At 36.3% G+C, this 57,671-nt stretch carries 58 protein-coding genes and 1 rRNA gene (1 of these 59 running past the window's edge); 52 read left to right on the top strand and 7 right to left on the bottom strand.

The window, feature by feature from the left end:
• Positions 1-4 precede the first annotated feature (4 nt).
• The 31 genes from rrf to CBF31_RS08400 all read left to right on the top strand — a co-directional run bounded on the left by rrf (position 5) and on the right by CBF31_RS08400 (position 34,647).
• Positions 5-120: ribosomal RNA gene (gene rrf, locus CBF31_RS08250) — 5S ribosomal RNA — on the top strand.
• A gap of 144 nt (positions 121-264) precedes the next feature.
• Positions 265-957, top strand: a complete 693-nt coding sequence (rnc, locus tag CBF31_RS08255) for a ribonuclease III (protein WP_126831942.1) — start codon at positions 265-267, stop codon at positions 955-957.
• A gap of 89 nt (positions 958-1,046) precedes the next feature.
• Entirely contained in the window at positions 1,047-4,631 is a 3,585-nt protein-coding gene (gene smc / locus CBF31_RS08260; protein ID WP_126831943.1) for a chromosome segregation protein SMC, read from the top strand.
• 22 nt (positions 4,632-4,653) lie between these two features.
• Entirely contained in the window at positions 4,654-5,466 is an 813-nt protein-coding gene (locus CBF31_RS08265) for a Cof-type HAD-IIB family hydrolase (RefSeq protein WP_126831944.1), read from the top strand.
• A 15-nt stretch (positions 5,467-5,481) separates the two neighbouring features.
• Positions 5,482-6,897: a signal recognition particle-docking protein FtsY gene (gene ftsY, locus CBF31_RS08270; RefSeq protein WP_126831945.1), complete on the top strand. Its 1,416-nt coding sequence runs from the start codon at positions 5,482-5,484 to the stop codon at positions 6,895-6,897.
• 132 nt (positions 6,898-7,029) lie between these two features.
• Positions 7,030-9,312 carry a bifunctional glutamate--cysteine ligase GshA/glutathione synthetase GshB gene (gshAB, locus tag CBF31_RS08275; protein ID WP_126831946.1) on the top strand — a complete coding sequence of 761 codons (2,283 nt, stop codon included), beginning with the start codon at positions 7,030-7,032 and terminating at the stop codon, positions 9,310-9,312.
• 235 nt (positions 9,313-9,547) lie between these two features.
• Positions 9,548-12,310 (top strand): sigma 54-interacting transcriptional regulator, encoded by a 2,763-nt coding sequence (locus tag CBF31_RS08280; RefSeq protein WP_126831947.1) that lies wholly within the window; start codon positions 9,548-9,550, stop codon positions 12,308-12,310.
• A gap of 134 nt (positions 12,311-12,444) precedes the next feature.
• A complete protein-coding gene (locus CBF31_RS08285; RefSeq protein WP_126831948.1) occupies positions 12,445-13,623 on the top strand; it encodes a glycoside hydrolase family 88 protein in 1,179 nt (392 codons plus the stop codon).
• Positions 13,624-13,643: 20 nt separating this feature from the next.
• Positions 13,644-14,144 (top strand): PTS sugar transporter subunit IIB, encoded by a 501-nt coding sequence (locus CBF31_RS08290; RefSeq protein ID WP_126831949.1) that lies wholly within the window; start codon positions 13,644-13,646, stop codon positions 14,142-14,144.
• Between the two features lie 20 nt (positions 14,145-14,164).
• Entirely contained in the window at positions 14,165-14,950 is a 786-nt protein-coding gene (locus CBF31_RS08295; RefSeq protein WP_126831950.1) for a PTS mannose/fructose/sorbose/N-acetylgalactosamine transporter subunit IIC, read from the top strand.
• Entirely contained in the window at positions 14,940-15,752 is an 813-nt protein-coding gene (locus CBF31_RS08300; RefSeq protein WP_126831951.1) for a PTS system mannose/fructose/sorbose family transporter subunit IID, read from the top strand. Before CBF31_RS08295 ends, CBF31_RS08300 begins: the two co-directional genes overlap by 11 nt.
• A gap of 16 nt (positions 15,753-15,768) precedes the next feature.
• Positions 15,769-16,215 carry a PTS sugar transporter subunit IIA gene (locus tag CBF31_RS08305; RefSeq protein ID WP_126831953.1) on the top strand — a complete coding sequence of 149 codons (447 nt, stop codon included), beginning with the start codon at positions 15,769-15,771 and terminating at the stop codon, positions 16,213-16,215.
• A 2-nt stretch (positions 16,216-16,217) separates the two neighbouring features.
• A complete protein-coding gene (gene yajC, locus CBF31_RS08310; RefSeq protein WP_126831955.1) occupies positions 16,218-16,487 on the top strand; it encodes a preprotein translocase subunit YajC in 270 nt (89 codons plus the stop codon).
• A gap of 80 nt (positions 16,488-16,567) precedes the next feature.
• Positions 16,568-18,517 carry a heparinase II/III family protein gene (locus tag CBF31_RS08315; protein WP_170167913.1) on the top strand — a complete coding sequence of 650 codons (1,950 nt, stop codon included), beginning with the start codon at positions 16,568-16,570 and terminating at the stop codon, positions 18,515-18,517.
• 119 nt (positions 18,518-18,636) lie between these two features.
• A complete protein-coding gene (locus tag CBF31_RS08320) occupies positions 18,637-19,362 on the top strand; it encodes a GntR family transcriptional regulator (RefSeq protein ID WP_126831959.1) in 726 nt (241 codons plus the stop codon).
• Between the two features lie 128 nt (positions 19,363-19,490).
• On the top strand, positions 19,491-20,657 hold the full coding sequence (locus tag CBF31_RS08325) for an SIS domain-containing protein (RefSeq protein WP_126831961.1): 1,167 nt from the start codon (positions 19,491-19,493) through the stop codon (positions 20,655-20,657).
• Positions 20,658-20,703: 46 nt separating this feature from the next.
• Positions 20,704-21,696, top strand: a complete 993-nt coding sequence (gene lacD / locus CBF31_RS08330; RefSeq protein WP_126831963.1) for a tagatose-bisphosphate aldolase — start codon at positions 20,704-20,706, stop codon at positions 21,694-21,696.
• Positions 21,697-21,719: 23 nt separating this feature from the next.
• Positions 21,720-22,649: a tagatose-6-phosphate kinase gene (gene lacC / locus CBF31_RS08335; protein WP_126831965.1), complete on the top strand. Its 930-nt coding sequence runs from the start codon at positions 21,720-21,722 to the stop codon at positions 22,647-22,649.
• A 140-nt stretch (positions 22,650-22,789) separates the two neighbouring features.
• Positions 22,790-23,272, top strand: coding sequence for a PTS sugar transporter subunit IIB (locus CBF31_RS08340; protein ID WP_126831967.1), 483 nt, complete (start codon positions 22,790-22,792; stop codon positions 23,270-23,272).
• A 27-nt stretch (positions 23,273-23,299) separates the two neighbouring features.
• Positions 23,300-24,226, top strand: coding sequence for a PTS mannose/fructose/sorbose/N-acetylgalactosamine transporter subunit IIC (locus CBF31_RS08345; protein ID WP_126831969.1), 927 nt, complete (start codon positions 23,300-23,302; stop codon positions 24,224-24,226).
• A complete protein-coding gene (locus CBF31_RS08350) occupies positions 24,213-25,025 on the top strand; it encodes a PTS system mannose/fructose/sorbose family transporter subunit IID (RefSeq protein ID WP_126831971.1) in 813 nt (270 codons plus the stop codon). Before CBF31_RS08345 ends, CBF31_RS08350 begins: the two co-directional genes overlap by 14 nt.
• Positions 25,026-25,066: 41 nt before the next feature.
• The gene (locus CBF31_RS08355; RefSeq protein WP_126831973.1) at positions 25,067-25,459 is read left to right on the top strand and encodes a PTS sugar transporter subunit IIA; all 393 of its coding nucleotides are present in this window, start codon (positions 25,067-25,069) and stop codon (positions 25,457-25,459) included.
• 38 nt (positions 25,460-25,497) lie between these two features.
• Positions 25,498-27,300 carry a glycoside hydrolase family 35 protein gene (locus tag CBF31_RS08360; RefSeq protein ID WP_126831975.1) on the top strand — a complete coding sequence of 601 codons (1,803 nt, stop codon included), beginning with the start codon at positions 25,498-25,500 and terminating at the stop codon, positions 27,298-27,300.
• A 38-nt stretch (positions 27,301-27,338) separates the two neighbouring features.
• Positions 27,339-28,145, top strand: a complete 807-nt coding sequence (locus CBF31_RS08365) for a Cof-type HAD-IIB family hydrolase (protein ID WP_126831977.1) — start codon at positions 27,339-27,341, stop codon at positions 28,143-28,145.
• Positions 28,146-28,239: 94 nt separating this feature from the next.
• Complete coding sequence (locus CBF31_RS08370; RefSeq protein ID WP_281272815.1) at positions 28,240-29,010, top strand: IclR family transcriptional regulator; 771 nt, start codon at positions 28,240-28,242, stop codon at positions 29,008-29,010.
• Position 29,011: 1 nt separating this feature from the next.
• Entirely contained in the window at positions 29,012-29,803 is a 792-nt protein-coding gene (locus CBF31_RS08375; protein WP_126831979.1) for a hypothetical protein, read from the top strand.
• A gap of 222 nt (positions 29,804-30,025) precedes the next feature.
• Positions 30,026-30,865 (top strand): 5-dehydro-4-deoxy-D-glucuronate isomerase, encoded by an 840-nt coding sequence (gene kduI, locus CBF31_RS08380; protein WP_170167923.1) that lies wholly within the window; start codon positions 30,026-30,028, stop codon positions 30,863-30,865.
• Positions 30,866-30,893: 28 nt separating this feature from the next.
• Positions 30,894-31,685, top strand: a complete 792-nt coding sequence (locus CBF31_RS08385) for a gluconate 5-dehydrogenase (RefSeq protein ID WP_126831981.1) — start codon at positions 30,894-30,896, stop codon at positions 31,683-31,685.
• Between the two features lie 126 nt (positions 31,686-31,811).
• On the top strand, positions 31,812-33,008 hold the full coding sequence (locus CBF31_RS08390; RefSeq protein WP_245977951.1) for an MFS transporter: 1,197 nt from the start codon (positions 31,812-31,814) through the stop codon (positions 33,006-33,008).
• Positions 33,009-33,027: 19 nt separating this feature from the next.
• On the top strand, positions 33,028-33,675 hold the full coding sequence (locus CBF31_RS08395) for a bifunctional 2-keto-4-hydroxyglutarate aldolase/2-keto-3-deoxy-6-phosphogluconate aldolase (protein WP_126831985.1): 648 nt from the start codon (positions 33,028-33,030) through the stop codon (positions 33,673-33,675).
• Positions 33,676-33,708: 33 nt separating this feature from the next.
• Positions 33,709-34,647: a sugar kinase gene (locus CBF31_RS08400; RefSeq protein WP_126831987.1), complete on the top strand. Its 939-nt coding sequence runs from the start codon at positions 33,709-33,711 to the stop codon at positions 34,645-34,647.
• A 25-nt stretch (positions 34,648-34,672) separates the two neighbouring features.
• On the opposite strand, the gene CBF31_RS08405 is transcribed toward CBF31_RS08400, so the two are convergent.
• Complete coding sequence (locus CBF31_RS08405; protein WP_126831989.1) at positions 34,673-35,875, bottom strand: toxic anion resistance protein; 1,203 nt, start codon at positions 35,873-35,875, stop codon at positions 34,673-34,675.
• Positions 35,876-35,878: 3 nt separating this feature from the next.
• A complete protein-coding gene (locus tag CBF31_RS08410) occupies positions 35,879-36,574 on the bottom strand; it encodes a 5-bromo-4-chloroindolyl phosphate hydrolysis family protein (RefSeq protein ID WP_126831991.1) in 696 nt (231 codons plus the stop codon).
• Between the two features lie 190 nt (positions 36,575-36,764).
• Here CBF31_RS08410 and CBF31_RS08415 point away from each other — a divergent pair, with 190 nt between their 5' ends.
• The 13 genes from CBF31_RS08415 to dhaQ all read left to right on the top strand — a co-directional run bounded on the left by CBF31_RS08415 (position 36,765) and on the right by dhaQ (position 46,053).
• Complete coding sequence (locus CBF31_RS08415; RefSeq protein ID WP_126831994.1) at positions 36,765-37,325, top strand: NUDIX domain-containing protein; 561 nt, start codon at positions 36,765-36,767, stop codon at positions 37,323-37,325.
• 23 nt (positions 37,326-37,348) lie between these two features.
• Complete coding sequence (gene macP / locus CBF31_RS08420) at positions 37,349-37,636, top strand: cell wall synthase accessory phosphoprotein MacP (RefSeq protein ID WP_126831996.1); 288 nt, start codon at positions 37,349-37,351, stop codon at positions 37,634-37,636.
• 27 nt (positions 37,637-37,663) lie between these two features.
• Positions 37,664-38,359: a 5'-methylthioadenosine/adenosylhomocysteine nucleosidase gene (locus tag CBF31_RS08425; RefSeq protein ID WP_126831998.1), complete on the top strand. Its 696-nt coding sequence runs from the start codon at positions 37,664-37,666 to the stop codon at positions 38,357-38,359.
• A 47-nt stretch (positions 38,360-38,406) separates the two neighbouring features.
• Entirely contained in the window at positions 38,407-38,955 is a 549-nt protein-coding gene (locus tag CBF31_RS08430) for a cysteine hydrolase family protein (RefSeq protein ID WP_126832000.1), read from the top strand.
• A 128-nt stretch (positions 38,956-39,083) separates the two neighbouring features.
• Positions 39,084-39,305, top strand: coding sequence for a DUF2829 domain-containing protein (locus tag CBF31_RS08435; RefSeq protein ID WP_126832002.1), 222 nt, complete (start codon positions 39,084-39,086; stop codon positions 39,303-39,305).
• A 12-nt stretch (positions 39,306-39,317) separates the two neighbouring features.
• Entirely contained in the window at positions 39,318-40,076 is a 759-nt protein-coding gene (locus CBF31_RS08440) for a 3-oxoacyl-ACP reductase (RefSeq protein ID WP_126832004.1), read from the top strand.
• A 111-nt stretch (positions 40,077-40,187) separates the two neighbouring features.
• Positions 40,188-40,739 carry a QueT transporter family protein gene (locus tag CBF31_RS08445; protein WP_245977947.1) on the top strand — a complete coding sequence of 184 codons (552 nt, stop codon included), beginning with the start codon at positions 40,188-40,190 and terminating at the stop codon, positions 40,737-40,739.
• A 97-nt stretch (positions 40,740-40,836) separates the two neighbouring features.
• Complete coding sequence (locus tag CBF31_RS08450) at positions 40,837-41,604, top strand: hypothetical protein (protein WP_126832006.1); 768 nt, start codon at positions 40,837-40,839, stop codon at positions 41,602-41,604.
• 134 nt (positions 41,605-41,738) lie between these two features.
• Entirely contained in the window at positions 41,739-42,728 is a 990-nt protein-coding gene (gene dhaK / locus CBF31_RS08455; protein ID WP_126832008.1) for a dihydroxyacetone kinase subunit DhaK, read from the top strand.
• 31 nt (positions 42,729-42,759) lie between these two features.
• Positions 42,760-43,341, top strand: a complete 582-nt coding sequence (dhaL, locus tag CBF31_RS08460) for a dihydroxyacetone kinase subunit DhaL (protein ID WP_126832010.1) — start codon at positions 42,760-42,762, stop codon at positions 43,339-43,341.
• On the top strand, positions 43,341-43,712 hold the full coding sequence (gene dhaM, locus CBF31_RS08465; RefSeq protein ID WP_126832012.1) for a dihydroxyacetone kinase phosphoryl donor subunit DhaM: 372 nt from the start codon (positions 43,341-43,343) through the stop codon (positions 43,710-43,712). Before dhaL ends, dhaM begins: the two co-directional genes overlap by 1 nt.
• A 76-nt stretch (positions 43,713-43,788) precedes the next feature.
• Positions 43,789-44,925: a glycerol dehydrogenase gene (locus tag CBF31_RS08470; RefSeq protein WP_126832014.1), complete on the top strand. Its 1,137-nt coding sequence runs from the start codon at positions 43,789-43,791 to the stop codon at positions 44,923-44,925.
• A gap of 138 nt (positions 44,926-45,063) precedes the next feature.
• The gene (dhaQ, locus tag CBF31_RS08475) at positions 45,064-46,053 is read left to right on the top strand and encodes a DhaKLM operon coactivator DhaQ (protein WP_126832016.1); all 990 of its coding nucleotides are present in this window, start codon (positions 45,064-45,066) and stop codon (positions 46,051-46,053) included.
• 48 nt (positions 46,054-46,101) lie between these two features.
• On the opposite strand, the gene dhaS is transcribed toward dhaQ, so the two are convergent.
• Positions 46,102-46,659, bottom strand: coding sequence for a dihydroxyacetone kinase transcriptional activator DhaS (gene dhaS, locus CBF31_RS08480; protein ID WP_126832018.1), 558 nt, complete (start codon positions 46,657-46,659; stop codon positions 46,102-46,104).
• A 241-nt stretch (positions 46,660-46,900) separates the two neighbouring features.
• Here dhaS and CBF31_RS08485 point away from each other — a divergent pair, with 241 nt between their 5' ends.
• From CBF31_RS08485 to CBF31_RS08510, 6 genes are all read left to right on the top strand, one after another.
• The gene (locus tag CBF31_RS08485; protein ID WP_126832020.1) at positions 46,901-48,046 is read left to right on the top strand and encodes a cysteine desulfurase family protein; all 1,146 of its coding nucleotides are present in this window, start codon (positions 46,901-46,903) and stop codon (positions 48,044-48,046) included.
• Positions 48,047-48,115: 69 nt separating this feature from the next.
• A complete protein-coding gene (locus tag CBF31_RS08490) occupies positions 48,116-48,502 on the top strand; it encodes a hypothetical protein (RefSeq protein WP_126832022.1) in 387 nt (128 codons plus the stop codon).
• 4 nt (positions 48,503-48,506) lie between these two features.
• Positions 48,507-48,848: a DUF1831 domain-containing protein gene (locus CBF31_RS08495; RefSeq protein ID WP_126832024.1), complete on the top strand. Its 342-nt coding sequence runs from the start codon at positions 48,507-48,509 to the stop codon at positions 48,846-48,848.
• A gap of 70 nt (positions 48,849-48,918) precedes the next feature.
• Positions 48,919-49,779, top strand: a complete 861-nt coding sequence (locus CBF31_RS08500; RefSeq protein ID WP_170167915.1) for a PhzF family phenazine biosynthesis protein — start codon at positions 48,919-48,921, stop codon at positions 49,777-49,779.
• A gap of 124 nt (positions 49,780-49,903) precedes the next feature.
• On the top strand, positions 49,904-51,034 hold the full coding sequence (gene mnmA / locus CBF31_RS08505; RefSeq protein WP_126832028.1) for a tRNA 2-thiouridine(34) synthase MnmA: 1,131 nt from the start codon (positions 49,904-49,906) through the stop codon (positions 51,032-51,034).
• A gap of 420 nt (positions 51,035-51,454) precedes the next feature.
• The gene (locus CBF31_RS08510; RefSeq protein WP_281272816.1) at positions 51,455-52,171 is read left to right on the top strand and encodes an MIP/aquaporin family protein; all 717 of its coding nucleotides are present in this window, start codon (positions 51,455-51,457) and stop codon (positions 52,169-52,171) included.
• Positions 52,172-52,205: 34 nt separating this feature from the next.
• On the opposite strand, the gene CBF31_RS08515 is transcribed toward CBF31_RS08510, so the two are convergent.
• The 4 genes from CBF31_RS08515 to cls form a co-directional block, all read right to left on the bottom strand.
• A complete protein-coding gene (locus tag CBF31_RS08515) occupies positions 52,206-52,982 on the bottom strand; it encodes an acyl-CoA dehydratase activase (protein WP_126832030.1) in 777 nt (258 codons plus the stop codon).
• A 5-nt stretch (positions 52,983-52,987) separates the two neighbouring features.
• Positions 52,988-54,145 (bottom strand): double-cubane-cluster-containing anaerobic reductase, encoded by a 1,158-nt coding sequence (locus CBF31_RS08520; RefSeq protein WP_126832032.1) that lies wholly within the window; start codon positions 54,143-54,145, stop codon positions 52,988-52,990.
• 310 nt (positions 54,146-54,455) lie between these two features.
• Complete coding sequence (locus CBF31_RS08525; RefSeq protein WP_126832034.1) at positions 54,456-54,773, bottom strand: DUF3139 domain-containing protein; 318 nt, start codon at positions 54,771-54,773, stop codon at positions 54,456-54,458.
• Between the two features lie 611 nt (positions 54,774-55,384).
• Positions 55,385-56,908 carry a cardiolipin synthase gene (gene cls / locus CBF31_RS08530; protein ID WP_170167916.1) on the bottom strand — a complete coding sequence of 508 codons (1,524 nt, stop codon included), beginning with the start codon at positions 56,906-56,908 and terminating at the stop codon, positions 55,385-55,387.
• A 116-nt stretch (positions 56,909-57,024) separates the two neighbouring features.
• Between cls and CBF31_RS08535 the strand changes: the two genes are divergently transcribed.
• Positions 57,025-57,465 (top strand): GNAT family N-acetyltransferase, encoded by a 441-nt coding sequence (locus tag CBF31_RS08535; protein WP_126832038.1) that lies wholly within the window; start codon positions 57,025-57,027, stop codon positions 57,463-57,465.
• A gap of 150 nt (positions 57,466-57,615) precedes the next feature.
• On the top strand, positions 57,616-57,671 hold the beginning of the coding sequence (gene sufC, locus CBF31_RS08540) for a Fe-S cluster assembly ATPase SufC (protein WP_126832040.1). 712 nt of this gene lie beyond the right edge of the window; only the first 56 of its 768 coding nucleotides appear in the window; the start codon lies at positions 57,616-57,618; its stop codon lies beyond the right edge, outside the window.

The following is a 57,671-nucleotide window of genomic DNA, read 5'->3' on the forward strand; positions in this document are numbered from 1 at the left end:
AAAGTGTGGTGGCGATGGCAAGAAGGATACACCTGTTCCCATGCCGAACACAGAAGTTAAGCTTCTTAGCGCCGATGGTAGTTGGGGGTTTCCCCCTGTGAGAGTAGGACGTTGCCACGCTTAGATATTACGGTAAAGACACATTTCGATGTGTCTTTTTTTGTTTTATATAAGTATTTAAGTTATTTTGGCTAAATCATTTAAAAAAGTCGGTAAAACCAGTATAATGAAGGAAGTGTAGTAAAAATATAGAGGGTGATGTCAATGACAGAAGAATTGATTAAATTAGTTAAGACGAATTACAATGTAGAATTTAAAAATACAATTCTACTGGAACAAGCTTTTACCCATTCATCTTATGTGAATGAGCATCGTTATTTAGATCTAACAGATAATGAACGTTTGGAGTTTTTAGGAGATGCAGTTTTAGAACTGATTATTTCTGAATATCTATACGGAACATATACTGATTTATCTGAAGGTAAATTAACGAAGATGCGTGCAGCTATTGTCTGTGAAGATAGTTTATCAAAATTTGCTAAAGAGTGTGAATTTGATAAGCATGTACGATTAGGGAAAGGTGAAGAAAATTCTAACGGCCGTAAGCGTCCAGCGTTGCTATGTGATTTATTTGAATCATTTTTAGGCGCATTGTATTTAGACCAAGGACTAGAAGCGGTAGTTAAATTTGTTCATCAAGTTATTATTCCTAAAATAGAATCTGGTGCTTTTTCACATGAGATGGATCATAAAACAGCTTTACAAGAAATTTTACAACGTAATGGAGATGTGGCGATAACTTATACACTGGTTAGTGAAGAAGGCCCTGCCCATGAACGTGAATTTTTTGTTGAGGTAAGTGTTGGTGATAAAGTGATAGGTAAAGGTAAAGGTAAATCGAAAAAAATGGCTGAGCAACAAGCGGCAGCTATTGCAATTAAACAACTACACAAATAAGAGACAGCTACAGCTGGATGAATGAGTCTTTGGCATTTGTTCAGCTGACTTTCTCTTTTTAGAGAGAAAATCTGAGAGGAGGGCCAGTCGTGTATTTAAAAAAGATAGAGATTGCAGGTTTTAAATCATTTGCGGATAGAACAGTTATTGAATTTGATAAAGGTTTAACAGCTGTTGTTGGCCCTAATGGCAGTGGTAAGAGTAATATCACAGAAGCTATTCGTTGGGTTTTAGGAGAGCAATCTGCCAAAAGTTTACGTGGGGGTAAGATGCCAGACGTTATTTTTGCAGGAACGACGAAGCGTAAGCAGTTAAATATTGCAGAAGTGACAGTTGTTTTAGATAATGAAGAAAAATTTTTACCACTTGATTTTAGTGAAGTTAGTGTGACTCGCCGACTGAAACGAACGGGTGAGAGTGAATTTTTTATTAATAAACAACCCTGTCGTTTAAAAGATGTTGTTGAATTATTTATGGATTCTGGTTTAGGGAAAGAATCATTCTCTATTATTTCTCAAGGTAAGGTAGAGGGGATTTTTAATAGTAAGCCAGAAGATCGTCGTGGTATTTTTGAAGAAGCTGCAGGGGTTTTGAAGTATAAACAGCGTAAGACACAAGCAGAACGTAAATTATTTGAAACAGAAGATAATTTGAATCGTGTTCAAGATATTGTCTATGAGTTAGAAGCGCAATTAGAACCGTTAGCGGCTCAAAGTAAGGTAGCTCGAGAATTTGTTGCCTTGAAAGAGGAATTAACAACGTTAGATGTAGGTGTTACGGTTAAGGATATTGAGCAACTAAAGGAAACGTGGAATAAAAAGAGTGAGTTGTTAAAAGAGCTTGAGGCGAGATTAACTGTTATGACACAGTCTGTAGCCGGCTATGAAACGTCTTTAGTTGACTTGAGAGAGCGTCGTGTACATCTGGATGAGCAGTTGGAAACGTATCAACAAAAGTTACTTCGAACATCTGAATTGTATGAACAGGCGGAGGGTCAAAAGAATTTATTTATAGAGCGTCGTGAAAATACGGCTAAAACATCTGCTGATTATGCGGAATCACATGAAAAGCTGACCCAAAAATTAGCACAACTTAAAGAAGAACGTGAAGCCTTAATTGCTGATTTGAAACACCAAGAACAGGATAAAAAGAACGCGATGGAAGAAGTTGAAAAACTAACAGAGCGTGTTGAAATCTATAGTCGTTCTGCTAAGGAGCAGCTAGCTGATTTACGTAGTGATTATGTTGAAGTGATGCAAAAGCAAGCTAATTTGGGGAATGATTTAAAGCATTTGGAGCGTCAGTATGACCAAGAAAGTTCTAAAAATCATTCAGCAGTAAAACGTCATGATGAACTGCACCAATCATTAGCGGCAATTCAAGAGAAGAAAGAGCAAGCTGAGAAAGAATTAGCTGATTTTTGTGAATCTACGAAAGATTTAACGAGTCAATCTGACTCTCATCGCAAAAAAGCATTAGGTAGTAAAGATGAGTTAGTGATTAAAGAAAAGCAAATGTATGATGCGATGGGAACATTGCAACAAGCTAAAGCGCGTTTGAAGAGTTTACAGGAACTTCAAGAAAGTTACGCAGGGTTCTTTGAAGGGGTTCGTTCAGTCTTGAAAGAGAAGTCTGAATTAAAAGGAATTGTTGGGGCTGTAGCAGAATTAGTAACAGTACCTAAGGAGCTAAGCTTGGCAATCGAGACAGCGTTAGGAGCAAGTGCTCAGAATGTGATTGTGGAAGATGAGAAAGCTGCTCGTGGCGCAATTTCATACCTTAAATCAAAACGTTTAGGTCGTGCGACATTTTTACCACTAACGATAATTGAACCAAGACATATTCCGAAAGATAGAATTCAAATGATAGAGGGCATTCCTGGGTATATGGGGATTGCGTCTGATTTGGTTACATTTGATGCCAAAATAAAACCGGTTGTTAAAAGCTTACTTGGTGCGACGATTTTAGCTAAAGATTTAGATAGTGCTAATGCAATCGCGAAACAAACACAGTATCAATACCGTGTCGTGTCACTAGAAGGTGATGTGATGAAACCAGGCGGCTCAATGACGGGTGGTGCGACTAAAAAAGGTGGCAAAGGAAATCTATTTTCTAAAGGTGAAGAGTTACAGAAATTAACAGAACAAGTGTCTTTAATGGAAAGTGAATTAGCCAAGCGCGAAAAATTAGTTCAAGATTTGAAAGAATTAGTTAAGACAAGTGAAGAGCAATTTGAGGTCACTCGTGAAGCGGTAGAATCAAGTCGCTTTAAAGAGCAAGATTTAAAAAATAAAGTGGATATGCTGGTAAAAGAACAACAGCAATTAACACGTGAGTTGCAGTTGTTTGAACATGAAACCGCAGGATTAAATAATTTCTTAGCGAGTTATGAAGAACAAAAAAAACAATTGACAACACAGATTGAAGAGTTAAAAGCAGAGCGTGAACGTTTAGATAAAGAAATGGCAGCGACTGATGAGCGAGAAGAAGTAACGGCTCAAAAACGTGAAGAAGCACTAAAAGAGTTACAACATTATCAGGCGAGAGTAGCGGTTTTAAGTGAACAGTGTGTGCATGTAAAAAATACTTTAACGGATAAAGAGAAGAATGTAGAAGAGGTTGAGTCTGATTTAGCTAAATTGAACCAACAATTAAAACAGTTAACAGCTAACCATTCAACTCATAAAGAAACGCAAGCTGAGATTGAGCAAAAAATGCAGAAATTACATGCTGAGAAGTTAGAGATACAAGAGAAGTTAGTGACTCTTAAAGCGGAACGTGAACAAGTCCAAGCCTCTATTACGGATACAGATGAGCAATTGACAAAAGCTAATAAAGATCACTTATTATTATCAAGTGAGAAGTCTGAAGTTGAGGTCTTGAAAAATAGATCTGAAGTTGGGCTAGATAACGCCCTTCAGAAACTGCAAGAAGAGTATAGTATGAACTATGAAGCGGCTAAAGCACGTTTTGTGTTAGTGGAAGATATAGCAGAAGCTAAGACGTCAATTAAGGAATTAAAACAACGTATCGACCGATTAGGGCCTGTTAATATGGCAGCCATTGAACAGTATGATGTGGTGAATGACCGCTACACATTCTTAATTGAGCAACGCGATGATTTATTAGAAGCCAAAGGGAGTTTATTTGATACAATGAATGAGATGGACCGTGTGGTTCAAGAGAAATTTGAAGAAGTATTCATTGCTATTCGTGATAAATTCCAAGTGGTATTTCCTAATATGTTTGGTGGCGGACATGCTGATTTACAATTAACTAATCCTGATGATTTACTTAATACAGGGATTGAAATTGTGGCGCAACCACCAGGTAAGAAGCTTCAAAGTTTAACTCTATTATCAGGTGGCGAGCGTGCCTTAACGGCGATAGCCTTGCTATTCTCGATTATTCAAGTTAGACCCGTTCCTTTCTGTGTGTTGGATGAGGTCGAAGCAGCGCTTGATGAAGCGAATGTTGCTCGATTTGGACAGTATTTAAGTCACTTTGAAGATGATACTCAGTTTATCGTGATTACTCACCGTAAAGGGACAATGGAAGCTGCAGATGTCTTATATGGTGTGACGATGCAAGAATCGGGTGTGTCAAATATTGTGTCAGTTCGTTTAGAAGATGTGAATGACCGTGGAGATATTAAACCACAAGTCGGAGATTAGGAATTAAAGAGGGGGAGCCAAGATGATAAAATTAATAGCAATTGATTTAGACGGTACCTTATTAAAAGATGATAAAACTATTTCAGATAAAAATCGTGAAACGTTAATGAAGGCAAAAGAACAGGGTGTTAAGGTTGTACTTTGTACAGGCAGACCTTTAAATTCAGTTGTCGGTCATTTAGAAACGTTGAATTTATTAGATGAAGGGGATTATGCTGTGACTTTTAATGGCGGCTTGATCCAGCGTAATGATACGGGAGAGGTTATTGCGAAACAATTGATGACGCAGGATAATCTTGAAGATATCTATGATTTAACTTACGATATGGGTCTACCTCTAGACCTAGTTGTAGGGAGCTCTGTTTTAACTGTTCAACCGCAACCCCAAAATTCTAAGTCGTTATATTATACGTTAAACCCATTACTGACATATGGTGAAATTAATTTAGAAGAATCTAGTAAATTAGACGGTATTAATAAAATGGTTTGTGCAGTAGGGCCGAAGTTAATTGATGAGCATTTACCTAAAATACCTAAGTCCTATCATGAGAAATATAATATTGTCAGATCAGGTGAGTATTTGTTTGAATTTTTACCAAAAACAGTGTCTAAAGGCTTCGGTTTGAAACGTTTAGGGGAGATTCTAGATATCAAGCCAGAGGAAATGATGGGATTAGGTGATGAAGAAAATGATCTATCAATGATTGAATTTGTTGGTTTAGGTGTCGCAATGGAAAATGGTAGTGATGTTGTTAAAAATGTCGCGCAACATATTACGGTAAGCAATGAAGATGACGGCGTAGCAGTTGCTGTCGAAAAATTTGTATTAAACTAGAAGGAGGCGAAATGAATGGGATTTTTTAAGAAGATAAAAAAAGCGTTCGGTGGTAATGTTGATGAACCACAAACACCTGAGATACAGGAAGAGGAAGTCGTAGAAGTTGAAGCAACGGAACCAGAAGCAGCAGAAGAAGTCGTAGAAGTTGAAACGACGGAACCAGAAGCAGCAGAAGAAGTCGTAGAAGTTGAAGCAACGGAACCAGAAGCAGTAGAAGAAGTGGTAGAAGTTGAAGCAACGGAACCGGAACCAGAAGCAGTAGAAGAAGTGGTAGAAGTTGAAACGACGGAACCAGAAGCAGCAGAAGAAGTCGTAGAAGTTGAAGCAACGGAACCAGAAGCAGTAGAAGAAGTCGTAGAAGTTGAAGCGACAGAACCAGAAGCAGTAGAAGAAGTCCTAGAAGTTGAAACGACAGAACCAGAAGCAGCAGAAGAAGTCGTAGAAGTTGAAACGACAGAACCAGAACCAGAGAAAGAAGAAACTTCTGAGTCAGAAGAATCATCTGAAAAGATGGCTAAAGGGCTTAAGAAAACACGCCGTACCTTCTCTCAAGTCTTTAATGAATTATTATCTAATTTCCGTAAAGTAGATGAAGATTTCTTTGAAGAATTAGAAGAAACATTAATAACAGCCGATGTTGGATTTGAAACAGCAATGAGAATTACAGAAGATTTACGTAAAGAAGTGAAGCTTCAAAATGCTAAAAAACAAGAAGATGTTCAACGTGTTATTATTGATAAATTGGTTGAAGTTTATGAGGAACAAGGCCAAGATGAAAATAATGAAATTAACCTACAAAAAGATGAGTTAACAGTCATGTTATTTGTTGGTGTTAACGGTGTTGGGAAAACAACAAGTATTGGTAAATTAGCCAATCAATATCGATTAGAAGGTAAAAAAGTCTTAATGGCTGCCGCAGATACGTTCCGTGCGGGTGCGATTGACCAATTAGTAGTATGGGGCGAACGCGCACAAGTAGAGGTTGTTCGTGGCAATGCTGGTGGTGACCCGGCAGCTGTTGTTTATGATGCGATCGAACAAGCTAAAGCGCAAGAGGCAGATGTTTTACTAGTTGATACTGCAGGACGTTTACAAAATAAAGTAAACTTAATGAATGAGCTAGAAAAAATTAAACGTATTATTCAGCGTGAAATTCCTGATGCGCCTCATGAAGTGTTATTAGTACTTGATGCGACAACAGGACAAAATGCAATGGTTCAAGCTAAACAGTTTAAAGAAGTGACGGATGTAACAGGTTTAGTCTTAACAAAATTAGATGGCACAGCTAAAGGTGGTATTGTGTTAGCGATTCGTAATGAATTGCACTTACCAGTTAAATTAGTTGGTTTAGGTGAAGGGTTAGCAGACTTATATCCATTTAAACCAGAAGAATATGTTCAAGGTTTATTTAAAGGCCTAATGGATTAATCCAAAAGATGGACTCTATTATGAGTTCATCTTTTTTTATTGGCGTTAAATAAGCTCAAATTAAAGCTTTTTTAACGCGAGAATGCTATAATTTAGTTCTGAAAATGAACAAAGAATGAGGTGAAAAGCCCTATGAAAAATATACAGCAATTATTAAGTGAGTTACCAATACGTTCGTTATTTAAAGAATCACGTATTGGAATAGAAAAAGAAAGTCAGCGTGTGACCTTGTCAGGTGAGTTAGCGACGACAGATCATCCTAAAGAGTTTGGTAATAGAGCCTTTCATCCGACGATTCAAACGGATTTTAGTGAAACTCAGGTTGAAATGATTACACCTGTTGCGAATTCAGAACGCGAAGTTTTTGAGCATCTAGCAAGTTTGCATGATGTGGTAAGACGAACATTACCAGAAAATGAAATGCTTTGGCCGTTAAGTATGCCACCAGTTTTACCTGAAAATGATGACGCGATTAAGATTGCCAAATTGGCATCGGATAAAGATGTAGCTTATCGAGAACACTTAGCTAAGACTTATGGAAAGCGTAAGCAGATGGTAAGTGGGATTCATTATAATTTTGAATTTGATTCTGTTTTTTTAAAACAGTTACATGAAAAATCAGACAGTACACAAACGTTCAAAGATTTTAAGACGGATGTGTATTTAAAGGTATCTCGTAATTATTTACGTTACCGTTGGTTTGTGACGTATATGATGGGTGCCGCACCGTTATCTGAGGAAGGCTATTTTACGGGATGTCCGAAAGGTAGACCGAATATGCCTGTTAGAAGTATTCGGAATAGTAATTTTGGCTATACGAATGATGAGTCAGTTTTTGTCTCATATAAATCAATGGATGATTATGCGACGAGCATTCAAAAATTGGTTGAAACTGGCAAAATCTCAGAAGAGAAAGAATTTTATTCTGCCGTTCGTTTACGTGGTGGCAGTTCAGTTGCTGCTATTCAAGAAAAAGGTGTGGGGTACATCGAGATTCGTAATATTGATAACAACCCATTTGCCAATTATGGTATTACAGAAGAGCAGATTAAGTTATTACATTATTTCTTAATGCTAATGCTATGGTTAGATGAGGCACCGATTGACAGTGATGAGTGGTTACGTGAAGGTGAACGTTTAAATAATCAAGTGGCTTTAGAAAATCCTTTGGCTCCAACAAGTCAGATTGAAGAAGGCGAACGTCTACTCATTGCCTGGTTAGAGATGATGGAAAGTATCGAATCATCTGATGATGACATTGGTTTAGTTAAAGAGTTAGGAAGGTTGTTAGCTAATCCTGAAGAAACATTAGCAGGTAAGATGTTAACTGAAATTAAAGCTCAAGAAACGCAAGAAAAATTTGCGATAGAGTTAGGAAATACTTATCAAGCAAGTGCTTGGGAGAAACCTTATCAATTAGCAGGGTTCCGTGATATGGAATTATCAACACAGTTATTGTTATTTGATTGTTTACAAAAAGGGATTTCAGCAGAAATTTTAGACCGTCAAGATCAATTTTTAAAATTGAGTTTTGATGGTAAAGTAGAATACGTTAAAAAAGCGAATATGACAAGTCTTGATACGTATGTTGTGTCACTTATGATGGAAAATAAAACAGTGACCAAAAAAGTTTTAGACCAAGCAGGTTTTAAAGTGCCAGCGGGTAAAGAGTTTACAACTAAAGAAGATGCAATTGCTAGTTATGCTTATTTTATTGACCGTGGGATTGTTGTTAAGCCTAAGTCAACGAATTATGGTTTAGGAATTTCAATCTTTAAAGAGGGCGCAAGCTTAGAAGACTATTCTGAAGCGATTGATATTGCGTTTAAAGAGGATACTGAGGTATTAGTTGAGGAATTCTTACCAGGAACAGAGTACCGTTTTTTTGTTATTGGTGATAAGACAGAGGCGATTATGCTTCGTGTACCGGCAAATGTTAAGGGAGACGGAGTTTCGACTATTGCTCAACTCGTTGAGGTGAAAAATCAAGATAGCTTACGTGGAACGAAACACCGTACACCGTTACAATTAATTGAGTTAGGACCGATTGAAAAGCTAATGCTTAAAGAACAAGGACTAACTGTAGAGAGCGTACTAGAGAAGGATCAAGTGGTTTACTTGAGAGAAAATTCTAATGTAAGTACGGGTGGCGATTCTATTGATATGACAGATGAGATGCCAGAGTATTATAAAGAGGTTGCCGCTAAGGCAGTTCAAGCATTAGGTGCGACAATAAGTGGAATTGATTTAATCATTCCAGATGTTGATGCTGAGGTAACGCCAGATAATCCTGGATATGGTATTATTGAAGCTAATTTTAACCCGGCAATGCATATGCATGCTTTCCCATTTGCTGGGAAAGGACGTCGTTTGACTCTTAAAGTGTTAGAGCGATTGTTCAACGGTATTTCTTAATAGGAAATTCTGTTTCCTTATTAATATGTATAGTTTTTGGACAACTAACTACGTTTATATAAATTTATATAGAATAAAAAAACACTGTAAGTGCAATAAATATTGTAATTACGGTGTTTTTTGTATATTCTTTTAGGAACAACTACTTGATTTTGTTAGCGTTTTTCTATATCATTCAAGGTAATCATTGAAAATAACAAACATTAAATTTCTTAAATGGATAAGGGTGAGTATTATGAAGAAAAATGATTATCTTGATTATTTAATAAATGAGGGTAGAAAAGCTGAAGCATTCACCTCTGAAAATTATAAATTTGCAACAACTCAGACTATAGCGGCTATATCTGACCAAAAAGTAACATTGGTTAATCATTACCTCAATAGTTTATTTAAAGAAAAAAAATTAGTTAAAATTAATACAAAACCTGTTTTTTATTTACCGGTGAGTTTACTTAAGGAGTTGTTTGGTAAGTATCCTGATAGAGATATTTTTTCTAGTTTTAAGGAAGTAGAAAAAGAATGTAAAAGTAATAGTTTAGACCAATTAATCGGAGCTAAGAGAAGTTTATCTGAAGTGTTAAGGCAATGTAAGGTAGCTTTGAAATATCCGACTAATGGTTTACCTCTACTATTAACAGGTGATACAGGGACTGGAAAAACATTTCTGGTGAAACAATTATATGATTATGCTAAAAAAGAAAGTATTTTACCTGAAGAGGCACCATTAGAAATATTTAACTGTGCTGAATATGCCGATAATCCAGAATTATTATCTTCGAAACTGTTTGGTTATAAGCAAGGAAGTTTCACTGGAGCTTATGAAGATAGAAAAGGAATCATTGATGCTAGTGATGGGGGGATTTTATTCATAGATGAAGTTCACAGGCTATCATCAGAGAGTCAAGAAAAGTTATTTTACTTTATAGATGAAGGTAAATATAAGCCTATAGGAGAAAATAAAGAGTGGTCAGAAGCTAAAGTTCGTTTAGTTTTTGCCACAACTGAAGAGATTGATGACTTTTTACTTGAAACATTTATTAGACGTATTCCAATTGTAACAAAAGTACCATCTTTAGATGCCAGAGGGTATCAAGAGAAGAAGGAATTCTTATTGTACTTTTTAAAAAATGAATGTAAGAGTACTAATCGCCCTATCTTTATAAGTAACGAGTTATTTCATTTTTTAGTAAGATATTCTTATACTGGAAATGTGGGAGAGATGAAAAACTTAGTCAAATCATTAGTAGGAAATGCATTTATTAATTTAGAGAATGATAATGATCCGATAGATATTAATGTAAGTTACTTACCTAAATCTATGAAAAATGATGCTATAAAATATGTTGATATGTTTAGTGAAGAACGAATAGAGGTATACCCTGATGGAACTATCAATGATCCGGATCATAATAAAACACGAAATCTGTTCCTTAAGATGAATGAAAAAATTGTAACTTATAATGAACAGCTCTTGAATGGAAAATACACAGGTTCAGAGTATGTCAATAAATGTTTCGATAAATTAGAACAATTGATTACACGTCATAAAAGTCAAAATTTAATTGATCCCAAAGTTCATACTTCTGTTAAAGATACAATGTCTTATATTAGTACAACGATGTTTGAAAAAAATCAAATTGAATTTAGCCATGAAGCCCAACAGCTTATTGGAGATTATTTAGAATTAGTTATCTCTGTTAATAAGTATGATGATGTCACAACTTCAGAAGTGGTTGAGATACTATCTATACTTGAAGAAGAGCTTTCTGTACCATCGAGTCATGCTAAGTTACTAAAAGAATTATTGTGTCAGTTGTTACCTTATTTATCAGATCGGTTAAGCGGATTTGATAGTTTGATGTTTACGATTATTGTGACATATTATTATAATGCTTTTTCTATAGATAAAATTCAAGGTGTTATTATTTGTCACGGTCCTACAACAGCAAGTAGTTTGTCTCAAACCGCTAATAAAATGATTGGTGAACGTGTTTTTCATGGTATTGATATGGATTTGGATGTATCATTTAATGAAATTACAGCTAAGTTAAAACGTTATTTATCCTTACATGAAACACGTAATGGAACTGTGATACTAATAGATATTGGTCATACAGAGGATTTGAGATTGGCTATTCAAGATAGGGTAGAGGGGCCTTTTGCAGTTATTGATAATGTCTCTACAAAACTCGCTTTAGATGTTGGTTTTAAAATTATAAATAAAGAAAATATCTCACAATTAGCGTTAAAAGCCTCTGAGAGTCATTATTCAGAGTGTTCAGTGTTTGAACCAGAGGTACCTAAAGAGAAAGCTTTAATTATTTCATGTCAAACGGGAATTGGAACTGCGAATAAATTAAAAGATATTTTTGAGGAAAACTTGCCCAAGTCTGCTAATATTCAATTAGTTGTGACAGACTTTAAACATTTGACAACAATGAAAACTAATACAACATTCTTTGCTAGATATGAGGTTCTTGGAAGTATTGGAACGACAGATCCTAAAATACAAGATGTTCAGTTCTTAGGATTGGATGATATTATGAGTGAAGAAGGAATTAATCATTTATCTCGGATGTTTGATGAGTATCTAACAGCAGGTGAGATTCATAATTTGAATAATGGTTTAATGAAGACCTTATCTCTTGAGAATTTGGTAACGATGTTGAGTATCTTAAATCCAGAAAAAACAATTCAACTGATTACCGAAATGATGGAATTATGGGAAGAGGAATTCCAATTAAGTATTCCAAATAACTTAAGAACAGCTTTATATATTCATATTAGTTGTATGATTGAGCGTGTTATTACTCGTACGTATGTTGAAAATCATTCAACAGATTTGAGTGAATTTTCTAAAGAGCATGAGTATTTTATTAAAGTAATAAAAGATGGACTAGCTAAATTTGAATCTATTTATCATGCTGAAGTAGATTTAGGAGAGATTGCTTATTTACATCAATTGTTTAGTTTAAATCTAAATAACTTCCAATATTAGTCTCTTACATCCAATAAAAGTGAAAATACATCTAAAAATTAAAAAATAAAGCCTATATTATAGGCTTTATTTTTTTTGGCACGCTATTTGCTTATATATAAAGTGTAAAAAGGAAATGAAGGAGAGACTCACAAATGAAAATTGAGAAATTAGAGAATAGTCATCGTTTTTATCAACAAGGACTAATCACTCGTGATGAAATTGAAAAGGCTATGAAACAAGCTTTAGAATTAGTTGATCATAATATGATTAAGTTTGGCGAACGTTTTCCGTGGCCAGCGACTAAACAAGGCGAATATGTCTTAATGGATAATACAGAATGGACAAACGGTTTTTGGACAGGAATGGTTTGGTTAGCCTATGACGTCACTAGAGATGAAAAATACCGTATTCTTGGTGAAAAACATGTTGATAGCTTCCTACACCGTATTGAAAATAAAATAGAAGTAGACCATCATGACTTAGGTTTCTTATATATTCCATCTTGTGTTAGCGCATACAAATTAACAGGGAATCAAAATGCTAGAAAAGCTGCTTTATTAGCAGCAGATCAATTAGCAAGTCGTTACCAAGAAAAAGGTGGATTTATCCAAGCGTGGGGCGAATTAGGGGCAGAAGATAACTATCGTTTAATCGTAGATTGCTTATTGAACATCCCACTATTATATTGGGCTGCTGAAGAAACTGGCGATTCAAGTTATGTGGATATGGCAAATACGCATTATAAATCAACAGTGGAAACAGCGTTTAGAGAAGATGCGTCAACTTTCCATACTTATTACTTTGACCCTAAAACAGGTGAACCTGTTAAAGGAATGACACGTCAAGGCTATGCAGATGACTCAAGTTGGGCGCGAGGTCAAGCGTGGGCAATTTACGGGACAGCGTTACAATATTATGCGAATAAAGATGAATCAATCTTCCCTGATTTTAAAGCGGTAACAAATTACTTCTTAAATCGTCTACCAGAAGATAATGTTCCTTTCTGGGATTTAATCTTTACAGATGGTGATTTACAATCTCGTGATTCATCATCATCAGCGATTGCTGTTTGTGGAATGCACGAAATGTTGAAATATTTACCTGAAACAGATCCAGAAAGACAAGTTTATCAACAAAGTATGCACACAATGATGCGTGCAATGATGACAAACTATACTTATAAAGATTTGAATACAGAAAATGCATTATTAAGACATGGTGTTTACTCATGGCATTCTGGTAAAGGTGTTGATGAAGGCAATATCTGGGGCGATTACTTCTATTTAGAAGCATTAGTTAGATTTTATAAAGACTGGGAATTATACTGGTAAAAAGAAAAGGGGAAATTAAAATGACAGAACCAAATATTAAAATGGTAAGAATTGATGAGCGTTTAATTCACGGACAAGGACAATTATGGATTAACTCTTTAGGAGCCAACTTAGTTATCGTTGCCAATGATGAAGTGTCAACAAACTCAATTCAACAAACGTTGATGAAGTCACTTATTAATAAAAAGATTGGGATGCGTTTCTTTAACATCGAAGAAACATGCGAAAAAATTCATAAAGCATCACCGAAACAATCTATATTCTTAGTATGTAAAGATCCAAAAGATGTTTTACGTTTAGTTGAAGGTGGCGTTCCAATTAAAGAATTAAACGTTGGAAATATTCATTTTGCAGAAGGCAAAACAAAGTTATCTAACTACATTTCAGTAGGTGAAGAAGATATTGTGGCACTTAAAGCATTAAAAAATAATCATGGGGTTGTATTTAATACTAAGACAACACCACTTGGCGGAGACGCTGGTGTTGAATTAGATTTAAATGAATATATCGCAAAAAATTAATTGAATAGGAGGAGTTATCAATGGATGCAACATTGACACAGGGTATTTTAGTTGGTTTGTTCGCAGCTTTCTGTTTAACAGGACAAATCATGGGGACTTACACTAACAGAGCTATTTTCTTATCATTTGGTGTGGGACTAATTTTAGGAGATGTTCAAACAGGTTTAATTATGGGGGCAACAGCAGAACTTGCTTTCATGGGATTTGGTGTTGGAGCGGGTGGTACAGTACCGCCGAACCCAATCGGACCTGGTATTGTAGGGACTATTATGGCGATTGCACTTAAAGATCAAGGCATGACACCTGAAAAAGCATTAGCATTATCTCTACCATTCGCGGTTATGATTCAATTTATGATTACATTTATTTACTCATTAAATGCAGGGTCATTAACACAAGCGAAAAAAGCGTTACTTGAAGGAAATTATAAAAAATTCAAATTGTCATCAAATTTAACAGCTATTTTATTTGCAATTTTTGGTTTCGTAGTGGGGTTAGTAGCGACATTAAGTATTGATCTATTACGTAGCTTTGTTGAGATTATTCCACAATGGTTAATGAATGGTTTATCAGTTGCCGGTGGATTATTACCAGCAATCGGTTTTGCAATGATTTTAAATGTTATGGTTAAAAAAGAATACATTCCAGCATTAATTTTAGGTTATGTATGTATTTCATATTTAGCTATGCCAGTTATAGGTTTAGCGTTTGTAGGAGCAATTTTAGCATTTAACAACTTCTACAATGGCGGTAACGGTTCAAGCGAAGAAGAAGAAGGCGAGGAGGTTTTTGAAGATGGAATCTAGACAACCAGTATTACAGCCAAAGGATTATGCTGTTGCAAGCTTACGTTCATATCTTTTACAAAACGGATTTAACTATGGTAACTACCAAGGAACAGGTTACGCAAACTCAATTTTTCCAGCTTTGAAAAAAATCTACAAAGATGATGAGCAAAAATTACGTGAAGTAACTGCAGGGAACTTAGAGTTTTATAACACTAACCCTCAATTAGTTCCTTTTATTACAAGTATGCAATTAGCTATGTATGATAATGGTCAAAGTGAAGAGGATACTCGTGCGATTAAATTTGCTTTAATGGGACCATTATCTGGTATTGGTGATTCATTATCACAATTTGGATTAGCTCCTCTATTTTCAACAATTGGTGCAGGGATGGCAATGGACGGTTTAATAGCGGGTCCGATCTTCTTTATCGTAGCAATGTTCGGTATTACATTCGGTATTAGAATGTTAATGGGTTACTTAGGTTACAAATTAGGTACAAGCGTTATCGATACATTAAGTGAAAAAATGGCATCAATCGTTACAATTGCAACAACAATCGGTGTTACCGTAATCTCTGGGTTGGCTGTATCCTTTGTTAAAGTTAATTTAGCCTTGGAATACTCAACTACAGTAGAGGGTGAACAACAAGTTGTCGCTTTACAAACAGTATTTGATAAAATAGCACCAAATATGTTACCAGTCTTGGTTACTGGCGGAATTTATGTTTTAATTAGAAAGTACAAATGGTCAACATATAAATTGATCCTTTTACTAATCGTTGCCGGAGTTGCGTTATCAGCTCTAGGAATCTTAAAATAATAGGTAGGTATGAATTATGTTTAATATATGTGTAGTTGGACATGGCAATTATCCTGATGGCATGGTTTCAGCGTTAAAATTATTATCAGGAACAGATGAGAATATTACAAAATTTAATTTGAATCAGGAATTAACACATGCTGATTATGAGACACAATTAAATGAGTATTTAGATAACTATGATGAAGTTATCGTATTTGCAGATATGACTGGTGGGGCACCTCATCAAATTGCCAGTCGCCTAATTATGGAAAAAGGCAAACGTACGCAATATATTATTTCAAGTGCCCCACTTAATTTATTACTAGAAATCGTTATGAAAATTAATCTTCAAGTATTAAATAAAGACAATGTTGAAGCTGAATTGCAAAGAAGTTTAGTTGAAGCGAAAGAAGTAATGTTATTATTACCAGAAACTGAAACCTTTGAAGAGGTTGATGAAGAGGAAGAAGAAGGTATCTAATTATGAAAGATTATTTGCTAATTGCGTTTATTATCTTAATGGTATTGCTGTACTTAGTTGCGATCCCATTAGCAAAGAAAAAGGCTGCTAAGAAACAACAAGAAACGATACAAGCTTTTCAAAATGAGTTGAAAAAAGGCGATACTGTTATGATGGCAGCTGGTATTATTGGGGTCATTAAAGCAATAAATCCTGAGACCATTTCGTTAGAAATTGCTAATCAAACAGTGATTGAGATTGATAAAATGTCAGTGGTTGGCAAAATTAAATAATTAGGTAACTGAGAAAGGGTATGGGATATTTTTATCCTATACCCTTTTTTTATAAGAAAACAGTTGAGGAGGATGTTCAAATGAAGCAAGCTGAATTTATAAAAATGATACACAAAAATAACTTTGCTAAGACAGCTGAGGCAATTGAAAATGCGGACCATCTTTTAGAAAATAATTTTGTATTTACACATCCTTATGATATGGAACCTTACCATAAAATTATTAATATGAAAAAAATCGATTGGCTATATACACCTAATGAAGATGAAGAGTGGATTTTTATGCTAAATCGTCAAGAGTACTTGATTGATTTATTAACAGCCTATTATGTGACAGATAAAGATAAGTACTTACTTAAGGCAAAGGACTTAATGTTGGAATGGTTGGTTAATTGTGCAGAGCCTGGTGGCTTGGCATGGCGTACAATTGATACAGGTATTCGCGTACTGTATTGGTCTGTTTTGTATACAGAATTAAAACAATCAGAATTTTTGAAACCTGAAGAAAAGAAACAATTAGATGATGGACTTAAAATGCAAGTTAATTATTTAGATGAGCACTATATAACGAAATATGATTTAAGTAATTGGGGAGTTTTAATTAGTAGTGGGATTGTAGTGCTTGCGAATCAGCATCCAGAACTGGTATCTATCGAGAGTTATGAACGAAATGAAGCACGCTTAGTTAAACAATGCCAACTTCAAGTTCAAAATTCAGGATTACACTGGGAACAGTCGCCACTTTACTTTATGGAAGTTTGGCGTCAACTTTCTCTAGTCATGTTAAGTTATAAAGAAGTTTTAAATGAGTGCCCGACAGTTATAACGGAGACAGTTAACCGAATGCTTGAAGTCGCGCCTTATTTTGTAAAACCAAATGGTTATATCTTACAACAAGGGGACACTGATTTAATAAAAATAGACGATATGATTCAAACATTTAGTTTGATTTTAGATAAAGAGCTCCCAACACGACATATCGAAAGAGTATGTCTGGATTTATTAGTATTAACTTTTGACTCGGTAAAGACTAAATTTAAAGTACTAGATATTCAGAAGCGGTTAGGCGAGTTGCAAACAAGTAAGAAGCAAAAGCAATGTATTGATTATGAAACAGGGAATTTTTTCTATCACAAAGATTGGGAAGCAGACTCAAGTTTTCTTCATATTTTTAATGGTGTTATCAGTAGTGGACATGGCCATGCTTCTTTAGGGCATTTTGATTATATGGTAAGTGGGGAAGATGTAATGATTGACCCAGGACGGTACACTTATTGTGAAACTCCAGAGAGACTATTATTAAAAGAAGCGAAATCTCATAATGTTCTTGTTATCAATGAAGAGCCGTTTACAGAAATCAAGGATTCTTGGGCATTTAAAAAATCAACCACACCACTTTCTAGTGTTAGTTCTACATACAATGATGTGACAACTACACAAATTAGCTATTTAGAAGAACAGTCAACGGGTAATAAATTAGTGACTCGAACTTTTATCTGGTTTCAAAAAGAGGAATTATTAATCGTCACGGATCATATAAAAGCTTCCGGACATAATAAAGTAGAGCAATTTTTAAATTTAGGCGAAACGATTACGCCGGAAATTTCTGAGAAGATAGTAGTGTTTCGTGGAGATAAAACAACCCTATACACTCATCAAAATTATCAACAAATAAGTAAGGAGGAGTCATTATGGTCACCTACGTATAATAAAATGTCAGAAACAACTCGGCTGAAAATGTCTAGTGAATTTGATGGCTCATTTTTTGGTTATACCGTTTATAGCCTAAATAATCAGACCGCTGCTACGTTAGCTAAAGTTGAACAATCTGCTAATGCAGGGGGTGTTTCTATTGATAAATGTGTGGGAATAAAAGTAACGATAGGCGATAATGAAAAAATAATTAGTTTACAACATCAAGATACATTTTCTGGTCATAAGCTTTATTATGTTGAAAATGAAGCGGTGTATGGTAAGGTCACGTTAGTTAACATTGAAAATGGAGTGAGGGATTACCAAAGACTGCTGTAAAAAATAAAGGAAGTTATTATTCAAACGTCTAACTCAAATTGACAAACAAAACTAAAGCTTATACTATAAGGGATAGAAATCAAAGAGATGTATGAGAGAGCAAGCAAGGAGAGTTCCTGATGATTAATAAAAACAGTGCAATTCCATTGTACGACCAACTTGTAAATTTGTTGGTTAAAGAGATTGAAGAGAAGTTGCAACCTAATGATAAAATGTTATCTGAGCGGGAGATTTGTCAAGTTTATGATGTGAGCAGAACAACAGTCCGATTAGCTCTTACGGAGTTGGAAAATATGGGGTACATCTATAAACAACCAGGTAAGGGAAGCTTTGTTGCAAGTTTGAATCGAGATAAGCAAAACTTGATGGATTATTATAGTTTTACTGAACAAATGAAACAGCAAGGGAAAGAACCGCAGACTAAGATAATAGATTTCCAAAAAGTGTATGTAAATGAATATATTTGTGGGAAATTAAATGTCGGTCCGACTGATTTAGTATATAAGCTAAAGCGATTAAGATTAGCGGATGGTTTTCCGATGATGGTAGAGTATACGTATATTCCAGTTAGTGATTTTCCAGAATTAACGTTAGATAAATTAAATGAAAAACCGTTATACAATGTCTTTAATGAAGATTACCATAAGATTATTAAACTTGCAGAAGAAGAATTTTCTGCAAGTTTAGTAACAGAAAAAGAAGCAGCAATGTTAGATGTTCCTATTCAGTCCGCTTGTTTGAAATTAAAACGAGTGGCATATGATAGAACAAATAAAGTGGTAGAATTTACGATTAGTACAGCAAGAAGTGATCAGTTTAATTATAAAGTAAAGCACTTTAGATAAGCTTAATGTATCTTTTTTTTACAAAGCAATTGACAACTATTGTAAAAGGGGATATATTAAACATATAGCAACTGGTCATTACCAGTAAGTACCAGTTAGAAGTTTCGAAAATAGAAAGGGGTTTTATTATGTATCATTTATCAGATGAAGAATTAACGAAAAAAGGTGCAATTATTACAACTCGTGAAATCCAACAACAACCTAGATTGTGGCAAGAAGCTTTTGATCTTTATACAGAACGTAAAGAAGCAATCGAAAGTTTTTTAACAACTATAAAAACTAAACATTCAAATATACGCGTTATATTTACAGGAGCAGGAACTTCTGCTTATGTGGGTGATACTGTTATCGCTTACTTAAAGAGTAAAGTAGATGAAAAACAATTTGATTTACAAAGCGTCCCAACAACAGGTATCGTATCAAATCCTTATGAGTTCTATAATCCAGAAATACCAACTTTATTAGTTTCATTCGCACGAAGCGGAAATAGTCCTGAAAGTGTTGCAGCTGTTCAATTGGGACAACAATTAATTCCAGATTTTTATCAACTAACAATTACATGTGCGGCTGAAGGAAAGTTAGCAATCAACTCTAAAGGTGATGATAAAAACTTGTTATTATTAATGCCTGAAGATTCTAACGATAAAGGATTTGCAATGACTGGAAGTTATAGCTGTATGGCATTAACTACTTTATTAGTATTTGATTCAGCTGATTTTGAACAAAAGAAATCATATGTAGAGATGATGAGTCAATTAGGAAACGAAGTTGTTGCTAATGAAACTCAAATTCAATCATTAGTAGATTTAGACTTTAACCGTGTTGTCTACTTAGGTTCAGGGAGCTTAGCTGGTTTGACTAGAGAAGCACAATTGAAAATATTAGAATTAACAGCTGGTAAAATCGCAACAATCTTTGATTCATCTATGGGATTCCGTCATGGTCCGAAATCATTTGTTGATGAGAAAACAATTATTTTTGGTTTTGTTTCAAATAATGAGTACACACGTCAGTATGATTTAGATATTTTAGAAGAAGTTGCTGCAGATGAAATTGCTGAAAAAGTATGTGCAATTACTGTTAAACGTGATACAACATTTAGCCAAGATAAATACGAATTTACAACTGGTGAGACATTACCTGATGCATACTTAGCATTACCATATGTTATGTTTGCTCAAACTGTTTCAGTTATGGCGTCATTAAAAGTAGGAAATACACCGGATACACCATCACCAACAGGAACAGTTAATCGTGTTGTTCAAGGTGTTAAAATTCATTCATATTCAAACTAATACTTAATTCTAAAAAAACTAATTTACTTAAAAGAGGAGATTTACTATGAAAATCACAGAAAATAAATACAAAGCTATGGAAAAATTATCTACTAAAGATGGTATTATCGGAGCATTAGCAATCGACCAACGTGGAGCTCTTAAAAAAATGTTAGCAGCAGGTAACTTCCAAGGAGATGTGGATACAACAATTGTTGAATTCAAAAAATTAGTTTCTGAAGAATTAACACCATATGCGTCATCAATTTTATTAGATCCTGAATATGGTTTACCAGCAGCAGGTGTTCGTGACGATGAAGCAGGTTTATTATTAGCTTATGAACAAACAGGATATGATGCAACAGAACCAGGTCGTTTCCCGGATTTAATTACAAATATGTCAGCTCGTCGTATTAAAGAAGCAGGAGCAGATGCTGTTAAATTCCTACTTTACTATGATATTGATGAGTCAGCTGAAATCAATGATCGTAAGCATGCCTTCATTGAACGTTTAGGTTCAGAGTGTGTGGCTGAAGATATTCCATTCTACTTAGAATTAGTATCATATGATGCAACTATCTCAGATGCGACTAGCCCTGAATATGCTAAAGTTAAACCTCATAAAGTAAACGATATGATGAAAGAATTTTCTAAAGATAAATATCATGTTGAAGTATTAAAAATGGAAGTACCAGTAAACATGAACTATGTAGAAGGCTTTGCTGAAAATCCAGCGGATGTTATTTATACAAGAGAAGAAGCTCTTGCTTACTTCAAAGAACAAAGTGAAGCAACTCACTTACCATTTATTTTCTTAAGTGCAGGTGTTAGTGCTAAATTATTCCAAGATACATTAGTATTTGCTCATGAAGCAGGTTCAACATTTAATGGTGTACTATGTGGACGTGCAACTTGGAAAGGTGGGGTTGAAGTATTCGCAACTGAAGGCGAAGCGGCAACTCGCGAATGGTTAAAAACTGAAGGACGTCAAAATATTGAAGAGTTAAATGCAGTTATTAATAAAACAGCACAACCTTGGACAACTAAATTAACAAAATAATAGGTGAGTCAGGAGCGAATAAAATGATTTTGACTGTTACAATGAATCCGTCAGTTGACATGATGTATGCGATGGATAAGTTAGAGTTAAATACGGTGAATCGTGTTTCAGATGTACTGAAAAGTGCAGGTGGAAAAGGTTTGAACGTAACACGTGTCGCTCATCAATTAGGGTCAAAAGTTATGGCCACAGGGTTAGTTGGTGGTACAGTAGGCGCTTATATTGAAAAGGATTTAAACCGTTCAGATATTGAACATCACTTTTCACAAATAGCAAGTGAATCTCGTAATTGTTTGGCTCTGATCCATGAAGGAAATCAAACAGAAGTATTAGAAAAAGGTCCTACAATCTCTAAGGAAGAAGCAGATTCTTTCTTAGAGTTATATAGAGAACTATTAAAACAAGCGAATGTGATTACTATTTCAGGAAGCTTACCGCAAGGATTACCTACTGATTTTTATGTTTTATTAGTATCAGAAGCAGAAGCAGCAGGTAAAAGAGTGTTGCTTGATAGTTCAGGCCAATCATTAGAGGAAGTCTTGAAAAACGAATCCAAACCTTATATGATTAAACCAAATACAGAAGAATTAGAGGCCTTAATGGGAGTGAGCATCAAAACAGATGAATCGCTTAAAGCTGTTTTAGGTGAGTCATTATTTGATGGGATTCCACTAATTATGGTTTCGATGGGTGCAGATGGTGCGTTTGTTAAGCATAACGAAACATTTTTCAGAGTGAAAATTCCGAAGATAACAGTGGTTAATCCTGTTGGATCCGGTGATTCTACGGTAGCTGGAATGGCTGTTGCTATATCTGAAGGAAAAGATATTTCAGAGTGTTTAAAACTAGCGATGACTGCTGGTATGTTAAACACAATGGAAGCGAAAACAGGCTTTATTAATCCAGATAAAGTTGATGAGTACTTAAGTAAAATAGAAGTAACTGAAATTTAAATACACTGTCTTATTGCCTTTAGGGATAGGGAAATCCTATTCCTAAAAGTAATAGGGATGTAGAATAAATATTCTCTTCTAAATGTAAGCGTTTAAACTTATGTTCAGAAAAGATAAAAACAAAAAAGGAGCTGGTAAATATGGCAATAACAGCAGTACGTATTGACGGACGCTTGATTCATGGACAAGTTGCAAATCTATGGACACCGTCTCTAGGAGCAACAAGAATTATGGTTGTAGATGATAAAGTATCACAAAGTGACATTGAAAAGTCTGGTTTAAGAATGGCTTGTCCTGCAGGGACTAAATTAAGTGTTATCCCTGTTGAGAAAGCAGCTAAAAATATTTTAGATGGCCGATATGATTCGCAAAAAGTATTTATCGTCGTGAAAAAACCGGATGTACTTTTAGAACTAGTTAATAAAGGTGTTCCAATCACAGCAATTAATGTTGGGAATATGTCACAAACATCAGAAACAACACACATTAATAAATCAATCAATGTTACTGAAAAAGATGTTGCTGATTTTAAAGCTTTAGCTGATAAAGGTGTTAAATTAACAAATCAAATGGTTCCTGGCGACAAACCAAATGACTTTATGGAATTATTAAAAGACTTATAAATTAAAAAGGAATAGAGGGGAATTATTATGGGAATAGAATGGTGGCAAATATTATTATTAACGCTGTATGCGGGATATCAAATTTGTGATGAGTTAACAATTAACTCAAGCGCAGGTTCAGCAGTTTTTGCAGGATTTATTTCAGGTTTAATCATGGGTGACATGAAAACTGGTCTTATGATTGGTGGAGCGATGCAATTAACAGTTCTTGGAGTAGGGACATTCGGTGGATCTTCACGTATCGATGCTAACTCAGGAACAGTTTTAGCGACAGCTTTTTCAATTGGGTTAGGAATGAACAAAGAGTTAGCAATTTCATCAATCGCTGTACCAGTAGCAGCGCTATTAATTCAAACAGATATTTTAGCTCGTTTTACGAATACATTTTTCGCACACAGAATTGACAAACATATTGAAGATCATAACTACCGTGCAATCGAACGCAATTATTTATTAGGCGCTTTACCTTGGGCATTATCACGTGCTTTACCAGTATTCTTAGCTTTAACATTCGGTGGAGGATTAGTTAATACAGTTGTAGATTACATGAATAACCAATTAAGTTGGTTAGCAACAGGTTTAGAAACAGCGGGTGCAGTATTACCAGCAGTTGGTTTTGCGATTTTACTTAGATACTTACCAGTTAAAAAACACTTCCCTTATTTAATCTTAGGATTTGTTGTAACCGCAATCTTAGCTACAATTTATGGTGATGTTGGTGCCGTAGGTGGTGCAGTATCAGGTCTTTCAAAAGACTTCGCACATAACTTCTCAGGCTTACCAATGTTAGGTATTGCTTTAATTGGTTTTGGTATTGCAGCAGCAGAATATAACCGCAGTATGAATAAACCAGCGGCAGCTACAGCAGGTGTTGCATCAAATGCAACTGTTGAAGCCGATACAACTCAATCAATGGATGATATGAAGGGAGAAATTCTAGATGACGAACTCTAAATATAAATTAACAAAAAAAGACTTTAATCAAGTAAACCGTCGTAACTTATTCACATTCCAACTAGGTTGGAACTACGAAAGAATGCAAAATACAAGTTACTTATATACTGTGTTACCACAGCTTAGAAAAATTTATGGTGATGATACAGAAGACTTAAAAGAAGCGATGAAAAATCATACGCAATTCTTTAACACAAGTAATTTCTTTAATACAATCATTACAGGGACTAACTTAGCGATTGAAGAAAAAGAAGGAATTGAATCAAAAGAAACAGTTGCAGGGATTAAAGTTGGGTTAATGGGATCATTTGCCGCTATTGGAGATTCAATCTTCGCAGCGTTATTACCAGCTATATTTGGAGCTATTGCAGCTAATATGGCAGTTAATGGTAATCCGACAGGTATCTTCATTTGGATCGCAGTTAATATCGGTGTTATGTATTTCCGTTGGAGACAGTTAGAATTTGCTTACAAAGAAGGGGTTACCCTTGTTACAAAAATGCAAAGTAAATTATCAGCTTTGACAGATGCAGCTACATTATTAGGGGTATTCATGGTTGGAGCGTTAATTGCAACAATGATTAATATTAAAATTGGTTACGTTGCTCAAATCGGTGATTTAGCAGTTAATATCCAAGATAAAATTGACATGGTATTACCAAAATTAGTTCCTGCTGGTCTAGTTGGATTAGTATACTGGTTATTAGGACGTAAAAATATGACAGCAACTCGTGCGATTTTTATTGTATTATTCGTATCTGTGGCATTGTCAGCTTTAGGTGTAATTGCAAAAATTTAATTTTAAAAATTAGAATTTATTATAGAACGGAGAAGTTTGATATGAGTAAATTAGTATTAACAAGTCATGGTATTTTTTGTGAAGAATTGAAAAAAAGTGTAGAGATGATCTTTGGACCACAAGAAGAAATTTATACATTAGCTTTACTTCCTGAAGAGGGTGAAGAAGATTACGTTGCTAAATTTGAAGCAATTAAAGCGGAAACAGCAGGAGAACAACTTGTCGTTTTTGCTGACTTGTTAGGTGGTACACCATGTAACCAAATCTCTAAATACGTCATGCAAGGTGAAGATATCGAATTGTATTCAGGTATGAATATGCCTATGGTAATCAGCTATTTAAATGCTGGTATGACAGGACAACCTTTAAACATTATTGAAGAAGGTCCTGCTAGCATCAAACGTGTGAATGACTTAGTTCCTAAATTAGGTTAATAAATGAGAGTACATAATGAAAATGGTGGGGGAAAGAAATGACAACTTTTAATGTGACATCGGAATTTTTACTAGATAATGAACCGTTTAAAATTATTTCAGGAGCTTTACATTATTTTAGAGTTCATCCAGATTACTGGGAGCACTCTTTGTATAACTTAAAAGCAATGGGATGTAATACTGTTGAAACGTATATCCCCTGGAATTTACATGAGCCTAAAGAAGGTGAATTTGATTTTTCAGAAGGTCGTGATATTAACAAATTCATTACTCTAGCTGAAGAATTAGGACTATACGTTATCGTTAGACCCTCACCTTTCATTTGTGCAGAATGGGAATTTGGAGGACTACCTGGATGGTTGTTAAACTATCCAGATATGATTTATCGTACAACGGATTCGTTATTTTTAGAAAAAGTAGCTCCATTCTATCATGAGATTTTAAAACGATTAAAACCTCAACAAGTGACAGAAGGCGGCCCAATTTTGATGCTTCAAGTGGAGAATGAATACGGTTCATATGGTAATGAAAAAGAGTATCTTAGATCACTTGTTAAAATGATTAAAGATGAGGGTATTACCGTTCCGTTATTTACATCTGATGGGAGTTGGGACGAAACATTGCGTGCCGGTTCTTTAGTAGAGGATGGTATTCTTGCGACAGGAAACTTCGGGTCAAAAGCAGCTGAAAACTTCAGTAACATGCAAGCTTATTTTGATGAGAAAAATGTTGAAATGCCTATGATGTGTATGGAATTCTGGGATGGTTGGTTCAACAGATATAATGAGCCTATTATTCGCAGGAGCCCACAGGAGTTTGCTGAAGTATTAGAAGAGATGGTTAGTTTAGGTTCGCTTAATTTCTATATGTTCCAAGGTGGTACTAACTTTGGTTTTATGAATGGATGTTCAAGTAGAGGTTTAAAACGCCTTCCGCAAGTAACATCATATGATTACGATGCGCTGTTAACAGAATGGGGTGACCCTACTGAAAAATATAAATTAGCGCAAGCTATTTTATCCAAATATTCACCTGTTTCGGAACCACGTGTTTTAGGTAAAACGTCAGGGAGCGGTCAGTTAACTAAGGCAACAAACTTATTTGATGTTTTAGATAAAATCAGTACCCCTCAACATGTGATGTATCCTAAAACAATGGAAGCTTTTGACCAATACTATGGCTATATTTTGTATAGAACAACTGTATATTCAGCTAAAAAAGAACAGCGTGGACTATTAATGGGTGCTCAAGATCGTGTTCATATTTTTGTTAATCAAAAATTAGTCAAAACATTATATCAAGAAGAATTGTTAACTGATTTTATGTTGGATATGGAAATTGGAGACAATCAAATTGATATTCTTGTTGAGAATATGGGACGTGTTAATTATGGACCGCTATTACAGAGCGAGGGTCAACGTAAAGGGATTCAGCGTGGCTTTATGATGGATATTCATTTTGAATCAGATTGGACTGTTTATACCTTACCATTAGATAATATTGAAAAACTGTCTAACGACGCAAGTTGTGATGGTGAGAAAGCTGGACATTTTTATCATTATGATGTGATGCTAAACGAAGTCGCAGATACTTTCTTAGATATTACAGAATTTGGTAAAGGTGTTGCATTCTTGAATGGTGTGAACTTAGGAAGATATTGGAATGTTGGACCAATTGGTTATCTTTATATTCCAGCACCACTATTAAGAGAAGGTGACAATAAATTGGTTATTTTTGAAACTGAAAAAGAGTTACCACAAACTATTAGTTTTAAAGACCATCCGGTTTATATTGAAACAGAAAATCAAGATAACTTTAAAAAACCAACAGCTCCAATTTAAAAGTATGATCTTATATTTTGTTATGAAAGGGAGAACTAATGATACCGAAACTAATAGTAGTTGATTTAGATGGTACAACATTGAATTCAAATGGTGTTATATCTGAAGAAAACAAATTGAGTTTGAGAAAAGCAGCTGAACAAGGTATAGAAATAGCGATTGCAACTGGCCGCACATTTGAATCGGCTCGAGATTTTATGAATGAAATAGGAATAAATGGTCATGTAGTGACGTTAAATGGGAGTGGTGTACGCCATATTGAGGCGAATAAACCTCTTTATCTTAGCTACATTGAGCCAGAAGTTGTTTCTCATATGATGTCTGTAGATGGTGTTAATCGAGTTAACAGTTATTTTAATACAGGTGAAAAATCTTATGTTATCGTTCGTGAGCGTGAGATTTACGATTCATTTCCATTTAATCCAGCACTTCATGAAATTAACTCACTAGATGATTTAGGTTCGGATATTTCAAACCTTTCAAAATTATTGTTTTCAACAAGTGATAGTGAGTTGTTAGAAGAAATAAATCAAGGATTAAAAAAGCTGGCATTGGAAGTTGTTTATCCAGATAAGTGGTGTTTAGAAGTGACCGCTGAGGGTGTCAGTAAGGCTTCGGCTTTAGCTATACTAGCTGATGAATTAGGAATCACACAACAAGAAATTGCCGCTATAGGTGACAGTGAAAATGACTTAGAGATGATTCGATATGCAGGCGTGGGTATTGCAATGGAAAATGCGATGCCATCTGTTAAAGAAGCTGCTAAGTATATTACGACTCATCATAATGAAGACGGCGTAGCTTATGCTGTAACTAAATTGTTAGAAGGAGAATGGCCCATGTAAACGGCCATTCTTTTTTTGATATAAAGAAGCAAGGGTTTTCATGTTATTTCTTATATGGTATACTTAGTTTCTGATAAAGAAAGGGAGTGGTGGTTTGGACGTTTCAAAAAAACCATACGGTACAGTGTTAATTAGAGCCGCTAAAATTATGGATTATTTATCAAATTCATCTGAAAGTAAATGTTTAAAAGATATTGCAGAACAAACAGATATGACAACTTCAACAACATTGAAAATATTAGATACCCTTGTTTTAATCGGGTACGTGACACGTGATAATACAACAAAAGAATATACATTAGGACCTTCTCTAGTCAAGTATGCTAATAAATACATAAATGATTCGGTATTGGTTAAGGCAGCAACGCCTTATTTAGAGGAGTTACATGATTCAGTGGATGAAACGATTCATTTGGGAATTTACAGTGGTGATGAGGTGATGTACTTAACCAAGTTAGAGCCAAAGAAACAGTCTATTTATATGACATCAAAAGTTGGGAGTACTCGGCCGCTATATAGCTCAGCTATGGGAAAAGCGATTTTATCTGAGTTGCCAGAAGAAGAGGTTATATCTTATTTAGATAGGACCGACCTAGCGCCTTATACGCCTAATACCATTACAAATTCATTGGCACTTTTAGAAGAACTAAAGGTTGTTAAGAAAAGAAGTGTGGCATTTGATGATGAAGAAATGGAAAAAGATTGCTTCTGTATTGGGACTAGTATTGAATTAGGCGATAACATGTACGGCGCTTTTAGTGTCAGTATGCCTAAATTTAGAATTAATGAAGAAGTAATTGATTCATTAACTAAACAAATAAATGAAACTAAAAGAAAAATAGAGCTAAAAATTCAGGAGGGATAATATGTCAATTAAGATTTCGATTTTGAATAAAGATGGAGAAGTTAAACGTGAGCATAGTGCTGAAGAGTCAGTTTTTTTAGGGTTTAAAGAAGAGTATCAGGAAGGCGATATTATTAAGGTGGATTTATCTACTGAAGATAATTATCTAATGGTAGATTTAGATGGTACTCTTAATGAGAGTTTTATTTATGTTCCGGGAAAAACATGGGAATATAAAGTCATTACTGAAACATACCGTACGGCTTATCACCCAAATATGTTCAAAGGGGAACGTCATTATTTGGCAGTTCGTTACGCTAAGGATTATGAAGTGTCACAATATCGTAACTTAGCATTAAATCCGCACGATCAAAAAGACGATAGTGGGGCGTATCCACATGCTTCAGCGAATGTTGAAACCCGTAATGAAACAACATTTTTTGCTAGAAATGCAATTGATGGTATCTTAGCGAATGAGTATCATGGTCGTTACCCATATCAATCATGGGGTATTAACCAAGATCCGAATGCGTGTCTTAGAATTGATTTTGGTCGAAAAGTAACGATTGATCGTTTAGGCTTTATTTTACGAGGAGATTACCCTCATGATAGTTATTGGACAGAAGGTACTGTGACATTTTCTGATGGTGAAAAACGTGTATACTCTTTTGAAAAATTAATGGAAGAGCAAGCTTTTGATTTAGAAGGACCTAAAGAAATTGAATGGTTAGAATTTGATCAATTGATCAAACATGAGGACGAGTCACCATTCCCAGCGCTAACTCAATTATTTGTTTATGGTCGTAATAGTTAATTTAAGATAAGAAGCGAGAGATAACTCTCGCTTTTTTTTGATAACAATTAAAGCGTTATCATATTTAGAAATTTATTGAGTATAAGGCTTGAAAAAAAGTATAAGAGGCGTTATACTATGGTTGTATTTCTTTTTAGGAAAACTTAGTTTCTTATAAAGAAATTAAGTGGAGCGTCTTAGATGCTTGGATAACCTTTTAATAAAATGTGAAGGAGACGATTTATTATGAAAATGGAAACAAAATATGCACACAGTCCAGAGGATATTAGACATTACTCAACAGAACAATTAAGAGATGAGTTTTTAATTGAGTCTTTATTTGTACCAGGTGAAATTATGTTAACGTATACACACAATGATCGCATGATCTTTGGTGGTGTAACGCCAACAACAGAAGCTTTAGAAATTGTACTAACTAAAGAATTAGGTGTTGATTACTTCTTAGAGCGTCGTGAATTAGGTGTTATCAATATTGGTGGGCCGGGTAGTATTGTGATCGATGGTGAAGAGTCATCAATGAAAAAACAAGATGGTTATTATATCGGAAAAGAAACAAAACAAGTACTATTCAAATCTGATGATCAAGCTAACCCAGCTAAATTCTATTGTGTATCAGTACCAGCTCACAAAATTTACCCAACGGTTAAAATTAGTATCGATGATATTAAACCAATGGAAACTGGCGAACAAAAAACATTGAATGAAAGAAAAATTTATCAATACATTCATCCAAATATTTGCGAAAGCTGCCAATTACAAATGGGATACACAGTTTTAGCAGAAGGATCAGCATGGAATACTATGCCGTGTCATACACATGAGCGTCGCATGGAAACATACTTATACTTCGATATGGATCCGGATACTCGCGTTTTCCACTTCATGGGTAAACCAGACGAAACAAAACATTTAGTAATGGCAAATGAACAAGCGACTATTTCACCTAGCTGGTCAATCCATACAGGTGTTGCGACTGCTGATTATACATTCATTTGGGCGATGTGTGGCGAGAATATCACATATACTGACATGGATATGGTTGCAATGGATCAATTAAAATAAAAAACGAACTTAAAAAGGGGAACTTAAAATGACAGAATTTAACATGGATTCATTTAACTTAAATGGAAAAATTGCATTAGTAACAGGAGCTGTATACGGAATCGGTTTTGGTATCGCAGAAGCATTAGCAAAAGGCGGAGCTAAAATTGTTTTCAATAGCATCAATCAAGAATCAGTAGATCAAGGTTTAGCAGCTTACAAAGAAGCAGGAATCGAAGCTTACGGTTATGTATGTGACGTAACAGATGAAGCAGGCGTTCAAGAGATGGTTAAAAAAATCGAAGCAGAAGTTGGCGTGATTGATATCTTAGTTAACAATGCTGGAATCATCAAACGTATTCCAATGCTTGAAATGTCAGCTGAAGACTACCGTCAAGTTATTGATGTTAACTTAACAGGTCAATTCATTATGGCTAAAGCTGTATTACCATCAATGATTGAAAAAGGTCATGGTAAAATCATTAATATTTGTTCAATGATGAGTGAATTAGGACGCGAAACAGTAAGTGCTTACGCATCTGCTAAAGGCGGATTAAAAATGTTAACTAAAAACATTTGTGCTGAGTTTGGTGAGCATAACATCCAATGTAACGGAATTGGACCTGGTTATATCGAAACACCACAAACTGCACCATTACGTGTAGAAGGACATCCATTTAACAACTTTATTATTGATAAAACACCAGCAGCTCGTTGGGGTAAAGTAGAAGATTTACAAGGCCCTGCAGTGTTCTTAGCATCTGATGCTTCTAACTTTGTTAATGGTCATATCTTATATGTTGATGGTGGTATCTTAGCTTCTATTGGGAAACAACCATAAAAACGTGTCCCAAAGCTAAATAGAATGTAACATACTAGGAAATTAGTAGATATATTGAGAAGCAGCGCTGATTTCACAGTCGCTGCTTTTCTTATTTTAAATTAAATAGAAAGAGGGATGATAGTGATGCTCAAGAACTCTTTTTATGACGAGTTGAGTGAAACGAATAAGTATATTATTAAATGTTGTTTCTTTATCTTTTTTGTAAATGGTCTTTACGCAATGGTATTTGGCTCGATATTGCCATTACTAAGTGAAGCTTATCAATTAAATGACACGGTAAGTGGGATGTTGATTTCAAGTCATCAAGCAGGAAACTTAATTGCAGGTTTTCTTGCAGGAATTCTACCAGTATATCTCGGTCGTAAAAATTCTATTTTATTTTTAAGTAGTTTTGTTGTGATAGGATTTCTATTGATTATGGTAACGGGGCAACCGTGGCTGTTACTCGTAGCATTCTTCTTTACGGGGATAAGTCGTGGAAGTATTTCAAACTTTAACAATAAAACAGTAAATGACGTCTCAAATAGTAGTCCAGCTGCTTTAAACTTTTTACACAGTCTATTCGCAGTAGGGGCACTTTTATCACCATTTTTAGTCATTATTACAACCAAATTATTCGGTTCTAATGGTTGGCGTGTGACGAGTGCAATTATCATTGTTTTAATTTTAATTTCTCAATATATGTTTTCTAAAATGCCAATATCTTCAGAAGATGTGGCGCAGAAAAACGAGAAAGAAAAAGGAAGTTATGCATTCTTTTCCGAAAAACATTTCTGGACAACTGTTGTTATCTTATTTTTCTACCTGTGTGCAGAAGCTGCTATCACAGGTTGGTTAGTAAAATATTTTGTTGATACAGCTATTATGACAGTCTCACAAGCTCAGCTGTTATCTTCAGTCTTGTGGCTAGCTATTTTAGTAGGGCGTCTAGCTTGTACATTCTATGGAAGTCGTTTTGCTAAGAGTAAGTTGTTATTGGCGATAAGTATTGGCACAAGTGTTTTTTATATCTTGTTATTACAAGCTACTAATTTTTATGTCATCATGTTGATTATTTTTGGATTAGGGGCTTCAATGGGTGGAATATACCCAACAGCCATGACTATTGCAGGAAGCTCTATTAAAAAATATCCAATGGCGATGGGGTGGCTTTTAATTTTAGGTGGTATTGGTGGGATTACAATGCCGATTATTACAGGTGTTTTATCAACTAATTTTGGTATATTAGCCGGTATGTCTGCTATTATTGTGGCAATAATCGTGATGCTACTCGGTGTTGTTAGTTATGTTGTATTAGATAAAAAAGTTAAAAAAATTTAAATTAAATGGAGTGGTTAAAATGACAAAAAAAAGTAGAATTTTAGATCAATTAGCAAGCAATTATTTATTCGCAGTAGTACGTGGTAAAAATATAACAGATGGTGTTAAAATCTCAGAAGCATGTTGTGAGGGCGGTTTAAAAAATATTGAAGTAACGTATACGACACCACAAGCAGGCGAGGTTATTAGACAGGTAACAGAATCAATGACCGATAAAGAGGTTGTCATCGGAGCAGGAACTGTTTTAGATGATATTACAGCGCGTGACGCTATCTTATCAGGAGCTAAATTTGTTGTAAGCCCTCATTTTGATGCTAAAATTTCAAAAGTATGTAACCGTTACGCGGTTCCTTATTTACCAGGTTGTGGTTCAGTAACTGAAATTATTCAAGCGATGGAAAATGGGAGTGATGTTGTTAAATTATTCCCAGGTGGCTTATTGGGTGCAAGTTATATTAAGGATGTTCACGGACCAATTCCAGATGTTGAGATGATGCCTTCAGGTGGTGTTAGTATCGATAACTTGGATCAATGGATTGGAAATGGTGCTTGGGGTGTTGGTGTTGGAAGTGCCTTAACTCGTAATGTTGCAACAGATGGTTATGAAAGTGTTACTGTTGAAGCGAAAAAATTCGTAGATAAAGTATCAGCGATTAAGGAAGCTTAGGCTAGAAAACTTTAAATAAGGGAGCAATGAATGATGGCAGATGTAATCTTAGTAGGCGAACCAATGGTACTTTTTTATGCGAATGAAACAGGCTCACTTGCCGAAGTTAACAATTTTTCCAAAGGTTTAGCAGGAGCGGAAGTAAATGTTGGAATAGGATTGTCACGTTTAGGTCATGATGTCAACTACATGACTAAATTAAGTAAAGATGATTTAGGAACCTATATTCATGACTGTTTGAAAAAAGAAAAATTAGATTCAGACTATATTACCTATGAAGAAGATGCAAAAGTAGGATTGATGTTTAAAACAAAAGTGACCGAGGGTGATCCTGAAACTTTATATTATCGTAAAGGAAGCGCGGCTTCTACTTTATCACCAGCAGATGTTGATAAAATTGATTTTAAAGAAGTTAAATTATTACATATGACAGGTATTCCTGCTGCCTTGAGTCAAAGTAGTCGTGAGGCATGTTTTTCTTTAATGAAAGCGGCACGTGAAGCGGGCTGTTATGTAACATTTGATCCAAATTTACGTCCAGCTCTTTGGGAAAGCCAAGAGGTTATGGTAGATACATTAAATGAGCTCGCACGTTATGCTAATTTAGTACTACCAGGTGTTTCTGAGGGAGAACTATTAACAGGTAAATCAACTGTTGAAGAGATAGCAGATTTTTATATTGAAAATGGTGCTGAAACGGTTGTGATTAAAGATGGTGGAAAAGGAGCTTATGTAAAAGAAGCGAGACAAGAAATAGTCTTAGTTCCTGGGTTTAAAGTAGATAAAATTATCGATACTGTAGGAGCTGGAGATGGCTTTGCTGTTGGTATTATTGATGGTTATTTATCTGACTTTTCTATCACGGAAGCTGTTAAAAATGCTAATGGAATTGGAGCAATTCAAATCCAACATGTTAGCGATAACGAAGGATTACCTACAAGAGTAGAGCTAGAAAAATTTGTGAACCAATAAAAAAAGCGCCTAATCGGCGCTTTTTTTATTGGTTACTCATATCAAGTAATTTTGTTTTTAATTCATTTTCCATTAAGCCGAGTTCTTTTTCAGCGGCACGGCGTTTTTCTTTACCTTCTTTTTGAATACGTAAAGTTTCTTGGATCGTTTCAATCAAATCAGATTGAGTTTGTTGTAAGGTTTCAATATCAACAAAGCCACGTTCATTTTCTTCAGCTGTTTCGATAGCTGATATTTTAAGCATCTCTGAGTTTTTCTTAAGTAAGTCGTTGGTTGTTTCAGAGACTTGGCGTTGAGCTGTAACGGCATCTTTTTGTCTTAATAGTGTTAAAGCGATAGCCACTTGGTTTTTCCATAGTGGAATAGCTGTGTTAATCGACGCTTGGATTTTTTCAGCAAGTGCTTGGTTCGTATTTTGAATTAAACGAATTTGAGGCGCTTGTTGAATGGTAATTTGACGGGCTAGGTTTAAATCATAAGTACGTTTGTCTAAACGGTCTAAGAATTGATTCAAATCATTAACAGTTTGAACGTCCATTTGGTCGCCAGTTTCTTCTGCGTGTTTAATTGCAGCAGGAATTAGTTCATTTTTAAGCTCGGCCATTTTAACTTCACCAGCCGCGATGTAGATGTTTAAGGCATCGAAATAATCTTTATTTTTATGGTAAAGTTGTTCTAACATCACGTTATCGCTTAGTAAGCCATTTTTTTCTTTGTCTAGTTTAACCGCAATGTGGTCGATTTGAGCCCCAATTTTTTGATATTTGGCTGTGATTTCATAGATGGATTCTTTTACTTTTCCAAACATACGCTTGAAAACATTTTTTTCTTGCGCTTGTAGTTCACTAGGGCTTGCTTCATTTAAACGGTACATCAATTCAGTCAGTGAGTCACCAACTGGGCCAATGTCTTGGTTTTGAACTTGACTAAGCATAGAATGTGAAAATTCGCTTAATTTTTGTTGTGCTGCTGCACCGTAGCTTAAGACCGCTTGCGAATCGTTAACGTTAATTTGGCTCGCTAATTCACGGGCTTGTTTTTGACGGTCTTCTGGAAGACGATCAATCAACTTAGGTGCAACCTCAGCTTCCGCTAAGTCATGGATATTTTTGTTGGTATCCATTTTAACGGCAGCATCAAGGGTGTCACCAAAAGGGTTGCTTAGTAAATCATCTAATGTATTAGTAACGGGTTGTTCGGTTGGTTGTACGGGCTTTAGTTCTGTCATAGTCTAGTTCTCCTGTTCTTTTTCAGTCTCTGTTTCAAAAGAGGCTAGCTCTTTTTCGCGGGCCATATTTTGTTCAGCTATCGCGATTTCGATATCAAGTTCTTCTAAGTCATCAGCAACAATCGCTTGATAGTCAGCCACCAATAATAGTGAGACATCATTAATGACGGTTGCGCTTTTTTCTAATGCTTGATAGGTCGCTTTGTTTTTTAAATCATGACCGTCTATCTCAAGGTATTTACCTGTTAAGTCTACTAAGTTAGGTAAGTGAGTATAAAGGAACTGATCTGCTTTATGTAGTTTGCGAGGTTCTTTTACTAACTCTTTAAAGGTTGCTTTTGCTGCTTTAACGGTGTCATTACGTAAATCAATGGCACGTAGTTTTGATGTAGCTGCCATGTTTTCTTCCAATTGAACAATCATTTTTTTTGTATGAGCCATTGTCTCTCTAAAAAAGTCGATTTGTTGGTCGGTCATGCCATTATCATAGTAATGTTGTGACTTTTCTTCCGTTAAAGTTGGAATAGTCTTAATTGTTTTTCTACGACGACCTTTTAAATAACGGACTAAATAGATAAGCCATCCAATCAATAGTAAAGTCATAAAATCGCCATTAGCAAAAAGTAAACTAACAATAGTCAAAGTTATTAAAATATAAAAGAAGCGTTTGTTTTTTTGTTTCCTTGTTTTTAGGGACATCCCTTTCACTCCATTCGTTGTATCACGTTATGTCTTTATTTTAGCACAAGTTATCTTTAAGAATATCGGTCCAAAGATGGATTTATAAAACTTTAAAAGATTTTAATAACTTTTGCCACATATTCGGGATATAATTGTAAAATAGAAACTGACACGGTATGATTAAGGTAGTGTCAAAGGAGGCTATGGTATGACTGTAGATAATTTTGAAGAAGTGACGGTATCACGGCGAGCTATTTTTAAAGGGAAGGTTATTGAAGTAGTTGTCGATGAAGTCAAATTACCATCGGGTGAGATGAGCCAAAGAGAATTAGTTCTCCATAACGGTGCGGTAGGAATCATGGCCGTAACTTCAGATGATAAAATTGTATTAGTCGAACAATTCCGAAAACCTTTAGAGAAGACAGTTTTAGAAATACCAGCTGGCAAAATAGAAGTTGGAGAAACGTGTTATAAGGAAAGAGCAAGACGTGAGTTAGAAGAAGAAACAAGTTATGCGGCAGCTGATTGGAGTTTAATAAGTGATTTTGCAACAGCGCCAGGCTTTTCAAATGAACGTCTCTATTTATATAAAGCAACACAACTAAAAAAAGTAGCAGACCCGTTACCACAAGATGATGATGAATTAATCGTCTGTCATGAGTTAACATTGTCAGAAGCGAAAGCAGCGATCGACTCTGGTTGGATAGATGATGCTAAGACTATCATTGCGATTCAACAGTGGGAAATTCAGTGTTTAAAGGGTAAGTAGGGTATGAAATAGGAGGATAACAAGTGGGAGAGCAAGAGCCATTGTTAACGCGTAAAGAAATTCGTGCGATGAAAGCGAAAGATAAAAAAACGGCGCGAGAAAAATTACAAGCAACAGAAAAAGAATTTGAAGCGAAACAAAAAAAGATTTCTAAGTTCTTTAAAAGAGAGCGTAAAGAGTTAAAGCCAGTGACTAAAAGTCGAACAGAAGAAAATGAAAAAGTAAAAGAACGTGGCAGTATTTTGAATAAACTTATTATTATAGTAGCGTTATTACTCGTTATCATGGTTTTAGCTATTTTTTACTTATAAACTAAATTAAGATTGGGGCATATACAGATGAAAATTGGAATTATTGGAGCGATGGCAGAAGAAATTCGCTTACTCCGTCAAGAGATGACAGATAGCAAAGAATGGACAGAGGCAGGCGCAACATTCATCTCTGGAACATTAAAAGGCAGTGAGGTTGTAGTTGTTCAATCAGGAATTGGGAAAGTTCTAGCAGCGTTAACAACAACGTTATTAATTAGCCACTATAAAGTAGATGCTGTGATTAATACAGGATCAGCTGGTGGAATTGGTGAAGGACTTGCGATTGGTGATGTGGTTCTTTCTAATAAATTAGCGTACTATGATGCAGACGTGACCGCCTTTGGTTATGAAATGGGTCAAATGGCAGGGATGCCTTTGTACTACGAAGCAGATACTGTGTTAATTGAAAAAGCAGAAGTAGCGGCTACAAAAAATAACCTACAAACACGTACAGGTTTAATCGTGTCAGGTGATACATTTGTAGATAGCCAAGAAAAGATTAAAGAAATTAAATCATATTTCCCTGAAGTTTTGGCTAACGAGATGGAAGGCGCAGCGATTGCCCATGTGGCTCATCAATACAAAGTGCCATTCGTTGTAATTCGTGCGATGAGCGATGTTGGCGATGAAAATGCTAGCGTGAACTTTGATGACTTTATATTAGAAGCAGGTCGTCATTCTGCAGAGATGGTTATGGCTCTTGTAGAAGAATTAAATGCTTAACTGTAATTAAACTATAATGAGATAATTAACCTCAGGAGGAAACAGAAATGAAAGCCTTACTATCGATTGATTATACCTATGATTTTGTAGCAACAGATGGTGCCCTGACAACAGGGGAACCTGGACAGGCCATTGAACATGAGTTAGTCGCTCTGACGAAAGAATTTATTGAGGCAGGTGAATACGTGGTATTTGCCATAGATGGTCACGATCCAAGTGATCAGTATCATCCGGAAAATAAATTATTCCCACCTCATAACGTGGTAGGAACAACGGGTAGAAATTTATATGGGTCTTTAGCAGACGTCTATAGTAACGAACAGTTAAACCCACGTGTCTATTGGATTGATAAACGTCATTACTCAGCGTTTAGCGGGACTGATTTAGATATCAGATTACGTGAGCGTGGGATTACAGAACTTCACTTAACAGGTGTCTGTACAGATATCTGTGTCTTGCATACAGCGATTGATGCTTATAATCTAGGTTATAAGATTGTCGTTCATGAAAAAGCAGTTCAAAGTTTTGATCCGATAGGCCATACATGGGCGCTTAATCATATGATGACAGCTCTTGGCGCAACAGTTATCTCATAAAACTATTAATCTTTTTAAGAAATTAAAAAGATTAATAGTTTTTTTTACTTTAAAGGCTATTAATAATAACTATTAACATGATATTATGATTAAGTTAATGAAACTTTAAGAAATGGAGGCGCACGCAAATGACATTCGAAGAAATTTTACCCCGTTTAAAAGCAGGAGAAAAAATTATTCGTAACGGTTGGAGTGGTTGTGAAATTGGCGTTATCATTGTAAACGAAGCGGTTTACGAAGGTAAAACAGTGACACCACACTTTTTAATCCAGACGAGTGATGAAGGCTATTCAATGTTCTCACCAACAGTATGTGATATTTTAGCAGATGATTGGCAAGTCGTAGAATAAAGGAGTTAGCAGATGTTAAAAACAGATTTACGAGGAAAAGTAGTACTAATTACGGGAGTTGCTTCTGGTATAGGCGAGGCGCAGGCAATAGCATTTTTAAATGAAGGCGCGTTAGTATGTGGCGTTGATATTGCTTCTTTTGATAATTTATCACCACTTTTACAAGAGTCTGATCAGTTTTTATTTGTTGAAGGCGATATCTCATTAAGTAAAACGGCAGAAAAAGCAGTCGGTTTAGCAGTCGATAAATGGGACAGTATTGATATTTTATTAAATACAGCAGGTGTTCTAGATGACTTTACCTCAACACTTGAAACGAGCGAAGAAAAATGGGACCGTATGATGGCAGTTAATGTTAAAGGCATGTATCTGATGACAAATATGGCCTTGCCATTTTTATTAGCTAGTGAGGATAAAGGTGTTGTCATTAACATGACCTCTATTGCCGGAACTATCGGCGGTGGCGGCGGTGCGGTTTATACCACATCCAAACATGCCGTAATCGGCTATACGAAACAGTTGACGTATGATTATGCAAAGCAAGGGTTACGTGCTAATGCGATTGCGCCTGGTGCTATTAAAACACCGATGAATGCAGCGGATTTTGAGGGTGACGCCGTAATGGCTAAATGGGTAGCTGAGGAAACACCAGCAGGCCGCTGGGCGGAAGCTGAAGAAGTAGCTAATCTTAGTTTATTTTTAGCAAGTCCTCTAGCCGATTACATTCACGGAGCAGTTATTCCAATCGATGGTGGCTGGACAGCCAAATAAAAATGTAACACAATACGACACTTAGTCCTATAAATTATAGGCAATCCTTTGGTCGTATTTAATCACTAAAATAGTTTTGAAAGGACTATTTTATAAAGGAGAAAACTAAATATGATAAACAAACAAGAGACAGTAGCAAGTAAAGCATTAGAGCAGGAGTCTATTTTGACACCGAAGAGTATGAGTAAAATGGCAATGGTTATGGCACTATATGTGGTAGTAACAGTGATGATAAGTCCTTTAAGTTATGGCTTTTTGCAAATTCGATTTGCGGAAATGTTTAATTATTTGGCGGTCTATAATAGGCGTTATATCGGAGCAGTATCACTAGGTGTTGCCATTGCGAATCTAAATTCACCACTAGGGTTAATAGACGTGGTAGTAGGGAGTCTATCGACCTATGTGGTACTTACGATTATTTACTATGTTACTCGAAAAATGACTTCCGAGCGCAATAAATTGCTTTGCGTGCCAATTATTTGTAGCTTATCTATGTTTACGATTGCTGCTCAATTGTTTATTTTGGGAGATGCACCTTTCTGGGTATCTTATTTAACCATTGGTATTGGTGAATTTGTCTCACTAGCTATCGGTTTAGGTGTTATTTGGTTAATGTCTAAAATGACGGATATGAAGAAGATAAAAAAACTAATCCAAGAGTAAAACGATTAAAGTTTGCTTAATTCAACTAGAATTAGGCAGGCTTTTTTTGTTAGGTCGATTATACTTAAAGAAAATGAGCGTGAAGGGAGGAATAGGGATGGTTGCTGATGAATCCGTAAGGTTAAAAAAATATTACCCTACAGTAGAGGGGCTATTTGGTGGCAGCCAAACGCTGTATTATGATAATCAGTATGGCGTTTTAGATGGGATTTATTATGGTGGCTGTGGGTTGGTAGCTATGGCAGATTATCTACTATACCGGTCGCAAATGGAAAAAGACCTAGTTGAAACGTTACCGCTTAGTTTAAGAGGGATGGCACACTCTTTACAGGCCTATCAGAGTTTTCTTGAACAGTTAAGTTCAACGTGTGTGGCGCCTCTTAGACGCCCGTTTTATTCCCTTAAACATCATCCTCAAAATGGTGAGTATTTACTAGGGATTCAAGGTTGGCAACTGGTTCGGGGATTTAAACGTTACTATAGAAGGAACGAGTTATCAGATAGGCTCGTTCAATTTTTGAAAATCAAGCACTATAAAGAAGATATAGTAGAGGTTATTAGAGAGCAGCTAAGTAAAAATCATCCTGTCCCTCTTTTAATAGGACCGACAGCAACACAATTTCCAAAAGGTTTGAGAGTATTAGGGGGAAAACAGGAGCTAGAGATGTATAAGGTCACGTCAGAGGGGAAAATTGGTTCAGCTGTGAGTGTCACCTCTCATTGGGTGACGATTGTAGGTATAGAAGAAAATGATGATGAGTCTTATTTTAGTGTGGCCTCTTGGGGCGAAAAATACTTAATAAAAGTAAAGTCAACCTTAAATCTAACAGATTATTTCAGTGGAATTTTAAAAATAACGTCCTAAAACCGCACAGTGATGCGGTTTTTAATTTATCACAAATGAAAGCGGACACATTTTGAATTCTGTCCGTTCCAAAGAAAGCCTTTTCACGGTAAGATGTAATCAAGATAAAGATAACAAGAGAGGCGTGGTACTAAATGAAAAAAATTATTAATCAACCAGAAAACGTATTAGATGAAATGTTAAACGGACTTGTTTACACAAACGATAAATTAATCGAACGTGTTGGCGAAAGCGGAATCATTTTAAATAAAAACCTTAAAAAAGGTAAAGTTGGTTTAGTAAGTGGTGGCGGTAGTGGTCACGAACCAGCTCACGCAGGGTTCGTAGGACAAGGGATGTTAGATGCGGCAGTTTGTGGGCCAGTCTTCACATCACCAACACCTGACCAAGTTTTTGAAGCCATCCAAGCCGCTGATCAAGGCGCTGGCGTTTTACTTATTATTAAAAATTATTCAGGCGATGTGATGAACTTTGAAATGGCAAAAGATTTAGCTGAGATGGAAGACATCGAAGTTGAAACAATTATCGTTGATGATGATATCGCAGTTGAAGATAGTACATATACAGCAGGTAAACGTGGGGTTGCGGGAACAGTTCTTGTTCACAAAATCTTAGGTGCTGCAGCTGATAAAGGCGCAAGCTTAGCAGAAGTTAAAGCAATCGCTGATAAAATCGTACCAAACATTAAAACATTAGGTGTGGCCTTAACAGGTGCGACTGTTCCAGAAGTTGGACATGCAGGTTTCACTTTAGCAGAAGACGAAATCGAATTTGGTGTTGGGATCCACGGCGAACCTGGTTACAGAAAAGCTAAAATTGCACCAAGTAAAGAATTAGCAAAAGAAATCGTTGAAAAATTAAAAGGCCAATTCAACTGGGCTAAAGGCGACAAATATGGTGTCTTAGTCAATGGATTAGGTGGAACACCATTAATGGAACAATTTGTTTTCATGAATGATGTTAAAGCTTTATTAGAAGAAGAAGGCTTAGTGATTGAATTCAAAAAAGCTGGCGATTACATGACAGCGATTGACATGCAAGGTCTATCTCTAACAATGGTTCACTTAGAAGAAGACGCTTGGTTAGAAAACTTAGATTACAACGTAACAACAATTGCTTGGTAAAAGCAAGTTTGAAAGATAGAGGAGAATGATTATGGACGCAACAGCAATTAAAAAATGGTTAGAACTATTCACAGTAAAAGTAAATGAAGAAAAAGCTTATCTAAGCGATTTAGACGGCGCTATCGGTGACGGCGACCACGGTATGAATATGGCTCGCGGTACAACTGAAATGCAAGCGGCTATGGAAGCTAAAAATCCAGAAACACCAGCAGATATCTTCAAATTAGCTGGTATGACACTTGTCAGCAAAGTCGGCGGAGCGTCTGGTCCATTATACGGATCAGCATTCATCGGAATGGCTAAAGCAGCTAAAGATTCAGATGATTTAGCTGAAATCTTAAAAGCAGGTCTTGATGGCATCCAAAAACGTGGGAAAGCTGAAATCGGCGAAAAAACAATGGTCGATACATGGGCACCTGTGATTGCGTCTTTAGAAAATGGCGACTTAACAATTGAAAAAGTTGAAGAGATTGTCGAAGCAACAAAACCTATTATTGCAACAAAAGGTCGCGCGTCTTACCTAGGCGAACGTTCTGTTGGTCACTTAGATCCAGGAGCTGTTTCAAGCGGCTACTTATTCAAAACAATGATTGAAGCGGGGGTAAACGCATAATGGCAGAATTAGGAATGGTCATGGTATCTCACGTACCAGAATTGGTAGCAGGGATTAACCGTTTATTAAATGAAGTAGCAAAAGATGTTTCAATTACCATTGCAGGTGGAACGGATGATAACGAAGTAGGTACAAGCTTCGAGAAAATCAATGAAGCCTTTGAAGCTAACGAAGGGGAAAAAATTCTAGCTTTCTACGATTTAGGAAGTGCGAAAATGAACCTAGAGATGGCAATGGAAGTAGCAGACAAAGAAGTTGTGTTATACGATACAGCATTTGTTGAAAGTGCCTACACAGCAGCGGCTTTAATTCAAGCTGGCGCACCATTTGAAGCGATTGATGAGCAATTACAAGCGCTAAAAGTGAAATAAAAAAGCAAGACTAGCAGTACTTAAAATCGGTAATAATAAAATTAACCATATAACTATTAATTAGGAGGAATTTCAAATGAGAAAAGCGTTTATTTGTCCAACAAAATATGTTCAAGGTGAAAATGAATTATTAAACTTAGGTTACTTCGTTAAAACTTTCGGTGAGTCAGCTTTATTAATTGCCCACAAAGATGACATCGCTCGTGTACAAAAACAATTAGATGAAACATCAGCAAAATTTGGTGTTAAATTTATTACAAGTGACTTCAACGGAGAGTGTTCTCGTCAAGAAATCGCTCGCTTACAAGAAGTTGCAAAAGAAAATAAAACAGACTGTATCGTAGGTCTTGGTGGCGGTAAAGCTATCGATACTTCTAAATGTGTGGCTGAAGGTGAACACTTAATCATCGTGCCAACAATTGCTGCAACAGATGCACCAACAAGTCACTCAGCAGTTATGTACACTCCAGAAGGCGAATTCGATGACTATGCTTACTTCAAACAAAGCCCAAGCGTTGTTATGGTTGATACAACAATCATTGCAAATGCTCCAACTCGTTTCTTAGTAGCAGGTATGGGTGATGCATTATCAACTATGTTTGAAGCTCGCGCAACAGCGAACTCATTCTCAAACGTTAATGCTGGCTTACCATGTGGTGTATTAACTGGTGAAGCTAAAGGCGCTAAAAATACAATTGCTGCTTACACTATGGCAAAAGTATGTTACGAAACATTATTAGAAAATGGATACAATGCTAAAGTAGCGTGTGACAACAACTTAGTAACACCAGCTTTAGAAAACATTGTTGAAACAAATATCTTACTTTCAGGTTTAGGTTTCGAAAGTAGTGGTCTTGCTGCAATCCATGCAATCCATGATGGTTTAACAGCTTTAGAAGGAACACATCACTTCTTCCACGGTGAAAAAGTAGCATTCAGTACAATTTGCCAATTAGTATTAGAAAATGCTGATACTGAAGAATTATACGAAGTATTAGACTTCTGCTTATCAATCGGCTTACCAGTATGTTTAGCTGATATCGGTGTTGAGTCAATCACATTTGAAGAAGCTATGGAAGTTGCTGAAAAAGCATGTATCCCTGAAGAATCAATTCATTCAATGCCATTCCCTATTGAAGTTGAAGCAGTAGCATCAGCTATCATGGCAGCAGATAAAATTGGTAGTGACTACAAAAAAGCGCAATTAGCTTAGTCCTTTCTAATAATCATCCTTTAAAACCTACGTTTTAGAGGATGATTTTTTTTTATCTCAAAAGGTACGAATTAAACTGCTGATTTATGTTAAACTAGCAGTAATAAATCGTAAATAGATAAAGTTGGAGTGCGTGAGATGAAAAAGATAATGAACCGAGCGGACGATACAGTCAGTCAATTACTAAATAGTATCGCCTATGCTTATGATGATAAATTAAAAAGAATTCCGCAAACAGGGATTATTGTGAGTCAAAAAATGGCTGAAAATAAAGTAGCGGTGATAAGTGGTGGAGGGACAGGTCATGAGCCTGCTCACTCAGGATATGTTGGTGAAGGAATGTTGAGTGCAAGTATCAATGGACCGATCTTCATCCCGCCAGCTGTAAATGAAATTGTTCAAGCGATCGAATTAGCGGATCAAGGTCAAGGTGTTTTGTTAGTGGTTAAAAACTTTGAAGCTGACGTAGCAAACTTTTTAGCTGCTGAAGAATTGGCAACAAAACAAGGTCATGATGTTGATCATGTGATTGTCAATGATGATTGTTCGATTGAAAAAAGTAATTTCAAAAAACGCCGTCGTGGTGTTGCTGGAACAGTCTATGTTCATAAGATTTTAACTGCTGCAGCAGGTGAGGGGAAGTCACTAGATGAGTTAGTTACTCTGGGTGATGAAGTAGTCGCGAGTATGAATACGTTAGGTGTTGCTTTATCACCAGGTACCATTCCTGGAACAAGTCAGACTCAATTTTCAATTGGAGAAAACGAGATTTCATTTGGGATTGGAATTCACGGCGAAGCAGGGTACCGCGTTGAGCCATTAGAATCATCGGAGCAACTAGCAAATGAATTGATTAATAAATTAAAAACGCACTACAACTGGAAACGTGGGATGAAGTTAGCGATTCTGGTGAATGGATTAGGGGCAACGCCTTTGATGGAATTACACGTTTTTGCCAATGATGTGAGACGTTTGTTGATGCTTGAAGAAGTGGAAGTAAGCTTCAAAAAAGTTGGGAATTATATGACGTCTATTGATATGGCAGGCGTATCACTGACTTTCTTGGAATTAAAAGAAGAACAATGGTTAACCTATTTAAATACACCAGTCTCAACATACGGTTGGTAATATAAAAAAGCACACGTTGTTTTCTAATTAGAAAAATAACGTGTGCTTTTAATGATTTAATAAACCGTGGATAGCTTGCTCTAATAGTAAAGCTGTTTGGCCAGCTAATTCTTCAGGTGGTGTCTTACATCCTGACAAAATCCATTCTTTTGTTACACCTACAAAGGCGTGACTGAAAAATTCAGAACTGAATACTAAACTGTCTTCGCTTTTAATTTTTCCTTGTTGCGTGGCGATATCAGCTATAATCGTTTTTAAAAGTTCTTGTGTGTGTTGAAAGAAATAATGGTCAAAAGAATTTTGTTCCGAAACGGCTAAAGCATTGCGATAGAAAATTTGGTTGTTGTAAAAATAATCTAGTATACGTAAAATAACTTTATCCCATTCCTCGTAATCTAGGAAATCACTAATATTTTCAGTAATGTCTTGCTGATAGGTCCAGCCAAGGAGCTCGTATTTATCTTGGAAGTGATTATAAAACGTTTGACGTCTGATCTCAGCTTCTTCCATAATTTGGCTAATCGATACTTTTTGAAAGGGTGTCGTTTGCATGACCTTTTTCAGTGAATAAGCAATTACTTTTTTTGTAATTAATGATTCTTGCATGATGCTACCCCCTCTATAATCTCTTGGTTATTATAACACGTTGATTGTGATAGGAGAAAGGTAAAACATGTATAAAGATTATGTTGTTATTTTAAAATACGTCGGAAATGATACAAAAAGGGATAAAATAAAGGGAATTAATTTTATTGCTTAAAAAGGGTCTAGCCTTTTGAAACTCCTAGGGACATAGGGTATACTAACAAGTATTAAGTGATTATAAATTCAGGAAGAAGTGAAGATAATGGCGACGATTTATTTAGATAATAGTGCCACCACACCGATGCATCCTAGTGTAATAGAAAAAATGACACACGCGATGACAACCTTCTATGGCAACCCGTCAAGTGTGCATCATTTAGGCAGAGAGAGTCATGCCCAGTTAACTAAAGCAAGACAACAATTGGCAAAAAGTATCCACGCTAACGAAGACGATATTATTTTGACTAGTGGCGGAACAGAAGGCGATAACACCGCTATATTCCAAACAGCATATGCTCGTCAGTCTTTAGGCAAACATATCATAACATCTAGTGTCGAACATCCGGCGGTGTCTAGTTGCATGACTAGATTAGCTGAAGAAGGATTCGCTATTACTTATTTACCTGTGAATGCTAAGGGAGAATTAACTATAGAACAAGTATCTGAAGCGTTAAGAGAAGATACTATTTTAGTTTCTCTAATGTGGACAAATAATGAAACAGGTGTGATGTTTCCAATTAAAGAAGTAGCTGACTTACTCCAAGAGCACCAAGCTTATTTCCATACTGATGCGGTACAAGCCTACGGGATTGAAGAGATAGACGTAACCGAATGTCCAGTTGATCTACTGAGTGTTAGTGGTCATAAGATTAACGGACCAAAGGGAACTGGCTTTTTATATGTGAAGTCAGGTCTATCGCTCCCTTCATTTATGGTTGGCGGTGACCAGGAAGAGAAACGTCGTGCTGGAACTGAGAACCTACCAGGTATTATAGGATTGGCAGAAGCTGCGACACTTTTGACAACCTCAGAAAAAGCAGACCGTCAAGCACGTTATCTTGAGTTTCAAGAGATGATAATAAACCGTCTAGAATCAGAAGATATTGATTTCGAAGTGAACGGTCAAACGTCACATAAATCCGCTCATATTTTAAATCTGTGGTTCAAAGGAATTTCTAGCAACATGTTATTAATGCACTTAGATTTAAAAGGAGTTGCGATTTCAATCGGCTCGGCTTGTACAGCAGGCACAATCAAACCTTCCCATGTTTTAGAAGCGATGGACGTGGTCGGGTGTCAACGTGCGACAGAGTCTGTACGACTAAGTTTTGGATACAGTAATACACCAGAAGAAATAACAGAATTTTTAGACCTACTCGTTCCAATTTTGAAACGTCTAGCTAAGTAAAATAACATAGACGAGGAAAGCCTTTATTAGTATAATGATAAAGAAGACAAATAAAGGTGGACATAAGGAATGCCAATAGGTTTAGTTGTTAAACTTCTTAAAGTCTTATTTAAGAAGAAAAAGACAAAAGGAAAGCAAAGTCCTTTAAATCGCTGGTTGATGGAAAAGGCGTTAGTGTCTTTATTGCCGCGTAGTGTGCGCAAGCAATTGAAAACAGCAGAAGATATTAAAGAGATTGTGTTTCCTCATAAAGAAACAAAGTGGGAAAAGTTACAAAAAGGGTTATTCCCAACGAAGAAACAGCAAAACCAAGCGAAACTCCAAGAGCAACTTGGAAAAATTAGTGGTGGAAAATTAGGCAACAAAAACGCAGAGAAGATGACAACCAGTGAGGGACTAACTATTATGAAGATGATTGCCCAAGCTGTTTTAACTTTAAAAAAGAAAGAAGGATAATACGATGAAAAAAGAAGCAACAGTATTAGGATGCCCAGTAAGCTATAGATTAACTGAAACAACTAAAAAATATACATTACGAGATAATGGGTTTCAAGAAACCAATGCCGGAAATTTCCAATTAGTTCGTCCGTTAGATGCAACGCCTCAAAGTAAACAAGGCTTTAAATTAAAAATTACAGTTTCTAAAGACATTGATGCAATGAAAATGTCAGTGACAACTGCGAATGGTTTAAAAGCAGTGGATATCTTTAAGAACGAGAGCTTTAAAATGAATCAAGATAAATTCTATTTCTTAATGGACGGCATGATTGACCGTGGCTGTTTTGAAAAAGTAGAGGGTTAAACCGTTAAACTCCTAAAGACTACGTATGTGGCCTTGGGAGTTTTTTTTATCTAGAAAAGGAGGAGCTATCATGTTAGAACGAGTAAGGAAAGTGTCCGTCTTTACGACGTCACCTACAAAAGGGAATCCAGCAGGCGTAGTGTTAGGTGCTGACGATTTAAGTCGCGATGAGATGCAAGTGTGCGCTAAAAAAGTGGGGTTAAGTGAGACCGTTTTTTGTTTAAACAGTGAGCATGCGGACTTGCGGTTACGTTTTTTTATGCCAGACAAAGAAACGCCTTTATGTGGGCACGGGACATTAGGGGCAGTATGGTTATTTCTTAAAGAGAGTGACACCCTCATTTCCAAAACGATAACCGTTGAAACGGAAGCTGGACAACTGACCTTAAACTATGATGAGCTAACAGAGGAATTGACGATGTCGCAGTGTCCGTATCAGAGTCAGCCTTTTAATGGGGAACGTCCAGCCTTATGCCGAGTATTGGGAATTTCTGAAGTGGATTTAGCCGAAGAGCTACCTTTGGAATACGGTTCGACAGGAGTTTGGACACTATTAGTCCCTGTTAAAAATGCTGAAACCTTAGAGCAGATGCAGGCTGATAACCAACTGTTTCCGCACGTGTTAACCGATTATCCTTATGCTTCCATCCATCCCTATGCCCCAAGTCAAAAAGAGGGAATCGATTATGAAGCGAGACATTTTTCGAGTGCGACTGCCGGAGTGACGGAAGATCCGGTAACAGGGACAGCATCAGGGAGTATGGTAGGTGCACTAGCTAAATACAGTAAATCGGACCAGCTAGAATTGACGATAGAGCAAGGTCTATCGCTTGGAAAAGAAGGAATGGTTAGAGCAAATGCTTCGAAGAATCAAACAACTGGTGAGGACACTATTAGTATTTCCGGACGTTGTTGTTTAGGTGAATTTTAAAATAAATCGACTTTCTGAGGCAAAGAGATGAAAAATAACACAAAAGAGTCTATAATAGAAAAGACTGAAATCCGACCTTCAAATCGTAGTAATTTCAGAATCTGAAAGAAATGATGGTGTATGTATGACAACTGATAACAGTAAAATCAGAGTAGTAGTAGGAATGAGTGGCGGCGTTGATTCGTCAGTAACAGCCTTACTTTTAAAAGAGCAAGGGTATGATGTAGTAGGAATCTTCATGAAAAACTGGGACGATACCGACGATAACGGGGTATGTACCGCAACGGAAGACTACAAAGATGTGGCGAAAGTGGCAGACCAAATTGGAATTCCCTATTACTCAGTTAACTTTGAGAAAGAATATTGGGACCGTGTGTTTGAATATTTCTTAGATGAATACAAACGTGGCAGAACGCCAAATCCTGATGTTATGTGTAACAAAGAAATTAAATTCAAAGCCTTTTTAGACTATGCGATGGAATTAGGTGCTGATTACGTGGCAACAGGACATTACGCTCAAGTTGTTCGTGATGAAGATGGCCGTTCTCGCATGTTGCGTGGCGTAGATAATAATAAAGACCAAACGTATTTCTTAAGTCAATTGTCACAAGAGCAATTGTCTAAAACAATGTTCCCGCTTGGTCACTTAGAAAAACCAGTGGTACGTGAGTTAGCAGAAAAAGCTGGACTTGCGACAGCGAAGAAAAAAGATTCAACTGGTGTTTGCTTTATCGGTGAGAAAAACTTCAAAGAATTCTTAGGCAAATACTTACCAGCTAAACCAGGTAAAATGGTGACAGAAGATGGTGAAGTAAAAGGCGATCACGGTGGCTTGATGTATTATACAATCGGACAACGTCAAGGTTTAGGAATTGGTGGCGGTGGTAAAACACAAGAACCATGGTTTGCTGTTGGTAAAGATTTAAAAACAAATACTTTATATGTTGGCCAAGGTTTCCATCACCCAACTCTTTATTCAACACATTTAGAAGCAAGTGGTGTTCATTTCACTTTTGATGAAAAGCGCCCGACTGAATTCAAATGCACAGCGAAATTCAGATACCGTCAAACAGATACAGGTGTGACGGTACGCTTCACGAATGACGAACAAACAGAAGCAGTTGTGACATTTGATGAACCTGTTCGTGCGATTACACCAGGGCAAGCCGTTGTCTTTTATGACGGCGACGAATGTCTAGGTGGTGGGACAATTGACCGTGCTTTTTATAATGAAGAAGAGCGTCAATATATCTAAACTTAACTTTAAAACTTCTTTCTTAAGCGAGAAAGAAGTTTTTTATTTTTCACAAAAATAACAGGTTTTATGATGAAAAAGTAAGCGTTTTATGAGATAATGAAGGCGTGGTATGAATGAGTTTAAAGCTTTAGATCCACTCTTAATAAAAGGTCAGTTATTATTACTATTATAAAAATAGGAGTGGAACTCAAACATGTCGACGACTTGTGATAGGAGTGTGATAAAATCTGCTAGATAAATCGGCTCACCATCAATAAGTAGTTCAAGATAGTCGGTTAAACTATCTGAAAGAACTGTCTCTTTTTTGAGTATCTACTAGTTATATATGGCTAACTTTATTATTACAAAAAATAATTAGTCGATCGTTCGATGTTGTAGGGCAATGCAGCAGAGAGCAGACCAAAGGAGAGAATCAGCGTGAACGGAAATATGTTACAGATTTTTAGTGAATTTTTTGGAACAGCTATTTTAATTTTATTAGGTGACGGGGTATGTGCCGCTGTCAATTTGAAGAAAAGTAAAGCAGAAGCATCAGGTTGGATTGTTATTGCAATGGGATGGGCAACTGCCGTAACGATTGCAGTTTATTTCTCAGGATTTATGGGGCCTGCGCATTTAAACCCAGCGGTAACGATTGGGAATGCTGTAGCAGGTAACTTGGAGTGGAATTTAGTTTTACCATTTATTATCGCACAAGTATTAGGTGGGATTGTCGGAGCAGTATTAGTTTGGGCGATGTATCTACCGCACTGGGCTGAAACAAAAGACCAAGGTGCGATTCTTGGAACATTTGCGACAGGGCCTGCGATTAGACATTATCCAGCCAATTTAATATCAGAAATTATCGGGACTTTTGTACTCGTATTCGGTTTACTAGCAATGACACAACATCAATTTGCTGATGGGGTTAACCCAATGGCAGTTGGCGTGTTAATCTTAGCAATTGGGTTGTCACTGGGTGGGGCAACAGGTTATGCCATCAACCCAGCTCGTGACTTAGGACCGCGTATTGCGCATCAACTGTTACCAATAGCAGGAAAAGGATCATCTGACTGGGCGTATTCATGGGTACCGGTGGTTGGACCAGTCATTGGGGCAGTCATTGCAGCAGGAGTATTTGGTTTAATCGTATAGAATTAAAAAAGCACTAGCCTCGGCTAGTGCTTTTTTAGGTGTTCAGTTTTTTGTAACCTAAGCGAGCGGCCCCAATTGCTCCAGCATATTGAGCAAGTGGATCAGTGACAACCTCGGTATCAAGATGGTCACTTAAAATGGCACGGATTTCATCACTTTGAGCCAAGCCGCCTGATAGAAAGACAGGCTGATCTCTTTTATAACCAAGTTTAACTAATTGATTACTAATCCGTTGAACAATTGACGTCAACACGCCTTTAGCTATAGCTGAGCGATTTTCACCTTGTGCCACTAAACTGATGACTTCAGATTCAGCAAAAACAGTACACATACTGTTAATTTTTACAGGAGTAGCGCCTTTGACAAAAGCATCCAAATTCTCAATATCTTCACCTAATGTCCGCATTAAAACTTCCACAAAGCGGCCAGTTCCGGCTGCACATTTATCATTCATATTGAAATCGGAGACGCCACCTTTTGGATTAAGGCTAATGGTTTTACAGTCTTGCCCCCCAATATCAATCAGTTGTGTCGCACTTGGTAATAAATAGTGAACACCCGCAGCGTGACATGAGATTTCAGTGATACACGTTGCTTCTTCTAATAGCTTACGTCCATACCCAGTCGTAATAATTGGAAGACCGTCTGTGTCTCCTTGTGGCAAGACCCCGAGTAACCCATTTTTAATAGTTGTCATGGCGTGGTGTGGGTCTCCAGCTGTAGGAACGAGTAACTGGTGACAAATAGTTTCGCCATCGTACAAAACACCTTTAGTTGTAGTAGAACCACTATCAATGCCAATAATATACATGAAATCTAACCTCCAATCATCTCAATAAAGGCCGTACAGCGTGTATTGATTTGTTCGATATCAGAAGTAGAATAATCGGTTTCTAGATACATATAAGGCACGTCTTTTTCTTCTTGGCAGAAGCGTTTGATTTTTAATGACTCAAGAGCAAAGGGATGACAAGCTTGTAATACCATATCAATCACACCGTCAACTTGATACTCATCAATCATCGTATCAAGTAAATCAATTCGAGTTTGGTTGTTAGACATGCAGGCACAGCCAATATCTAAATACTTTTCAGTTAAAGCATCATAATTTTCCTTCTCTTCATCGACTAAACGTTCAACAGCCTTAGCGACAGTACAATTTTCATAGGCAACAATCACACCACCGTTATCCTCAACGGCACGAATGACTTTTTCAGTTACGCCGCCAATAGGTGAGCCGGTAATTAAAATCCGAGGTTTCGCCTCAAGTCGTTTACCCTCAGCGTATTCCGCTTTTACTTTTTCAGTTATGCCATCTAGGCGGTCAATTAGATCTGCTTTATCCAAAGTATACTGAGCACCGTACATCACTTTAAAAATTTCTTCTCCGGTTAAAGCAGGTGGATTCAACTTGCCAAGGGAATAAAAATCTTTTTTAGCTTGGCGTTCTTTATTTTTAAAGACAATCGCATCATGAATCGCTTCTTCTGTGATCGTGACATTTAGGAATTCTTCTAGTTTTTCTTTGTAACGAACAATTTCATCACGCCATAGTGCAATACTTGCAGGAGTGTCTCGTTTATTAGGGAGGTGCATGATGTAGCACGGCTTAAAATCAGCCATATATTCATACATTTTCTTTTTACCGTCACAAGTGGTTTCGCCAACAACTAAATCTGAAAAATAAAAATAAGGGCACTTATCGGTTTTACCAAAGCCGTAACTTGATTTGATTAAGGGACAAAGATTGCGAGGGAGATCTTCTTCAGCTGCACTAATCGTTTCATCGGATGTAGAGCACAGACTAATTTGTAAAGCACCAGCAGCCATTGCAAGTTCTTCTGGTAAAAATGTGCAATAAGCACCGATAATCGGGACACCTTGCTCCTTTAGTTCTTTCACTGCTAAAAAGCCTTGTTTTCTTGCCTCACCAAAGTCATTAAAAATGGCAGGCAATTCGGTAATGATTTCCATAATAAACCTCCTAATTAAACTTAAAATGATAACGCTTTCTGAATAACAAGTGAATTATATCACAACTAGATGGAGAAAGAACCTTATTCGTGAAAACAGTGTATTTAAAGGATGTATTTTGATAGTTGGTGATAGAGATGACGGATTTTAGATAGAGAATGTGAGGTGGTGAATTAGATTGATGTTAAAAAAAGCAGGCTATTCAAGGAGCGAATAGTCTGCTTTTCTTCTAACATATTTGATTATGAGCAATAGTACATACACTGTTATTTTTTTACAGAGTGGTACTTAAAAGAAGCGATGCTACTTTTTATTCTGTGATGTATTTTTCTGTAGTCTCTAAAGGATTTCCGTGCTCATCCCAACCATAACTAAATACTTTTTTATTCCCATCAACATTAAATTCATAAGTATTTTTATCTTCATCTTTAAATGTGATTGTTTGATAATAAGCCCCTCGTTTTATATCGTATTCATTAATTATTTCTTTGGTATCTTTTGACCAGTTTGTTTTATCTAAAAAATTACTTATTGTTGAATAAGTCGTATACTTTTCATATTGTTTAACACTGAATGCTGTTAAAATTAAAATTCCTAAAATTGAGAGTATTGTTATGCTTTTTTTCATTAGTAATGGACCACCTTTTGTTTAAAAATAGTTTGGTACGGGGATAACTATAGTGCTAGTACGAAAACAGTTAATGAGGTTATATGATTTGAAGAGTTCCAGTATCCAACCTCTAACCACCGAAACTCGAAACTTATAGACGTGTTCGTTTCGGCAGAGGTGGTACTACTTCACTCGTTTTCTCAACTTTTAGAAAGCAAAAGTGTGAGTGAACGAGTTCCAGTATCCAACCTCTAACCACCGAAACTCACAACTTACAGACGTGTTTTTGTTGTTAGCTTCTGCGGTAATTTCAGAAAAAGCAGGCTATTCAAGGAGCGAATAGTCTGCTTTTCTTCCAATCATTAAGAGTTAAACGCTAAGCTTCATAACTTATAGACGTGTTCGTTTCGGCAGAGGTGGTGCTACTTCACTTGTTCTCTCAACTTTTAGAAAGCAAAAGTGTGAGTGAACGAGTTCCAGTATCCAACCTCTAACCACCGAAACTCACAACTTACAGACGTGTTTTTGTTGTTAGCTTCTGCGGTAATTTCAGAAAAAGCAGGCTATTCAAGGAGCGAATAGTCTGCTTTTCTTCCAATTACTTGAAGCTGAGCAACATCAAAAACAACTTACATCAACGGAGCGAAGACGTTTAGGATGGCTCTTCCTAGGTGGGTGAACCAGCGTATGTCGCGGGCTTTTTCTAGGGTGATTTCTTCGCAGAGTTTTTCGGTTTCGACGAAGTCGTTTAGGAGTTGTGGGATGGCTTCTGTTTTATACATCCACACCCCGCACTCGACGTGTAGGAATAGGCTACGGTAGTCCATGTTGACTGTTCCGACTGTTCCGTATAGGTCATCAACTACAAATGTTTTAGAGTGGATGAATCCTGGTGAGTATTCAAACACGCGGACACCGGCTTCTATTAGTTGTTCGTAGTTTGATTTTGTAAGAGCATGGACGTAAGCTTTGTCGGCAATGTGTGGTGTTTGTAGTCGCACATCGATGCCGCCTTTTGCTGCGGTACATAAAGCTTCCATTAATAAGTTATCAATAATTAAGTAAGGGGTTGTAATGTAAATATATTTTTTAGCACGAGCGATTAGGCTTAGGTAAACATTTTCGCCGAGCATTTCGTTATCAAATGGTAAATCAGTATACGGTTGGTAATAGCCAACGGCATTTTTTTGTTCAGTGTAACCTGGGAAGTAGTCGGTATAAGGACGTTCTTCAGGTCTTTGGAAATCCCAAAGTGAGAGGAACATCAGTGTGAATCCCCATGCTGCATCACCTTCCATTTTAATGGCGTTATCTTTCCAGTGACCAAAACGTTGAATCTCATTAATGTATTCGTCGGCTAAGTTAATGCCACCAGTAAAGGCAACTTTCCCGTCAATAATCGCCATTTTACGGTGATCGCGGTTATTAAAGATAGATGATAAAACAGGTACAAAAGGATTGAAAACAGAGCATTTAATCCCCATTTTCTCAACTTTTTTGTGGTAACCTTCAGGCAACGTGAAAAGGCAGCCGAAATCATCGTACATCAGACGAACGTCTACGCCTTCTTGAGCTTTACGAACCATAATTTCTAAAATTTCATCCCACATTTTACCTTCTTCAATAATGAAGTATTCCATAAAGATGTACTTCTCAGCTTTTTCTAGTTCTTCTTTCATGGAAGCAAAAGCTTGCTCGCCAAATGGAAGGTACTCGCTGGTTGTGTTTTTGAAGATGGGGATCCCACCTTTGTTAGTCAGATAATTCGATTGGAAGATTGCATCTAGATTGCCATCTTCAATCTCTAAGTAAGGAATGGTTTCTTTAACCGCGTCTTTTTCTTTTTGGAAAACCAGTTCCATGCGGCGTTTAAATTTCTTGCTGACACGTAAACGGCCAAAGACGATATAAATGACTGTCCCAAAGATAGGCAGCAAGGTTACTGGGATTAACCAAGCAATCTTGTAAGCGGGTTGACTGCGATCGTTAATAATATGTAGTACGGCAGCAACCGATACTATAATATAGACAACATAGAAATACACAAAGTCATCTTGTAGGAAGAGAATACTTCCAAATAATAGCGCCAACTGTAACAGTAAGAGTAAGACAACAAGCGTTACGCGGTGCGTTAATAATTTTAATAGTTTCATCAAGTGATCTCCTTTAGTTCAAACTTTCCTTAAAAAAGGCATAATTACTTACTGATTATACCTTAAAAGTATCGTATAGTATAATTATTAAGATGAATAATAGGAGGATTAACGAGATGAAAAAATGTGTAAAAACAGCAGACTTAACACCGAAAGAATTGGTAACGATTTTTAAAGAAAGAACAGCAGTGTTCGTCGTGGAGCAAAATTGCCCCTATCAAGAAGTAGATGATGTGGATTTTGATGTCCTACATTATGGTATTTGGTCAGAAGAAGGCGACTTAAAAGGCTACACGCGTATTATTGATAAGGGAGAAACTATCAGCTTCGGACGTGTTTTAGTGACGCAAGCATTCCGTGGTCAAAAATTAGGGGATGAATTAGTAGCAGGTACGATTGAAGAAATTAAAACACGTTTCCCAGGAAAAGACGTTGAAATTTCAGCCCAAACTTACTTACTTCCGTTTTATCAAAAATTCGGATTTGAGATAACATCTGAGACCTATTTAGAGGACGATATTGAGCACAATGACATGTTATTGAAAGCATCAAAATAAGGCGTTCAATTTGTAATCGTTATAAATAGCGAGAAATAAAAGTCGGGAAAACCTTAAAATATAAGCTCTATCATTTGAAATTCATTCTCAATTAGGATAAACTGAAAAGGAAGTTTTAAAGACAAAATTTAAATACGGAGGTCATTGCTAATGTCTGTTTTAGAAATTAAAAATTTACATGTGTCAATTGAAGATAAAGAAATTTT

It is taken from the genome of Vagococcus fessus (assembly GCF_003987565.1).
GTDB lineage: Bacteria > Bacillota > Bacilli > Lactobacillales > Vagococcaceae > Vagococcus_D > Vagococcus_D fessus.

Coding starts and splice junctions, on each gene's coding strand:
- rnc (WP_126831942.1), top strand. CDS start 265: ATGACAGAAGAATTGATTAAATTAGTTAAGACGAATTACAATGTAGAA.
- CBF31_RS08265 (WP_126831944.1), top strand. CDS start 4,654: ATGATAAAATTAATAGCAATTGATTTAGACGGTACCTTATTAAAAGAT.
- ftsY (WP_126831945.1), top strand. CDS start 5,482: ATGGGATTTTTTAAGAAGATAAAAAAAGCGTTCGGTGGTAATGTTGAT.
- gshAB (WP_126831946.1), top strand. CDS start 7,030: ATGAAAAATATACAGCAATTATTAAGTGAGTTACCAATACGTTCGTTA.
- CBF31_RS08280 (WP_126831947.1), top strand. CDS start 9,548: ATGAAGAAAAATGATTATCTTGATTATTTAATAAATGAGGGTAGAAAA.
- CBF31_RS08285 (WP_126831948.1), top strand. CDS start 12,445: ATGAAAATTGAGAAATTAGAGAATAGTCATCGTTTTTATCAACAAGGA.
- CBF31_RS08290 (WP_126831949.1), top strand. CDS start 13,644: ATGACAGAACCAAATATTAAAATGGTAAGAATTGATGAGCGTTTAATT.
- CBF31_RS08295 (WP_126831950.1), top strand. CDS start 14,165: ATGGATGCAACATTGACACAGGGTATTTTAGTTGGTTTGTTCGCAGCT.
- CBF31_RS08300 (WP_126831951.1), top strand. CDS start 14,940: ATGGAATCTAGACAACCAGTATTACAGCCAAAGGATTATGCTGTTGCA.
- CBF31_RS08305 (WP_126831953.1), top strand. CDS start 15,769: ATGTTTAATATATGTGTAGTTGGACATGGCAATTATCCTGATGGCATG.
- yajC (WP_126831955.1), top strand. CDS start 16,218: ATGAAAGATTATTTGCTAATTGCGTTTATTATCTTAATGGTATTGCTG.
- CBF31_RS08315 (WP_170167913.1), top strand. CDS start 16,568: ATGAAGCAAGCTGAATTTATAAAAATGATACACAAAAATAACTTTGCT.
- CBF31_RS08320 (WP_126831959.1), top strand. CDS start 18,637: ATGATTAATAAAAACAGTGCAATTCCATTGTACGACCAACTTGTAAAT.
- CBF31_RS08325 (WP_126831961.1), top strand. CDS start 19,491: ATGTATCATTTATCAGATGAAGAATTAACGAAAAAAGGTGCAATTATT.
- lacD (WP_126831963.1), top strand. CDS start 20,704: ATGAAAATCACAGAAAATAAATACAAAGCTATGGAAAAATTATCTACT.
- lacC (WP_126831965.1), top strand. CDS start 21,720: ATGATTTTGACTGTTACAATGAATCCGTCAGTTGACATGATGTATGCG.
- CBF31_RS08340 (WP_126831967.1), top strand. CDS start 22,790: ATGGCAATAACAGCAGTACGTATTGACGGACGCTTGATTCATGGACAA.
- CBF31_RS08345 (WP_126831969.1), top strand. CDS start 23,300: ATGGGAATAGAATGGTGGCAAATATTATTATTAACGCTGTATGCGGGA.
- CBF31_RS08350 (WP_126831971.1), top strand. CDS start 24,213: ATGACGAACTCTAAATATAAATTAACAAAAAAAGACTTTAATCAAGTA.
- CBF31_RS08355 (WP_126831973.1), top strand. CDS start 25,067: ATGAGTAAATTAGTATTAACAAGTCATGGTATTTTTTGTGAAGAATTG.
- CBF31_RS08360 (WP_126831975.1), top strand. CDS start 25,498: ATGACAACTTTTAATGTGACATCGGAATTTTTACTAGATAATGAACCG.
- CBF31_RS08365 (WP_126831977.1), top strand. CDS start 27,339: ATGATACCGAAACTAATAGTAGTTGATTTAGATGGTACAACATTGAAT.
- CBF31_RS08375 (WP_126831979.1), top strand. CDS start 29,012: ATGTCAATTAAGATTTCGATTTTGAATAAAGATGGAGAAGTTAAACGT.
- CBF31_RS08385 (WP_126831981.1), top strand. CDS start 30,894: ATGACAGAATTTAACATGGATTCATTTAACTTAAATGGAAAAATTGCA.
- CBF31_RS08390 (WP_245977951.1), top strand. CDS start 31,812: ATGCTCAAGAACTCTTTTTATGACGAGTTGAGTGAAACGAATAAGTAT.
- CBF31_RS08395 (WP_126831985.1), top strand. CDS start 33,028: ATGACAAAAAAAAGTAGAATTTTAGATCAATTAGCAAGCAATTATTTA.
- CBF31_RS08400 (WP_126831987.1), top strand. CDS start 33,709: ATGGCAGATGTAATCTTAGTAGGCGAACCAATGGTACTTTTTTATGCG.
- CBF31_RS08405 (WP_126831989.1), bottom strand. CDS start 35,875: ATGACAGAACTAAAGCCCGTACAACCAACCGAACAACCCGTTACTAAT.
- CBF31_RS08410 (WP_126831991.1), bottom strand. CDS start 36,574: ATGTCCCTAAAAACAAGGAAACAAAAAAACAAACGCTTCTTTTATATT.
- CBF31_RS08415 (WP_126831994.1), top strand. CDS start 36,765: ATGACTGTAGATAATTTTGAAGAAGTGACGGTATCACGGCGAGCTATT.
- CBF31_RS08425 (WP_126831998.1), top strand. CDS start 37,664: ATGAAAATTGGAATTATTGGAGCGATGGCAGAAGAAATTCGCTTACTC.
- CBF31_RS08430 (WP_126832000.1), top strand. CDS start 38,407: ATGAAAGCCTTACTATCGATTGATTATACCTATGATTTTGTAGCAACA.
- CBF31_RS08435 (WP_126832002.1), top strand. CDS start 39,084: ATGACATTCGAAGAAATTTTACCCCGTTTAAAAGCAGGAGAAAAAATT.
- CBF31_RS08440 (WP_126832004.1), top strand. CDS start 39,318: ATGTTAAAAACAGATTTACGAGGAAAAGTAGTACTAATTACGGGAGTT.
- CBF31_RS08445 (WP_245977947.1), top strand. CDS start 40,188: ATGATAAACAAACAAGAGACAGTAGCAAGTAAAGCATTAGAGCAGGAG.
- CBF31_RS08450 (WP_126832006.1), top strand. CDS start 40,837: ATGGTTGCTGATGAATCCGTAAGGTTAAAAAAATATTACCCTACAGTA.
- dhaK (WP_126832008.1), top strand. CDS start 41,739: ATGAAAAAAATTATTAATCAACCAGAAAACGTATTAGATGAAATGTTA.
- dhaL (WP_126832010.1), top strand. CDS start 42,760: ATGGACGCAACAGCAATTAAAAAATGGTTAGAACTATTCACAGTAAAA.
- dhaM (WP_126832012.1), top strand. CDS start 43,341: ATGGCAGAATTAGGAATGGTCATGGTATCTCACGTACCAGAATTGGTA.
- CBF31_RS08470 (WP_126832014.1), top strand. CDS start 43,789: ATGAGAAAAGCGTTTATTTGTCCAACAAAATATGTTCAAGGTGAAAAT.
- dhaQ (WP_126832016.1), top strand. CDS start 45,064: ATGAAAAAGATAATGAACCGAGCGGACGATACAGTCAGTCAATTACTA.
- dhaS (WP_126832018.1), bottom strand. CDS start 46,659: ATGCAAGAATCATTAATTACAAAAAAAGTAATTGCTTATTCACTGAAA.
- CBF31_RS08485 (WP_126832020.1), top strand. CDS start 46,901: ATGGCGACGATTTATTTAGATAATAGTGCCACCACACCGATGCATCCT.
- CBF31_RS08490 (WP_126832022.1), top strand. CDS start 48,116: ATGCCAATAGGTTTAGTTGTTAAACTTCTTAAAGTCTTATTTAAGAAG.
- CBF31_RS08495 (WP_126832024.1), top strand. CDS start 48,507: ATGAAAAAAGAAGCAACAGTATTAGGATGCCCAGTAAGCTATAGATTA.
- CBF31_RS08500 (WP_170167915.1), top strand. CDS start 48,919: ATGTTAGAACGAGTAAGGAAAGTGTCCGTCTTTACGACGTCACCTACA.
- mnmA (WP_126832028.1), top strand. CDS start 49,904: ATGACAACTGATAACAGTAAAATCAGAGTAGTAGTAGGAATGAGTGGC.
- CBF31_RS08515 (WP_126832030.1), bottom strand. CDS start 52,982: ATGTATATTATTGGCATTGATAGTGGTTCTACTACAACTAAAGGTGTT.
- CBF31_RS08520 (WP_126832032.1), bottom strand. CDS start 54,145: ATGGAAATCATTACCGAATTGCCTGCCATTTTTAATGACTTTGGTGAG.
- CBF31_RS08525 (WP_126832034.1), bottom strand. CDS start 54,773: ATGAAAAAAAGCATAACAATACTCTCAATTTTAGGAATTTTAATTTTA.
- cls (WP_170167916.1), bottom strand. CDS start 56,908: ATGAAACTATTAAAATTATTAACGCACCGCGTAACGCTTGTTGTCTTA.
- CBF31_RS08535 (WP_126832038.1), top strand. CDS start 57,025: ATGAAAAAATGTGTAAAAACAGCAGACTTAACACCGAAAGAATTGGTA.